Raw genomic sequence first — 56,768 nt, forward strand, 5'->3', positions numbered from 1 at the left:
GGCGCATCCACACACGCTATGATCGCTGCGCGCATGCCTTCATGTCAGCAATATGCATCGCCGCAACCGTCATCTTCTGGCTCAATCAATGAGTCCTGACCCTAGAATTCGATCCCACCGACCACCAGCCCATATTCACCCCCGCCCGAGCCTGATGTGCAGCTCTTCGCCGCGAGTCCAAAATATGAAGAACTAATCCCGAAAACGTACTCCGGAACCTTGACGGTGTAATTTTATGGCGCCCTGCTTATCGGGAATACGGGGAACAATGCGATCTTCGGATGATCGAATCGACCACGCGCCCCACTTTATTGGAAGAGTTTACCAACTTGGCAAATGCGTCAAGCAAATTACTTGCGCTTCTCGTATCCGACCAGCTCGAGCCGGCTGCGGCCGAGCTTGCAGTAACGCAGCCAAATCTCGTAGCGATCACCCTTGACCCGCGCGAACATTTGCGGAACATTGCGCTTCCGGCAAATGCTCGCGGGCGGACGCTGGACTCTGCCCACTCAAGCCCCCAAGTGACCCCGCATGGCTCTCACCACAATCTCCGTCCGCGGCGCGCGCGAGCATAATCTCAAGGGGATCGATATCGATCTGCCGCGCGATGCGCTGATCGTCATCACCGGGCTCAGCGGCTCGGGCAAGTCGTCGCTCGCCTTCGATACCATCTATGCCGAGGGGCAGCGGCGTTATGTCGAGAGCCTGAGCGCCTATGCGCGCCAGTTCCTCGAGATGATGCAGAAGCCCGATGTCGAGCATATCGACGGGCTCAGCCCCGCAATCAGCATCGAGCAGAAGACCACCAGCCGCAACCCGCGTTCGACCGTGGCGACGGTGACCGAGATCTACGACTATATGCGGCTGCTGTGGGCGCGGGTGGGCGTGCCGTACTCGCCCGCCACCGGGCTGCCGATCGAGGCGCAGACGGTTTCCAACATGGTCGACCGGGTGATGGCGCTGCCCGAGGGGACGCGGCTCTACCTGCTCGCGCCGGTGGTGCGCGGGCGCAAGGGCGAATACCGCCGCGAGCTGGCCGAGTGGCAGAAGGCCGGCTTCACCCGCGTGCGGATCGACGGCGAGATGTATCCGATCGAGGAGGCGCCCGCGCTCGACAAGAAGTTCAAGCACGACATCGAGGTGGTGGTCGACCGGATCGCGGTGAAGAGCGGGATCGAGACCCGGCTGGCGGACAGTTTCGAACAGGCGCTCAAGCTGGCCGAGGGGCTGGCCTATGTCGATCTGGCGGATGGTAACGTCTCAGACGTCATCCCAGCGCAAGCTGGGATCGCTGGCGAAGGCGCTCAGCCGACCGAGGCCCCAGCTTCCGCTGGGGCGACGAAAGGGGGCATGAAAGGCGCCGGCCTGCCGCCCAACCGCATCGTCTTCTCCGAGAAATTCGCCTGCCCGGTCTCCGGCTTCACCATCGAGGAGATCGAGCCGCGGCTGTTCAGCTTCAACGCGCCGCAGGGGGCGTGCCCGACCTGCGACGGGATCGGCGAGAAGCAGCTGTTCGACCCGCAGCTGGTGGTGCCGAACGAAGCGCTCTCCCTCAAGCAGGGCGCGGTGGTGCCGTGGGCCAAGTCCAACCCGCCGTCGCCCTATTACATGCAGGTGCTTCAGAGCCTCGCCAAGGCCTACGATTTCGATCTCACCACCCCGTGGAACGAGCTCGCGCCCGACCAGCGCAGCATCATCCTCCACGGCACCGGCGGGATGCCGGTCGCGCTCACCTTCAAGGACGGGCGCAAGCAGTACACCGTCAACAAGGCGTTCGAGGGGGTGATCGGCAATCTCAACCGCCGCCTGATGCAGACCGAGAGCGCGTGGATGCGCGAGGAGCTGTCCAAATACCAGACCGCGCAGGCCTGCGAGACCTGCCACGGCAAGCGATTGAACGAGAAGGCGCTGGCGGTGAAAATTGCCGGCACCGACATCGCCACCCCGGTGCAGATGAGCGTGGCCGATGCCAAGGCGTGGTTCCTTGGCCTCGACGCGCAGCTCAACCCGACGCAGAGCCAGATCGCCAGGGCCATCCTGAAAGAGATCAACGAGCGGCTCGGCTTCCTCGACAATGTCGGGCTCGACTACCTCAACCTCGACCGCACCAGCGGCACGCTCAGCGGGGGGGAGAGCCAGCGCATCCGCCTCGCCAGCCAGATCGGCAGCGGGCTGAGCGGCGTGCTCTACGTGCTCGACGAACCCAGCATCGGCCTGCACCAGAAGGACAACGACCGCCTGCTCGAAACCTTGAAGCGGCTGCGCGATCTCGGCAACACGGTGATCGTGGTCGAACATGACGAGGACGCGATCCGCGCCGCCGACCATGTGGTCGATCTCGGCCCGGGCGCCGGGGTCCACGGCGGCGAGGTGGTGGCGCAGGGCACGCTCAAACAGGTGCTCAAGGCGAAGAACTCGCTCACCGCCGACTACCTCACCGGGCGGCGCGCGATCGCGGTCCCGGCCCAGCGGCGCAAGGGCAACGGGCACAAGCTCACCGTCCACGGCGCGCGGGCGAACAACCTCAAGGATGTCACCGCCTCGATCCCGCTCGGCACCTTCGCCTGCATCACCGGCGTTTCGGGCAGCGGCAAGTCGAGCTTCACCATCGACACGCTCTACGCCGCCGCCGCGCGCACGCTCAATGGCGCGCGGGTGATCGCGGGCGCGCACGACAAGGTCACCGGCCTCGAATATTGCGACAAGGTGATCGAGATCGACCAGTCGCCGATCGGCCGCACCCCGCGCTCCAACCCCGCGACCTACACCGGCGCCTTCACCCAGATCCGCGACTGGTTCGCCGGCCTGCCCGAAAGCCTCGCGCGCGGCTACAAGCCGGGGCGCTTCAGCTTCAACGTCAAGGGCGGGCGGTGCGAGGCGTGCCAGGGCGACGGGCTGATCAAGATCGAGATGCACTTCCTGCCCGACGTCTACGTCACCTGCGAGGAATGCGGCGGCAAGCGCTACAACCGCGAGACGCTGGAGGTGAAGTTCAAGGGCCACTCGATCGCCGACGTGCTCGACATGACGATCGAGGATGCGGAGGAATTCTTCAAGGCCGTCCCCCCGATCCGCGACAAGATGCACATGCTCAACGAGGTCGGCCTCGGCTACGTCAAGGTCGGCCAGCAGGCGACCACCCTGTCAGGCGGCGAGGCGCAGCGGGTAAAACTCGCCAAGGAACTCGCCCGCCGCAGCACCGGGCAGACGCTCTACATCCTCGACGAGCCGACCACCGGTCTGCACTTCGAGGACGTGCGCAAGCTGCTGGAGGTGCTTCATCGGTTGGTGGAGCAAGGGAACTCTGTCGTGGTGATCGAGCACAATCTGGATGTGATCAAGACAGCGGACTGGGTGCTGGACCTTGGGCCCGAAGGCGGGGTTCGGGGCGGGGAGATCGTCGCGCAGGGCACGCCGGAGCAGGTGGTCAGAGAGCCGCGCAGCTACACCGGCCACTACCTCGCGCCGTTGCTGACCAGAGCCGCCGACCGCGCCCCCGCGCAGGCGGGGGCCTCAGGCCGCAAGGCAAAGGCGGCGGCGAAATAATTCCTCCCCATCGACTTGCGATGGGGAGGGGGACCATCCGAAGGATGGTGGAGGGGCACTCTCGATTTCCCCGGTCGCTTTTGGCCGCAATGCAACTCTAATTGGTTTCACGCAGAGCCCGCAGAGGAAAGAAGAGACGCAGAGAGGCCGCGCGGTCGGGCAACCGCCACCCTCCTTTCGTCACCCCGGACTTGTCTGACCCTGCGAAGGCAGGGGACCCGGGGTCCCGCTTTTTTTTGGTTCACGCGAAGGCACGAGGAATATTTGAAACCAACATGGAATCGGAGTAACCTCACCTTCGTTTACATCTTAACCATCAAAATGCTGAATTCGTCAGGGGCAGGCAATTGCAAATCTCGCACAAGACGCAAGCTGCGTTGCAGTTTCTTGCTCCAGCTGCCATCCTTTATGTCCTTCTAGGGACCTATTTGCTCAATGGCTCGCTACCATCTCTTTCTATATTCAGCGAGAAGTCTCTGGGGTTGGTGTTTGTTGGATTGATGGCAATGCTCGTCCAAGACATCGTTCCAAAACCGCTCAAAGAGTTTTTTGTATTTTGGCGAATTAACGACCGACTGCCAGGGCATCGAGCCTTTACAAAAAGAACTCTTCGGCACCCGCAGATTGATAGAGATAGAATTCCCAACATCAGAGTTTTGACGCAACTTTCTCCTCCGCAGCAGCAAAACGCTTTCTACAAATTTTATAAAGAACTCTCCAAAGAGGATTCCGTCCAGCACCTGAGTCAGCGATATATCGCGTGGCGTGATCTATCGGCGTTGATGGCGATTTTCACCTTGGTGAGCATTCCGGTGCTCGCGACCTTTCCCGACCACAACGCAATACCAGCGGGCTTGATTTTGGCCGGAACTTCAGGCCTTGCCTGCCTGGCTTCTGGCTTCGCTGCGAAAAACGTCGCGAATAGCATGATCATTCAAGTGCTATGCCTCACCAGTTTCAAGGAAGTATCTGATGTCTGACTCCGATTATTTTGAGATCGACTTCTTAGCTGTTGAAACTGCTAAAAGTGGAGATGCGATAACGCTCCATTATACGTTAGATGATCGCAGCTATACGCACGTTGTAGACGGTGGCTTTACCGAAACTGGTGAGAAAATACTCAATCATATCAACAAATATTACGGCGACGATGATTTCATCGATCACGTTGTGCTGACCCACTCTGATGGCGATCATGCACGAGGCCTGAAGCACGTTCTTGAAAACGGAAACATCGGCTGCCTTTGGATGAATCGCCCTTGGCTGTATGTCGACGAGCTAATCGACCGATTCAAGACTTACAACTCAGCAGATGCGCTGAAAGCGCGGCTCAGAAAGTGCTATCCGACCGTTGTCGAGCTTGAAGAGATAGCATTCAGGAAGGGCATTCAGATCAACGAAGCGTTTCAAGGCGCTTCCATTGGCGCCTTTAGGGTCATGTCGCCGCCGAAAGAAATGTATCTGGACTTGATAGTCGCTTCGGAAAAAACACCCGAAGGAATAGACGAATCAGAAAAGTCGCATGAGCAGACACTTACCGAGATGTTGAAGGCAGCAATGGCGGCAGTGAGAGGCGTGATCGCGTCACTATGGGGCGAAGAAAAATTCTCGAGTGAGGATACGAGCGCCGAGAACGAAATGAGCGTCGTTCAATATGCCAACCTTTGCGGAAAGAAGTTGTTACTCACTGGAGATGCAGGACGTCAAGCACTTCAGCAGGTGATCAACTACGCACCCTGGGTAGGCCTAAGCTTGCCCGGAATAGATCGGTTTCAGGTGCCTCATCATGGATCTCGAAGAAATGTGAGCACGGAAGTGTTGGACGCAATCCTTGGCGAACGATACAGCAATCAAGACAACGCGCCTGAAAATGATTTTACAGCTATCATAAGCTCGGCACTAGCGGACAAAGACCATCCTCGGAAATCCGTCGAACGCGCTATGCGGCACCGTGGTGGCTTCGTTGCGGCAACTGAAGGGCAGGACGTTCGGACATCTCATAATGCTCCCAATCGAGACGGGTGGACGGCATTGGCACCGCGGCCATATCCCAATGAACAGGAAGACTAAGAAGAGTACGGGGGACACAGTACTTACCTTGCTTGCCGATGCCGCCAATTGCCCTGGCCGCGTATGTCACGACCTCCAGTCGAGGAACCGCGACGGACTTCTACTCACCACCCAACCCAAATCCCCTTCCCCACCCCGCAACCCAGCGCTACCGACCCCCATGACCACCACCCGACACCCGCTAGCCGAAACCCTCCATCGTGAACTCGACTGGCTCGAACGCACGATCGCGATGCGGCTCGCGGTGGATTTCGGGCAGGAAGGGCACGCCGGCGAGCACGACGCCGCGCCGCCCGGGTTGCAGCGCGGCGATCCCTATGGCGATGCGTGCCTCGATGCGGGGTTGGGGGAGGGCGAGCGGCTGGCGTTGGTCCTGGCGCTCGCGCCGTGGTTGCGGCCCGATGCGCTCGACCTGCTGCTCATGCGCAACGCGACCCTCGACCGGCTCTACTCGGAGTTCGGCATGATCGAGCCTGCGCCCGGGCAGGCGGCAGTGCCGCTCCCCTCGCGGGCGACCGCGCTGTTCGTGATCGCGGGCGGGGATCTGGCGCGGCGGATCGCGGCGAGCGGGCTGTTCGCGGCCGCTGCGCCGCTCGCGCGGCATAGCCTGCTCGCGCCCCACCCGCAGGATCACGATATGGCCGCGCCGCTCACCCCGCATCCCGCGCTGGTCGCGCGGCTGATCGCCGGGGCGGGGTGAGCGGCCGTTGACGCTGCGCGTCAGCTTCGCTTCCGAGACGCACCCCCGGATCAAGTCCGGGGTCGCTCCTCGGGATGAGCGGGCCCTTCGAGACTCTCAGGCATGCGCCTTCGCTCCTCAGGATGAGCGGGGGCGGGCGGGTCCTCAGGTGAGCGCGGGCGGTCCGATTCCATTTTCCTACAGCCCCCGGTTTGGGATAAGTGCTTCGGTCCATTCCCTCACCGGAGACCGGACCATGGCCTGTATCACGTTAGCCCAGACCCGCGCGGAGCAGCGTGCGGAGCATCGTGTGGTCGGGGGTACGCATTCATTCCTCGGGATACGCGGCTGGGCGCGGTAACTCGGGAAGCGCGGGATCGGGCGCGGCGGTGTTGGACTTTGGTGTCGCCTTAGTGTCGCCTTTCGCGCCGGCCGGCGCGCGCGGCGCGGCATTTCAGGGGTTTGCCGGGCGCGCGCGTTGCGCGGGGGCCACGGTCGCCCGGAGGCTGCGGTTCATGTCGTATTCCTACAATGAACCGCGCGGGGGAGAGGCGATTCTGCCGGCTCCATCCTGCGCAGAGGACCAATCGATGAGCAAAGGCCGGTTTCCCTGCCCCGAATGCCGGGCGGATATCCCCGTTTCGGCGGAGATGCTGGTGCGTCAGGAGGCGCTGAACTGCCCCGCTTGCGGCACCAGCTTCACGCTCGACAGCAGCAGCCGGACCGAGCGTGCGCTCGACATGCTGGCAAAGTTCCGCACCGCGACGCAGGGCCTCGGCAAGGGGTGAGGCTTGCGCGGAAAGACGGGGGCCGAGGCCAGGCTTCGGTTCGTGCGGGTTCGGAAGCCTACTTGAGCAGCTCGAGATGCACCGTGCCGCTGCCGCGCGCGATCAGCCCGATCTCGCTCGCCGCCGCGCGGCTGAGGTCGATCGTGCGCCCGTGCGAGAACGGCCCGCGGTCGTTGATCCGCACCACCACCACCTTGCCGTTGGCCGGGTTGGTGACGCGGACCTTGCTGCCAAACGGCAGCGTGCGGTGCGCGGCGGTCATGGCGTGCATGTCGAACCGCTCGCCGCTCGCGGTGCGGCGGCCGTGGAACTTGTTGGCGTAATAGGACGCCACGCCGCTGCCGAGCGAGACGGCTTCCGGCTCGGGCTCGACTGCCGGCTCGATGGCTTCGAGGTCGACCACATTGCCACTCGGCAGCGGCGCGGCAAGCTCGACGTCGTAGAGCGCGAAGCTCGCGTCTAAACCGGTGTTGGTCGCAGCCGGGCTCGCCGCATTGAGCGGGGCGACCAGCAGGACCGATGCCACAAGGGCGCGAAGGAAGGGAGGTTGTTTGGTCATGGTTCTCGGCATCTGGGGACTCCCCAACTGCGGAAGTTGAGGCCCGTTAGCCGAAGGCAGTTAATCGTTCCAAACCGGAAGATCGCTTCGTCGCTGACAAGAGGCGGTTCGCCGTGAAGGTGACCCCAAAACGGGATATTGCGATGGTTTTTCCCTTCCGGGAAACGGCAGTTTCGGGCGATTTCCGCCGGGAATCGGCCCGTTGGCAAGGCCAATCTCAAGCCGAGAATCGTGCCCGAAAAGCAAATGGGGCCGGTATTGCTACCGACCCCACTCTCACCAGCGCGTGGTCTCATCGTCCGGCGAACCTTCCGACGAGCGCTTGGCGCCCGATGTTTTCCCTTCTTCCCGGCAAGCCGGGTTTCCGGTTCTGTCACCGGCGCTCGCACCGGCATCCGGTTCCTTCCGATCTGCGCCTCCGATCCGAAGATCTTCCTCGCAGTCCTTCCGGTTCCGAGACCTTCCTTCCCGTGTGGCCTGCTGTCTCTGGCGGCTCCACTCCGACCCGGGGGTCTCGGCGTTTCCCTCGATAGCAGGCCGGGATCTCCGGCCTTGCTGCAGCTTGCTTTCGCGTTCCTCTCGAACGGCCCACTTGCTCCCGGTCGAAACCTTCGGCTTATGGTCCTCGAAGACCGCGCGGACAGTGACCGCAACGTCAGAGTGGTTCGTAATTTTCCCCAATTTCAGGTCGTTAGACCGTCATTTGAAGAGAATTTCTTGCCCTTCCGATGACTTGAAGCTGCGCCTTCGCGCTGAGTCGTTCAAGCTTTTCAAGCCCGAGTTTTCCACTTTTCCCCAAATCCGCTGTGGACGGGAGTGGATAAGTCAACGGTTCGTCGCAAGCTCGTCAAAAAACCGAAACTGACCCGCAATGATTACCGGTCGCGCTTCGCCAGTAGCCGCAGCCGGAGCGCGTTGAGCTTGATGAAACCCTCGGCATCCTTCTGGTCGTAGGCTCCGGCGTCGTCCTCGAAGGTGACATGCGCTTCGGAGTAGAGCGAATTGGGGCTCTTGCGGCCCACCACACTCGCCAAGCCTTTATAGAGTTTCAGCCGCACCGTGCCCGAAACGCGTTCCTGGCTCAGGTCGATCGCTGCCTGCAGCATCTCGCGCTCGGGGCTGAACCAGAAGCCGTTATAGATCAGCTCGGCATATTTCGGCATCAACTCGTCCTTGAGATGGGCTGCGCCGCGATCGAGCGTGATCTGCTCGATCCCGCGATGCGCGCGGGCGTATATCTCTCCGCCCGGGGTCTCGTACATCCCGCGGCTCTTCATGCCGACAAAGCGATTCTCGACCAGATCGAGGCGCCCGATCCCGTGTTTGCGCCCCAACTCGTTCAGCGCGGCCAGCAGGGTAGCAGGCGACATCGCCTCGCCATTGAGCGAAACCCCGTCGCCCCGTTCGAAATCGATCTCGACATATTCGGGCGTATCGGGCGCATCTTCGGGATGAGCGGTGCGCGAATAGACATAATCAGGAGTCTCCACCCACGGATCCTCCAGCACTTTGCCCTCGGACGAGGTGTGCAGCAGGTTGGCGTCGGTCGAGAACGGGCTTTCGCCGCGCTTGTCCTTTGGCACCGCGATCTGGTGCTTCTCCGCCCATGCGATCAGCGCGGTGCGGCTGGTCAGGTCCCACTCGCGCCACGGGGCGATGACGCGGATGTTCGGATCGAGCGCATAGGCCGACAGCTCGAACCGCACCTGGTCATTGCCCTTGCCGGTCGCGCCATGGGCAATTGCGTCGGCCCCGGTCTCATGCGCGATTTCGACCAGCCGCTTGGAGATCAGCGGGCGAGCGATGCTGGTGCCGAGCAGGTAGTCGCCTTCGTAACGCGCGTTTGCGCGCATCATCGGGAAGACGAAATCGCGCACGAATTCCTCGCGCAAATCTTCGATGAAGATGTGCTTGTCGGGGATACCCATCGCCCGAGCCTTGGCCCGCGCCGGCTCGATCTCCTCGCCTTGGCCGAGATCGGCGGTAAAAGTGACCACTTCCAGCCCGCGCTCGACGCTCAGCCACTTGGCGATGACGCTGGTATCGAGACCGCCCGAATAGGCGAGGACTACACGTTTGATATCGGACATTTCGGCGGCGCTCCTTGACAGGCGGGGCGGTTAGCAACGCCGACCCGGCGGGGCAATCAAGAAGCACTTGGCACGGAGGTAGGGCGGTGTGCGCCGGGCCCGACCCGGCGCAGACCGTATACCCCGATCAGAGAATGTTCACCGCTCCGTTGGGGACGAACATGAAGGTCAGGAAGTCGTAAGTGACGATGTATTCGTTCGCGTCGGTCGAGCTGATCGGACCCTGGTTGACGGTCCAGTTTGCGGTGCTGGGGTCGGTAATCGGATTGCCGGCAAAATCGAAGTTGGTGACCTGGTCGCCGCCGTCCTTCTGCGACCACGACATCGGCGAGCTGAGCACATCGCACCGTGCCCAGTGGTAATCGCCCGGCCAATTGGCGTTTGGATCGCCGCCGATGCTGTTTTCCGGCGTCGAGAACATCAGCGCGACATAGTGTCCGGTAGCGCCGGTGGCGGCGTGGCTTGCAATGTCCGCCACTGTAGAGCCGATGTTGATCAGCCCATCGCTCTCGGCATTGCTGATGACCTGTTGCGGGGTAAAATTGCTGAACAGGTTGGGGGCCCCGCTGGCGCGGCCTGGCTGGGGGAAGCTGTTCGAAGCGAAGTTGCAGCCATAGGCATAGCAGTTGTTGTTCGGCTGGTATTTGTCCGACATGAAGTAGCCGTTGCAGTCGGTGGCCGGGGCATAGCCGGTCACCGTGTCGACCACCGGCGCGGCGTACTGCGGCACCGCGCCCCAACTCGAGGGGACGTAATTCGGCGCGATGATCAGGCCGCCGGCTGCCACGTCGTCCATGGATTCGATCATCGTGTGGCGCGGGTCACCTTCGGCAATGCGTCCGCTGAACTTGAAAACGCCTGGGGTCATCGGTCTTCTCCCTGTCTACTGGTGAAAGAGCACGGCACTGGTTTGCTGGCCGGAGTAATCGTAGAGGGACAAAGAGAGGCTGCCGCCGCTCTTCGCCCAGCTGCCTTCGAGCATCAGAGCGGATGAGGCTCCCGCCGGGTTGCCGGTGTTGGTCGCCCACAAAGGCGAATTATCGAAGCTGCGCAGGACGAGGTTCCCGTCATTCTGTACGACCAGCCTGCCCGCCTGGCCCGAGGTGGCCGATCCGGAAGGCGACCACAGGAAGCTGCCGTCGCTCCCGCTTAGTACCGGGCCATTGGTGGGGTCGTTGAGCAAGGTTGCACTGCCATCGAGTGCGGTGATTGATTGGCCCGGAAGCAACCAGGCGTTGGTCCGGCTGTCGAGCCGCGAAACGTTGAGCACCTCGCCTGCGAGGTTAAGCTGGATCAGCGTCTTGATAGTCTCCAGCGTCCAGCCATTGCTGGCACCGGCAGCGAGCAGGATCATCGTCTTGGCCAGGCCGGCCATCGGCGTCATGTCGGCACCGCTGAGTGCGCCGACCGAGGGGAGCCATGCGCCGGAGGCGTAGGCCGAATCGTTGACTGTCCCCGCCATCACCTGCGTACAGTCGACGATGACCGTCCCGCCCGCATTGGCCGATTGTAAAGCCTTGTAGATTGCACCGCTGGCCGGGGTATCGGGGTTTCCGGAAGGGAAATTGCCTTCGCCATAGGATTCGAGGACCAAACCCTTGATGCCCTGGCCGACGCAGGCATCGATCAGATTGGCGATAACTCCGGTGCCGGCGCTGACGCTGTAGGGTGCCGGGAAGGCGTTGAATTGCATGACCGGGAAGCCGTCGATGGCACCGGTGATCGAAGCGAGCTGGTTCTTTGCGAGTGCGAGCGCGGTTGGCGAATCGAGACTGATGTCGCTCGATACGGGGCCCGGAAGCATGACGTCGCGGTAAAGGTCGAGCTCGATCCCGTATCGCGCGAGTGGAGGATAGTTGGGTGTCGCGAAGGCGGGAAACTCGCTCGCATTGACCTTCATCGACCGGTTGCCGCGATAGAGCCGCGAAGCGAAATAGACGCAAACCTCGGGGATCGCGAGCGCCGCACAAGCGACCGCGCCGCAGAAATTCTGGAATGCGTCGGTGTTAAAGTTGATTTTGCTCGGCGTGGTGGACCCGGGCACTGCGTAGAACATGGGCACTTGCGACCCGGTGACGATCACTGGTTTCGACAGGACCGCGCGCCCGAAGCCGCGCGAATCGAACACGTTGAGCAGGAACGGCAGCGCGGCTCCGGTGAAGTCCATCGAATCGGTGCCGTGCAGGATCACGAAGCCGTCAAATGCCGCATAGTTGTTCAGGATGAATTCGGCCATCAGGCACCAGTCCGAAGGTTGCAGATTGGTGCTGTCGAGCGTCCCGGTCGAGCTTTCGGGGAAGATGAGCGAGGTCTCGTAGGTCAGGGTTACATTGGATAATTGTTCGGCGATGATCGGGTCGAGCATGGCCTGTGCCGCCGTGGCAAATGTCGCGGCGGACATCGGAGCGAGCGGTTCGCCGACGCAGCTGATCGTGCCGCCGGTGTTGATTACGCATATGTTCATTGCCGTCACCTCCCGCTGCCTTCGACAAACACTGTCGACTGTGTCGCGCAGTTGGGAAGCTAGGTCGGTCGGATGGCAACGGATTGTTGGAAAACGACAGCAGTATTTATTCGGATAAAGTCTTTGTTATGGCTGGAGAATAATTGTTGGTATTTTAGTGGGAGTATCACCTTTGGGTTGGCACCTGAGGGCATGCGGGTTCTTCGGCGCGAGAGGCATTGTGCCGGGTTCGGTGATGCAAGCGACCGTCTACTCGGCCCTGGGGCTCCGCCCCCCCCCGGGGGCAACTGAAAGGGCAAGCTCGCGCCGGCTATCGAGTCCTCTGTGCCATTGCTGCTGCCACCAGAGATTTCGCATGGGGCAATGCTGCAAGGTACAGTGGACTCGGTTCGGAAGCGGAATCTTCGGTGAATTCAAGCCAATAGGGCGACTGCTTGCCATCCTCGATCGCCTGGCACGCCATGTGGCGGCCATCGAACGCGTCCTCCAGCGCCTTCTTGTCGCGGCAGATCGCGCGCAAGGCCGGCTTGTCCTGCCACAAGGCGGTCGCCTGCCGGTAATCGTGGACCTGGCCGGCCCCATTGCAACCCTGCGATAATACCCCATTGCCAAGCATGGTCGCGGTATCGCACAGGCGATCGAAAGCCGCCTCGTCTGCAAGCAGCAAGTCCTTCACCGCTTCTGCTATCATGCTCTCGTACCAGCCACAGGCAGAGGTCTGGACCGTGTCTCGCTCATGCTCGGGCACGCGCTCGCAGATTTCCGCCAGCTCGGTGGGCTGCTCCTTTGCCAGCCGTTCGCCGGCGTCCCAGTCCAGATCGTGCTGCGCGCGGCGGCACGCTTCGGTAAGGATGGGGTCGTCTGCGTCGGCAGGCAGGGTTGTGCATCGCGCCGAGAGCGCGTCGCGATCCTCCAGCAATACATAAACGGCATCGGATTCCGCCTGCTCTCGCGCGAGGCGCTCGGCGCGAACCTGGCACGCGCGTTCGGCGTTGGGGCCACGCAAGGCCCAGTAGTCCTCTCCGGAACAAAGCCGCCCGGCCATGCGATCGTCGAGCGCTTCAATTGCGAAGCGGTCGCTGTCCTGCATTTCGATCGCACGGCGTTGCTGGGCTGAGTAGGCTCCGCGGGAATACTCATTGTCCGGGTCCTCACCCGGTTCGGCATCGACGGGCAGCGCGTCGAGCGTGTCGAGGAACGCCGACGCCTCGTCGAACCGGCCGAGTTGGCGCATTGCATCCACTGCATGGTAGTTGCCGAAGACGCGGTACTCCGGGGGCACGTCGAGTTCGTCGAGCACGCCGGGTAAGTCGGCGACCAGCGTCTCCAGCGCCTTCGTCCGCTGAGCGTCGTTCTCCGCGCCCCACGGCGAATGCAGCAACAGGTTGAACCGGTCCATGGCCGGGCGATCCAGCTGCTTTGCCAGCCAGTAGCTGCGCAGATGCCGCGTATCGTCGAGCAGGGAGGCCCATGCGTCGCTTGCGATCAGCTCCGACAGGCGCGCGAGCTCGTCGGCAGTGTAGCTGCGATAGGAAAGCCTTCCACTACCGTTAGCACCGTTATCGGGAGGCGCGGAATAGTCGGGCAGGATCGGCACCCCGTCGTCGGGACACTCGGGGATCTGCGTATCGATCCATTCGTCGCCCAGATGGCTGCCGTCGGGGAAGCTTTCGATCGGGTAATGCGGATGGGTGACCACCTGCTCGAACCGCGTGCCGGTCAGCGGGCAGGCAAAGCTCTTCGGCTCGAACTCCCATTGTTTCGCCCGTTCGGCATCGAGGACCTTGGCGTCTACCGGATTGAGGGTGGCGAGGCCGAGCGCGACCGCGCACCCATAGAGAAACCGGAACATCGGCATGACCCCCTATCGATCCTGCTCAGGATCTACGCAGAAGCTTCTGGATTGCCTAGCGAAATGCGCATCCCGGCTTGGCAAACTACCTTCGGCACGCCACTTAGCGCCGAAGGGCAACGCGGGAGAGGCGAATGCGGGCGATGTGGACCAAGGCGAAGGCGATGGCGCAGCAGGCCCCGCCCGAGCGCAACCGCTGGGTCGATTTCCTGCGCGCATTTTCCATTCTCGCTGTCGTCATCGGCCATTGGCTGGTCGCTGCCCCCTATATCGACGGGGAAGGCGAAGTTGTCGGCGGGCATCTGCTCGGCATCCTGCCGTGGACCCAGTGGCTGACCTGGGGTTTCCAAGTGATGCCGATCTTCTTCCTCGTCGGCGGTTATTCCAACGGGGTCAGCTGGTCGGCGCAACTGCGCGACAAAAAGCCCTATTCGGAATGGTTCGCGAGCCGCATCCAGCGGCTGATCAACCCGGTGTTCCCTGTGCTGCTGGCGTGGGCGGTGTTCGCCTTCTTCGGCACCCAGCTGGGAGTAGGGCGCGAGGTGGTGAAGCTCGCGACCTCGCTGGCGCTGGTGCCGGTGTGGTTCCTCGCGGTCTATCTGCTGGTCACCGCGCTGGTGCCGTTTTCCTACGCCGCGTGGCAGCGGCTCGGCTTCTGGAGCTTCGCCTGGCTGGTCGCCTGTGCGGTGCTGGTCGACATGCTGACGCTCTTCTATCGGGTGCCTTACATCAACTTCGCCAACTTCCTGTTCGTTTGGGTCGGCATCCACCAGCTCGGCTACGCCTGGCGCGACGGTCGGCTGAACGGCGGGGGCAGGGCGGCGGTGTGGTTCGGCGGCGGCTTGCTGGCGTTGGGGCTGCTGGTCGGGCTCGGCCCCTATCCGGTGGCGATGATCGGGGTTCCGGGGGCTGAGCTCACCAACTCCATGCCGCCCACCCTGGCGCTGTTCGCGCTCGGCGTGACGCAGGCGGGGCTGGTGCTCGGGCTCGAGGGAGCCGGGCGCAAGATGCTCGAGAACCTGCGCGTGTGGACCGCGACCGTGCTGCTCAACGGGATGATCATGAGCGTCTACCTATGGCACCTTACCGCCTTCGTGCTGGTGATGGTTGCCGCCTGGCTTGGCGGAGGGATCGGCCTCAGGGTCGATCCGGGCAGCCCCGAATGGTGGCTCGCCCGCCCGGTATGGTTCGCGCTCTACATCGCAGTGCTGCTGCCGCTGGTGGCGATCTTCAGCCGCTGGGAGCGCGGCTTCGGCCCGGCGCGCGATGGCCGCCCGGTACCGCACTGGCGGCTGGTTTTGGGCTTGCTGATGATCTGCACGGGCCTCGCGATGACCGCCGCGATCAGCATCGCCAGTCCCGAAGGGGTGACCGGCGTCCGGCTGTGGGTAGTGGCGCTGCCTTTCGTCGGGGCTGCACTGGTCGGGTTCGGACCAGTGTATCGATCCTCGCTCAAGCGGGGATAGCTACTCCGCCGCTTCCCGCAGCCCCTCGCCAAACCGCCATTCCGGCACCTCGGCCATGGCGCGCAGCCTTGCGCTTTCTTCGTGGATATACTCCCGCGTCATCGGGATGGCGGTGCGGTCCTTCACATATTGGAGCTGCCAGTTGACCATCGTCCCGTTGCGGAAGCTTTGCTCGGCGCCGGCGAGGTAGAACAGCCACATGCGGTAGAAGGTCTCGTCGTACATTGCCGTGATTTCTTCGCGGTGCATCACGGTGCGGTTGTACCATTCCTCCAGCGTCCAGCTGTAGTGGAAGCGCATCGCCTCGACATCCATCACCTGCCAGCGGTATCTCTCGCTCTGGGTCACCAGCTCGCTCAGCGCGGGGATGTAGCCGCCGGGGAAGATGTATTTGCGGGTCCAGGCATCGGTGAAGCCGGGCGCTCCCGAGCGGCCGCAGCAGTGGCTGATCATCACCCCGTCCTTCTTGAGCAACCGGTTGGTGTGCTCGAAGAATTGCGGATAATGGATCGTGCCGACATGCTCGAGCAAGCCGACGCTGGAGATGCGGTCGAATTCGCCTTCGACGTCGCGGTAATCCATCAGCGCGAACTTGACCTTGTCGTCCACACCGAGCGCCTTTGCCCGCTCCTTGCAGAAGGCGATCTGGTCGGGCGCGAGCGCGACGCCGAGCACTTCGCAATCGTACATCTGGTGCAGGTAGAGCGCGAAGCCGCCCCAGCCGCAGCCGATGTCGAGCACCTTCATCCGCTTGCCCCCATTTTCCTCCGGACGCTTGAGGTACATCTTGGCCGCGAGATGCGCCTTCTTGTCCATCTGCGCCTTCTCGAGCGAGGTGGAGGCCGGGTCCTCGCGGTAATAGGCCATGGTGTACTGGCGATCCTCGTCGAGAAAACGCTCGTAGAGTTCGCGCGTGAGGTTGTAAGTGTGCTCGGCATTCTTGCGTGCCGACCCTCGCAGGTTGACCCCGTCGAGCTTCGCCAGCAGCTTCTGTGCGCCTTTGCGCAGCGGGCCCTTGGGCTTGAGTGAGGCGCCGCCCATGCGCTTGGCGTTCATCGTCACCAGCAGGATCATGTCGCGGATGTCGTGCGGTTCCTCGACCACCAGCCAGCCCCACATGAAGGCCTCGCCTGCGCCCATTTGCGGATAGCGCACAATGTGGTTGGCGGCTTTTTTGTGGGTCAGGCGGATGCGGATAGGGCCGGGCCTGCCGCCGACTTCGGGCGGGTATTCGCCCCCCGGTCCGTAGCTGTATTCCTTCCCGTCATGGTCGGTCACGATCAGTTGGCCGAGTTTGATGGCCTTGGTCAGGAATTTGTCGAGCAGCCACATAGGCGTTGCATCCCCCGAATGTTATGCTTGGTTGTCCCGCTGACAGAGTGCGGGCGGCGCGCTATGCTGTCAATGCAGGATGGGAGGCTGGGCCATGGCGGAAGCGAAGACAACGATTACCGAACTCGACCCGGCGGAGTTCATCGCAGGCGTGGAGCCGGAGGCGAAGCGCGAGGATGCGAAGGTGCTCGACGCGTTGTTTCGCAAGGTGACGGGCGAAGAACCGAAGATGTGGGGGCCGAGCATGATCGGCTACGGCGAAATCCGCACTACCTACGAAAGCGGCCGGGATGTCCATTTCCTGCGCACCGGCTTCAGCCCGCGCAAGGCGAAGCATTCGATCTATCTGATGGGCGGCTATTGCGATGCCGAGACCGGGGCGAAGCACGCCGACGCGCGCGAACGGTTGGGCAAGCATTCGATCGGCAAGAGCTGCCTCTACATCAACAAGCTGGCCGATGTGGATATGGCCGTGCTGGAAGAGATGATCCGCGCCGACTGGGCGGAGATGAAGGTGCGGTATCCCGAGGATTGAAGATCAATTCGTCATCCCAGCGAAAGCTGGGATCGTTGTCAGGTTAGCAAGGGGAAGCCAGCGACCCCAGCTTTCGCTGGGGCGACGAGGAGATCACATCCCCGCATACCATTGGTAGCCGGACCGGTCTTCCCAGTAACCACCCTTGCCTTCGCCGATATTCTCCAGCGTATCGACGACCTCGATCCCGGTCAGATACTTGGCGTGCTTGTACCCCAGCTGCCGCTCGATCCGCATCCGCAGCGGCGCACCGTTCTTCTCGGGCAGCGGCTCGCCGTTGAGGCTGTGCGCGACGATGGTCTGCGGGTGGCGGGCATCGACCATATCGACGCTCTCGTAATATTTCCGCCCGGCGTAGGTGTCGGCGCAGCGGAAGACGACGAAGCGAGCGCTATCCTTGACCCCCGCCGCATCGAGGATGGCCGACAGTTGCGGCCCGGTCCATTCGCCGATCGCGCTCCATCCCTCGACACAGTCGTGCCGCGTGATCTGGGTGCGTTGCGGCAGCTTGCGGATATCGTCGAGCCCGAGGCTGAGCGGGGTAGAGACCATGCCGGTGACTTCGAGCTTCCAGTCAGGGAAGCCCGCCGCCAGCGCGCTGCGATAGGCGTCGGTGTCGACCGTGCGCGAACCGTTGCCGCGAAAGTCGGGCGAAATCGCCGAGCGCGGATACTCCTTCGCCAAGGCCATCCGGCTGGCCAGTGAACGGTGAATCTTGCGCTGCCATTCCGGCGCGGCGGAAAACAGCGACTTGGCGGCATCGGTCTCCGCCACCTTCGAGCACGCGCTGACCAGCAGCGCGCTGACGCCGGCAATAAACCCACGCCGTCCGATCGAAGTGTTCATAGCTTGCCTCCCCACTCGTTCCTGCCGCCGGTGACCATATCCCGGATCAGCCCTATCGGTCCGGCAAGCAGTACCAGCGCGATATGGACGATGAAGAAGCCGAGCAGTCCGAAAGCGAAGAGGAAATGCAGCGAGCGTGCACTTTGCCGCCCGCCGAGGACATCGACCAACCACGGCGCCGCCGGTTCGAACCCGGGGCTGATGGCGAGACCAGTCAGGATCATCCCGGGGAGGAGGATGCAGAGCACGCTGCCATAAGCGAGTTTCTGGAGGAAATTGAATTTGGCAGGACCATGGTCGAATTTGAGTTTCAGGTGATCGACGACGTCCCGCCACACCTCCGTGGGGCTCCACTCGCGCGGCGTAGTGCGCAGGTCGCGCCAGAAGTGGCCGTTGGCGAGCATGGCGATCCACATGAACAATAGTCCGAACGCGAACGGCCAGACCATGAGGATGTGCCAGTCGCGTGCCTCGGCGAGGCTGCAATGGCCCGGGATCGTTGCCCAGCCAGGGAACTTAGGCAGCGCAAGCCATGCCTGCGAAGGCGAGAAGCCCCAGTCGCCCCAGTAGAGATAGGGGTGCGCATTGGAGATGTTGAGCCCGGTCATGAACAGGATCACCACACAGACGAGGTTGATCCAGTGCCACAGGCGGGTGCTAAGGGCGTGCTTCTTCTTCATTCTTTGCCCCCTCCCGGGCAAGATAGATCACGTCGCGCGGCTGGTTGAGCAGGTGCTGCCCGCTGTCGATGTAGAGCGTTTCACCGTTCGCCAGATGGCCTGCCGCAAGGAACAACGCCGCGTCTGCGACCTCGCGTGCGCCGGTCTTGCGCTCGAGCGGGTTGAGTACGTGGCTCGCTTCGATCTCGTCCTCGGTCTGGTCGTGGCTCGGCAGGATCGCGCCCGGGGCGAGGCCATAGACCCGGTCATCCGGTCCCGTCGCTCCCATTGCGAGCATGGGGATCGCGCCCGAGAGGGCGTGCTTGCTGACGGTGTAACTGAAGAAATCGGGGTTGGGGTTGGCGATCTTTTGATCGGTGAACTGGATCACCCGCCGCCCACCCTTCGCGCGCGCACTGCGCAGGAAAGCCTGCGCCATGCGGGTCGGGGTCAGGGCGTTGATCTGCATTGCACGCATATACGTTTGCGGATCGAGCCCGGTTACATCGTCGGGACGAAAAACCGCCGCGCTGTTGACCAGCACCCGCCAGTCATCGAGCCGCGTAGCCAACACCTCGACCAGCTTGGCCGATGCATCGCCGTCCGACAGGTCGCAATGCACCGCCTGAGCGCTGGGCAGACTGTCAGCGAGCGCCTCTGCTTCTCGCGCCGAGCGGCCATAGTGGATGATGACGTGCCAGCCCGCTTCGCCGAAGGTCCGTGCGAGGACCGCGCCGAGGCGCTTGGCGGCACCGGTGATCATCACGGCAGGGCGGGTCAAGCGGGAGCTCCGGCGAGGCGGCTCGAGGCACGGTCGGACCCATAGCCTGACGCACGCGCAACACACGACTCGATGCTGTTCTCCGCTTCAACCACCCATCGCCTCCGCTTTCTGCCGCGCGCCACCGCGCCAGACCGGTGATAGCAGTTCGCAGTCGGCCATAGCCTTGACCCGTTCCAGCGTCGTTGCTGACTTGGGGTTCGCCAGTTCGGCAAATACCTCGGCTACGGTCCAGTCGGTGCGTTGGGCTTCGACCCGCTCTAGTATGTCGTCCGCCTGCGCCTCGCCTTCCTCGATCACGCGGAAGTACCATCCGCAGCGCGCCGAAGCGATTATCGCGGCGACCATTCCCTTGTGGCCGAAGTGATGCTCGATCTTCCAGCATGGCATGCGCGGCTGGCTGATCTCCAGCAACGCGCTGCCGAGCCGGAACCGGTCGCCGAGCATGACGTCGGCTTCTGCCAGCCCGTCCACCGCCAGGTTGGTGCCAAAAGCGCCGGGCTCGTCGAGCAAGGGCTCCGCTCCGATTTTCTGGAGCCAAAACGCGCGGTGGCTGCGCGGATATAGGTGCACTGCCATGTGCTGTCCGCCATGGTTCCTTCGATCCGCCTGGGTATCGCCTTTCAGCCCTTCGCGCGTGATGCGCACCGGTCCATCGACCTTCGTCTTGGCGAAGGCGCTCAATTCCCCGTCGCGGAACGGTGCGGGCTGGCCAACGCACAAGGCCTCGACAGGGATCGGATTCATCATGCTCTCCTGTCGACCGTCAGTAGCGTGTGCAGCAGTACGGTAAAGTTCGATCTTCGGCCCGCGCGGGAGAAATTGTTTGCGCCCCGATGCCGCGCGATCCACGTCCAATACATAAGCAGGAGACTTCAATGCATCTCGATCTCGTGGACGTTTTCGGCAGCGCCCCCTTCCGCGGCAATCCCCTCGGGGTGGTGCACGGCGCGGATTGCCTTTCCGACGCGCAGATGTTGCAACTGACCCAGTGGCTCGGCTTCTCGGAGACTACCTTCCTCCTGCCTCCGACCGGTCCTGCGGCCGATTATCGTGTGCGGATATTCTACCCGGCGGGCGAGCTGCCATTCGCGGGTCATCCGACTCTCGGAACCTGCCATGCATGGCTCGCCGCAGGAGGTCAGCCGCGGCGTGACGATACAGTTGTGCAGGAATGCGGCGTCGGATTGGCCGAAGTGAAACGCGATGGCGATCGGCTTGCCTTCGCCGCGCCGGCCTTCACGCGCACCGGTCCGCTCGATGCGGCGGAAAAGGCCGAAGCGATCCGCATCGCAGGGGTCGATCCGGCGGCGGTCATCGAAGCGGTGCATGTCGCCAACGGCCCGAAGTGGCAGCTGCTCCGGCTGCGCTCGGCGGAGGATGTGCTTGCGGCATCGCCCATCGCCAAGGCGCCGCCGGGAACCGACATCGGTCTGGCCGGACCAGCAGCGCCGGGCGGCGCGGTCGATTGGGAATTGCGCGCGTTCTTCGCCAACCAGCACGGGGCGATGGTGGAAGACCCGGTGACCGGCAGCTTCAACGCCGGTGTCGCGATGCATCTGTTCGCGGGGGGGCTGGCGCAAAGCAACTATGTGGCGGGGCAGGGCCAGAAGATCGGAGCCGACGGGCATATCCACTGCGCTTTGGGCGAGGATGGGCGGGTGTGGGTCGGGGGTCTCAGCGCCACTATTGCGGCGGGTGCCTTGCTTCCCGCATTTTCGCAGCCCTAGGCTTTGCGCTGCACCGTCAGCGCAATCCAGTCACGCTGCACGCTGTCCGCCCCTTCGCTGCGGTAGATTTCGTCGCCGACGAGCCAAAACCCGGCGGCGTTGTATTGCTCAACCAGCCATGCGCGATCAGGGAAGTTGTGCAGACGGCCCAGCGGGTCGCGGCCTTCGCCATCTCCCAGTTTGAAGTTCGCGAAATGCCAGCCTTGCGGCTCGAGCGCGCTGTGGATGCGGGCGAGGATATCGGGAAAATCGGCGCGCGCCACATGGATCAGGCAGGCATGCGCCCAGACGGCATCATAAGCAGATTGCGCGTCGATATCTTCGAACCGCAGCATCCGCGCGCCGACATCGAACCGCTCGTTGGCTTTGCGGACCATCGCCGGCGTACCGTCGGTTGCGTCCAGGTCGAAGCCGCGCTCTCTTATCCGCGCCGAATCCCGCCCGCCGCCGCAGCCAAGCTCGAGCACCCGTGCACCCGGTGCGAGCCGGTCGAGAAAGCAGTCGAGATGGCGGCTCGGTGCCTGCCCGAAGCTCAGCGTGTAACGCGGGGCCTGTTCCTGGTAGAATGCAATCGTTGCCGGATCGGCGGGCATAGCCTTACGCTCTCGAAAGTCCTGTCCGGATCAGCGGTACCAAGCGTCCAGAACTGCGCAAGCTCACAGGCACGAGGGGGTCGGCTGACCAAAGGCCGACAACGGATTGCCGTCCTTGTCGCGCGGGTTGGCGACCCAGCCGGCGGGTTCACCGATCGTATCGACAGATCGCGTCCACAGGACATAGCCATGTTCGCTCCTGCTCTGGACCGTACCTGTCTGCTTGCCGGACAAGCCGGGAAGGTCGAAGGAGTCGAAGGTACAGGACGATGCTTTGAGGCCGGCGCCACGCAGGTCCACACCGCCATGCCCGACGATATATGCTCGCGGCCAGAAGAATGATCCGTCAGCCTTCGCGAAGGTCACGGTCTGGAACATGTGGTCATGCCCAAGCAGCATCTGGCTTGGCTTGCACGTGGTTGTGCCACCAGTGTCCGTAGCGCAGAGCGGCCCCTTCTCGGCCACAGCCTTGTCTAGCAGGCTCAAGACCCCGGGATTGGATTGCGGCGATCCACCAAACTTCACCAGATGCACCGGCGCGATATGCGAAACCCACCAGACACTTTCGCTGGCGGAAAGGTCGATTGCATCTATGAACGCCTGCTTGAGCGCGGGATTCCATTCGGTCGACGTGTCGATCATGACGAAGCGATGCGTTGCGGTCGCCTTTCCTGCGCTGTCAAAACCACCAGGCGCGACATCGAATGACCAGCTTGGTTCTATAGTGATGCTGCAATCCGCACCACCGACACCGAACAGATAGGTGAAGCCCTCCCCCGACGCAGAGTCGCCACATTCCTCGTGATTGCCGCGCGCCAGCGCCCATGGTGCTGCCAACAATGCCTCGCGTGCGGGAATGAGGAAGTCCTTCAGCCAGTAGTTCCAGCGGTTCGCGTCGTCCCATTGCTCGTAGTAGCGGTAGTCCCCGACATGGATGAACAGGTCCGGGCTGGACGAGGCGGCGCTTTGTGTGATCTGCTGGAACGGCCAGTCGCTGCTGCAGTCCTGACCTTTCTGCGCACCCCGACAGCCGCTGTCGCCCAGCGTGGCAATGAGAAGTTCCGGCTGGCCATGTGCGCTGGTGTGCCGGCGGCCGAGCTTGTGGGGGCCGGGAAGAGCTACGCGGACCCCGCTGTCGGTGCCATTCTCCCAGATGGTCGCGGCGGTGGAATTCGGAGGTTGGCCTGCATCGATCAGCCACAGGTCTTCCCAGCTTGCATCCAGCGCCACCGAGCACACGGTTGTCGGGAATATCGATGGTCTTGGGTTGTTGCGTTCGACTCCGCCCGCGGCTGTGCCCAGTGCACCAGAGGCGTCCTTGTAGGCCACGTTGAACGCGTCGCAGGCGGATTGGCCTTGCCAGTGCGATACGGTGTCGATGACATAGCGTAGCTCGATCGCAGGTGGGCGTGTCTCTGGCGCAGGCCGCGCTTCGGCGGGTTGCACTGGCGCGGTCACAGCCGGTGGGTTGTCGGATACAAATTGCGACCATGCCGCGACAACCCGGCCTGGATTGGAAGTGTCTTGACCAGATACTGGCGAAGAACCGACCATGATCGCTGCGGCAGCGATTTGCAATGAAAGGCGCATGATTAATCCTGTATTGAAGCAGTGCGCGACTCATTGTTGTTTTTTCGATTCTGGGTCGACCGGCCCGTTTTTACGGCGAGATATTCCCGCAGGCCGGATAACATCTGCGGTTCAATATGTCACGGCGACGCAAGAGTAAGGCGATTTGGGACCCGAGACTATCCGAGAAACCAACCGGAGACCGCGAGGCGCGGACGCAGGGCGGCGGGGGAGACAGCGGTCACGCTATGAAACTGAGGGACCATGAACAGGTCGAGCCGGTTGTAGCCGGGCGAAAGCCCCTCAAGTCGGTCATCGACCGAGGGAAACAGCAGATTGCCGCCCCAGTCGAGGCTCCAGTCGCGCGACAGCCCGAGCACTGTGGCAATCTTCCGGTCGACGTTCGGCCCGTCGTGGTGCAGCGAGAGGAAATCGCCGGTGGTGAAGCGGGTGGCCTGAATTTCGACACCGGTCAGTGCGGGTTCGCCCGTCAGCCGTTCGAGCCAGCGAAAGACCGCCGGGTCGGTCATCGCGCGCCGCAATTGGGCGAGCAGTCCATCAGGGGCAGGGGTGAGTGCCGCCTCGGTCATGGGAATCGCATCGTAGAGAAATGCGAAGCTCTTGCTGGAATCGCTCGCGATGGCCTGATCGATCGCGCGATGATCTTCGAGCACCTGCGGGGTCGGGTCACGCTCGCGCTCGGGCGGAAGATCGAAGCGCTGGTTGCCGATGCCCCGGATACGGCACCATTCTTCGCTGGCAGCCAAAAAGCCTTCGACTTCCGCTGCGGCTTCCTCAGAAAGGATCGGCTGGATCGAACAGCGCCCGGTTTCGTCGAGCTGTTGCTGCAAGGCATCGAACTCATCGCCTTCGGGCAGCAGGAACGCGATCATTCGGCCTTCGCCTCGGCGGCCTCGCGATCGCGTTCAGCACGGCTCTTCTTCTGCGCGGCGGTCTTGAGCTGGCCGCAGGCAGCATCGATGTCGCGTCCGCGCGGGGTGCGCACCGGGGCGCTGATCCCGGCGTCGAACACGATTGCGGAAAAGCGCTTGATCCGTTCGGGTGTCGAGCACTCGTAGGGCGCGCCGGGCCAGGGATTGAACGGGATCAGGTTGACCTTGGCGGGGAGATTGTACTCCCTGAGCAGCCGGACCAGCTCGCGCGCGTCGTCATCGCTGTCGTTCTTGTCCTTCAGCATGACGTATTCGAAGGTGATCCGCCGCGCGTTGGAGGCGCTCGGATAGTCGGCGCAGGCCTGCAGCAGTTCCTCGATGCCGTATTTCCGGTTGATCGGCACGATCTCGTCGCGGACGTCCTTGGTCACAGCGTGGAGCGAGACTGCGAGATTGACCCCGATCTCCTCGCCGCATTTCTCCATCATCGGCACGACACCACTGGTCGAGAGGGTAATGCGGCGCTTGGACAGGCCCAGCCCTTCGCCGTCCATCACCAGCTTGAGCGCACTTTTGACATTGTCGAAATTGTACAGTGGCTCGCCCATGCCCATCATGACGATGTTGGTCAGCAAACGGCCAACTGCGGAGTATTCGAAATCGTCGTCGGCGCCTTCGTCGTCATCCCAGCCCAAGCCGGGATCACTGGCCGCTGGCGCGGCGCGATCGGAAACCGATCCCAGCGTTCGCTGGGATGACGCGCCCGGCCATTCACCCAGGGCATCACGCGCCAGCATGACCTGTCCGACGATTTCACCCGGGGTGAGGTTGCGCACCAGCTTCATCGTACCAGTGTGGCAGAAAGTACAATTGAGCGTGCAGCCGACCTGGCTCGACACGCAGAGTGTGCCCCGGTCTGCGTCGGGGATGAACACCATTTCGAACTCGTGTCCGTCGTCTGTTCGCAGCAGCCATTTTCGCGTCCCGTCAGTCGAATGCTGCGCTTCGACCACTTCGGGCCGTCCGATCACGAAGCGGTCCGCCAGCCACGGACGCATTGCCTTGGCGATATCGGTCATCGCGTCGAAATCGCTCAGGCCGCGATGGTAGATCCAGTGGAACAGTTGCTTGGCGCGCAGCTTTGCCTGCTTCGCGTCGAGCCCTGCCTCTTCGAGCAATGCCCGAATGCGGTCCTTTGACAACCCGAGCAGGTCGAGGCGACCGTCAGTACGCGGGGTGATGTCGCGCGCGACGGGGACGGGATCGACCTGTCCCGGGATCGGCATGAGTGCGGTGTCGGCCATGGAGGCCGCGCATATAGTGGGTCAGGCTGGAAAAGGCCAGCGACGGGAGGGGATTACTCGGTTCGTCGAATTTCCATACACGACGAGGTGTTCTGCCGCCTTCCGGCAACGGCTCGACGACAAGCGTGTGTCAAAAGAGACACAAAAATCGGGTTGTCTCAGGTTCATGAAACCGACCCGCATTTCGCGGCGTTGGGGTGGTCCATGCGGCAATCGAGCCGCACGAGACATGGAGCACTAACAATGAAAAAGATGGTCGCAATCCTCATTGCCGGTTCGGCGATGCTGGCCGCAGCGCCGGCGATGGCACAAGCGGTCGAGGACGAATCGCCCTTCACCGGATTCCGCGCCCAAGCGGTCGGCGGATATGACAGCGTGCGTGCGGGCAGCAGCGTCGATGACGATGTTGCGGTCGACAATGATCAGTCTGCAGACGGCATCATGTACGGTGCCGCAGTCGGATATGATGTCGACCTCGGCGGCGTGGTCATCGGCCCGGAAGCAGAGTTTGCGTGGTCGAACGCCGACACCGATTTCGAAAACGGCGATTTCGAAGGCTTCGGCTTCGGCAACGTCAGCGCCGACCGTGACCTGTACCTCGGTGCCCGCGTGGGTGCCAAGGTCGGAGACAATGCGCTGGCTTACGTCAAGGGCGGTTACACCAATGCCAAGCTCGATATCCGCTCGAACGACGGGACGACGGAGTTCAACAACGACATCGATCTGGATGGTTACCGCGTTGGCGGGGGCGTGGAACTGGCACTGAGCCAGAACATGTTCGTCAACGCCGAGTACCGCTATTCGAACTATTCGCGCGCCGAGATCGATTTCGAAGGCACGCTTCCTGATGCGGACCGGTTCGACGTTGATGTCGACCGTCACCAGGTCGGGGTCGGGGTTGGTATCCGCTTCTGATCCGACGCAATAGCAATGGGAAACGGCCGGTTTCGACCGGCCGTTTTCTTGTTGTGGGCCTATTTGCTCAACCGGGCGCATCCGACGGTTGCTGCGTCCATCGCAGTTGCGGCACCGGCAAGGTAATAGGTGTTCGAGAAGTTGCGGCCCCGGCTGTCGCGGGCGCTGACGGTCATCTGGCTGGCGGAGCGCATCGCGGCAACAACAGCGGCATCCATTGAGCGGTCTTTCGCCCACGCGTTGCCGCCCGCTCCGGTCAACGCAAAGCTCCTGCTGCCAATGCGCAGCGTAATCGCGCCATTGCTGGCGGTCTTGCGCGACAGGCGGATATGCAACTGGTTGCGGACTTGCCTCTTGGGCCAGGTGCCGATGCTTGCGTAAGGCTCGAAATCGCGCTCGAGGCGGCTCGGGGCTGGCTTGGCGATGGCATAGCAACGCGGAACCTTCGGATCGCGAAATGCACCCCAGTCCGAAAACACGCCCAGACTGTCCCGCGAAACCGCCGGGGCCGAGACGGCGAATAGCGCAGCCACAATGCCCGCCATTGCAAATGGTCGGAAATCTCCAATCCGTATCATGGCATTGCCTTAAATAGGGGGGTTACGCGGCGCAAGTCGCGCGCCTAAGGTGGCGAACCAATTCCAGGGAGGACCCAACAATGAAGAAAACGGTGATTCTGCTGTCGGCAGCCAGCCTCGCATTGGCCGCTTGTGGCAGCGGCGGACCGCTTGGCGGCGGCGATGTAAAGATGCAGGGCGGCAAATGGTCGAACACGGTGACGATCGAAAAATTCGACATTCCCGGCGCTCCGCCTGAAGCGAAGGGCCTGTTCGATGCGATGATCGGTCAGCCGCAGACCACCGAAACCTGCCGCACCGACGAAGAAATGCAAAAGGGTCTCGACGATCTCGCCAAGGGTCCGATGAACGGCGAGGAAGATTGCACCACCGAATCGATGGAAGTCGGCGGCGGGGAGATTTCCGGCAAGGTCATGTGCAATTCGAAAACCGGCGGCAAGGCCACCATGGTGCTCGATGGCAGTCATACCGAAACCTCGCTCGACATGACGATGACGGTCGACATGGAAGACCCGACCATGCCTGGCGGCAAGGGCCAGATGGTGATGAAGGTCAGCGGCAAGCGCCTGGGCGATTGCGACAAGTAAGACGCGGTTCTCATCGCGAGTTATGCGCGGGCGGGCAGGCAACTGTCCGCCCGTTTGCGTTTCAGGCCGGTTTAGTCCGGATAGGCGATCGCGATCACTTCCCATTCCCTGGCACCGCCAGGCAGGGTGACGGTNTCCTGCTCGTCGTCACCGACGATTGTAACGGTCCTGCGTGTATCGTCCCCGTCCGCCAGCTCGACCCTCGCGCCGAAGAACACCCGCGCCTTGTCCGGCTGGTCGGCGGGATCGAGCACGCGCGCTGTTTTCATCCGCTTGGCGAGGTGCTTCAGTTCGCGGTCGATCTCGCGCATTCGCTTGCGGCCATAGAGATAATCGCCGTTCTCGCTGCGGTCGCCATTGCCCGCCGCCCAGCTGACGATCTCGACGATCTCCGGCCGTTCAGTGCCGAGCAGGTGGTCGTAACGGGCACGCAATGCCGCGAATCCCGCCGGGGTGATCGGGTTGTTTCTCCCCTCCATGATGCGGGCCTATCGCGGCAGGTAGTGCTTCACGTCGCGCTGCGCAGGGCTCGACCGGTCCGGGTTCATATTGGCGTAGGTCACCGCATTGCCGATGACCCGCATGACGTAGTAGCGGGTCTCGAAATTGGCGGGGATCTTCTCGACCCAGGTGACCCAGTCGACCGCCCCGGTGCGCGGATCGCCGTTCAATCGCAGCCACTCGTTCACCCGGCCCGGCCCGGCGTTGTAGGCCGCGATGGCAAGCGGATAGGCCCCGCCGTAACGGTCCATCAGCCGCGCAAAATGCGCATCGCCAAGGCGGATGTTGTAGCTCGGGCTCCCGGTAAGGTCGGCGGAAAGATACTGCACCCCGATCTTGCCCGCTTCCTCGCGCGCGGTGCCGGGCATCAACTGCATCATGCCCCGTGCGCCGGCATGGCTTACACGGTTGCGGTCAAATTCGCTTTCCTGCCGTGCGATCGCGTGGACCATGGTCCAGTTCGCGCCCCCGTGGGTCTCGACAGTGGGAAAGCCGAGTCGTTCAAATCCGGTGAGGCCATGCTCGCCCGCCGTCATTCCTGCGACCACCGCCATCTCGTTGAGGCCGGTCTGGCGCGCGAGGTCCGCGACCATGGCCATTTGCGCCGGGCTTCGTGCCTGGTCGGCAACTGCTTCAAAGAATGCGCGCTCGACCCGCCAGTCACGCCGGTTGTTCGCCAGCGCACGGATCGCGCGGACGGCGGGGCTGGCATCGAACTCGGCGCGCGCAGCGGGGGTCGGCGGGACGGCGGGCAGGGCGGAAAACCCGGGAACGCTGCGTCCGAGCTCCGACAGGGCGAGTTGGCCGTAGTAATAGTCGGGATATTGCGCCGCGAGGTTCCAGTAGCGTTCGGCCTCGGCCCGGTCGCCCGCCATGTTCGCCGCACGGCCCGCCCAGAAGAACCCCTTGGAACGGGTCAGCGGGGTCTTCGCGGCGGTGCCATAGCGGTAAAACAGGGGGGCGGCGGTGCGGCCGTCGCCATTCGACCACAGCGCCTTGGTCCCGCCAAGCCACATCAGGTCGGTATAGCGGTCGCGCAGCACGAAGCTGCCGTTCGATACGTCGTATCCGGCGGGGAACAGGTCGTCGACCGAACCGGCGATGCGCGCGGCGGTGCCCGCGCTGCTCGCCTTGGCGACGCGCAGCATTTCGCCGACGAAGGCTTCGGGATCGTTGGCGGGGCGGACAAACGGGGGGCGCGTGGTCAGCACCTGCGCAGCGCGCTCTGTCTGCCCGGTCGAGCGGTAGTATTTCGCCTGATCGTATACGAAACCAGGATCGTTCAGCGCGCCTGCCGGAACGACTTGCGCACCGCCGTCCTGCGTTTGCAGCCGCGCGGCGGGGATCGCGCGATCTTCCATGCCGAGGCGGATCAACTGGCGGTTCGCGCCTTCGCGGTCACCCTGCCACAGTAGCGAATCCATCCGGGCCCGCTGGTCGTCGGCGGTGAATTGCGTGCCGAACAACCCTTCGAGCGTGAGCTCGGTGGTACCCGGCATCGTGCCGCCACGCCACGCGCTGCGCGAGGTTTCGGTCGCTTCGGGCCGTTGGAGCGATGCCAGTGCCAAAGCATAGGCGCTGCGGCCCGGATTGGTCAGCGGCGGGTTGCGGTCGAAGAAGGCTATCACCTGCGCCGGGGAAACGGCGGTCTTTGCCAGCGCTGCCTCGGCACGGCGCTGCATCTTCTCCTGCCGCGGGAATCCGGGGTAGGCGAGGATGAAATCGGCGTAGTCGTTGAATGCGAGATTGTCGGTCTTGTCGAGATATTCCCAGCGAGAAATCGCCTGGTCGATCTGCGCCGGCGCGCGCGCGACCATCTGCGACCGCGCCTGATCCCAGCTGTTGTATTCCTGCGCTGCTAGCGGGGTGGAAGCGACGACCAAGGGGGCGGTGATGGCAAAAATTGCAAAAGCGGGGATGCGGTCCATGCTGGACATAGTGGCCGGCGGCTCCTTATCAGGCGCTGAACGCGCGCTGGGGGGTGATTTCCTGCCCGAACCCATGCGCAATTGACGAGGGATAAGCAAATGTTCTCAGGGTCGATTCCCGCTCTGGTGACTCCTTTTCGCGACGGATCGTTTGACGAGGCCGCTTTTCGCCGCCTGGTCGACTGGCAGATCGACAATGGATCGAGCGCGCTGGTGCCCTGCGGCACGACGGGCGAGGCCTCTACGCTGTCCAACGCCGAACATCACCGGGTGATCGAGGTGTGCATCGAACAGGCGGCGGGCCGCGTGCCGGTGATCGCCGGATGCGGCTCGAACGATACGCGCAATGCGCTGCTGCATATGAATTTCTCGAAAAAGGCCGGGGCGGCGGCGGGGTTGTGCGTCGCGCCCTACTACAACCGACCGAGCCAGGCCGGGCTGATCGCGCATTTCAGCTTTCTGGCGGAAAACAGCGATTTGCCGATCGTGCTTTACAACGTTCCTGCGCGAACGGTGACCGATATCCTTGACGAGACGGTGGTCGAGCTGGTGCAGCAGTATCCGAGCCGGATCGTGGCGATCAAGGATGCGAGCGGAGACCTCAGCCGGGTGGCCGACCACCGGATGGGCATCGGCCATGATTTCTGCCAGCTGTCGGGCAATGACGAACTGTGGCTGCCGCACTCGGCGGCGGGCGGGCGCGGGTGCATTTCGGTGACCGCCAACGTCGCTCCTGCGCTATGCGCCGAATTCCACGCAGCGATTGCCGCCAACGATCTGGTCAAGGCGCGCGAGATTAACGACCGCCTGTTCCCGCTGCACTACGCGATGTTCTCCGACGCCAGCCCTGCGCCGGTAAAATATGCGCTCACCCGCGTGCACGACTGGCTGGAGTGCGATGTCCGCCTGCCATTGGTGAACGCGAGCGAGGCAAGCCGCAAGGCGGTGGATGAAGCGCTGGAGCATGCGGGGCTGGTTTGAATATGGCCTATCGAAGCCCGCTCTACGACATTCCGTCAGATCTCGCCCGCACCGTACGGGGTGTCTTGACTTTTCATGGCCGAGCAACGCGAACCGAGGCTTGGACTTTTATGGTGATCGGGAGCTTGTTGGCTGGGTTGGTGCTGTCGGCAATCGCAACGTTGACCGGGGAAGCTCAAGGCTTTTCGACCGCACAATCCGTGACTGCTAGCATCGCATCGATTCTCTATTTCATTCCGGTTCCTGCACTGTTCGCCCGACGTCTGCACGATATCGGATGGAGTGGCTGGTTCGCAGTTGCCGTTCCTGCATTCTATGGCTTCGCGACCGTAACTGAGGGTGCGGGACCGGCAATTGCTGGGATTGTCAAGAACGACTTTGGCTGGCCGGGAACGATTATCGTCCTAACCGGCGTTGCCCTCATGTATTTGGTCCTGCTGCTTCCCACGAGCGAGCGCGCCGATCGATTTGGTGCCAATCCACGATTAGTGAACGAACAACCCTAAATCACCTCGTCCTCATCCATGAGCGGTTGCGCCGGGCCCTCCGGCTCGCTCGCCAGGATTGCTTCGGTGATCGAGCCGATCCGTTCGCCGGCGTGCTCCAGCTGCGCCACCTCGGCAATGTGGAACAGCGCGTCGCCCTGGTTGACCACCGGCAGGGTGGCATGGCCGATGATGATGCCGTCGATCGGACTAACCATCTCCATCGGGCCCTCGCCGAACAGCCCGCCCACGGTGGCGAGCAGGTCGCCTTTGTGGACGATGTCGCCCGACTTGCGTTCGCGGTGGGTCACTCCGCCGCGCGGGGCACGGACCCAGCTCGACTTGTTGGCGCGAGCGGGGATGCCGACATGCGACAAGCCGTCGTCGGCCTCGATCATCCCGATATGCGCCAGCACCCGGCACACCCCGCTGACCCCGATATCGATCGACAGGCGGTCGAACCGCAGAGCCTCGCCGGCTTCCATCAGCAGCATCGGCACCTCGCGCCCCTGCGCCAGCGCGCGCATCGATCCGTCGCGCAGCGGGCTCTCGATGATCACCGGCGCACCAAACGCCATCGCCAGCTCGACCAGATAAGGGCTGCCGGCGGCAATGCGGATTTGCGGCAGGTTGTAGCGGTGGATCGCGGCGGAATGGATGTCGATCCCCAGCGAGCACCGGCCGATCACATGCTCGAGGAAAGTCCACGCCAGTTGTCCTGCCAGCGACCCCTTTCGGCTGCCGGGGAAGCTGCGGTTGAGGTCTCGCCGATCGGGCAGGTACCGGCTGTGCTGGAGAAAGCCGAAGATATTGACAGCCGGGGCAAGGATCACCGTGCCCGCCAGCCGCTGCGGATCGAGCCGAGCGGAGAGCCGCTGGATTACCGCCGTGCCGATTATCTCATCCCCGTGGATCGCGCCGCTGACGAAGACGACGGGACCGGGCTGCGCCCCGTGGACTACCTGCAAGGCGAGGTTGGCGGAAAGCCCGGAAACCTGCTGGCTAACCGGGATCGCGACGATCCGCCGTTCGCCCGGCGGCACGATCTCCCCGCCGATCTCGAATTCCACCGCACCTTCGACTGACTCGCCCATAACCTGAGCCCTCCCTGTCCCCTCGGCGCATTGGCCACGGGAGAGGGCGCGAACGCAAGCGGATTGTGCGCGCACTTCCCTTGTCGCGGGGGAGTCCCTACATGGTCCGCCACCATGGCACGCCCCAAACCAGAGACCTTCGACAAGCAGAAGACCGTTGCCGAGAACCGTCGCGCCCGGTTCGATTATCATATCGAGGACAAGTACGAAGCCGGGATCGTGCTACAAGGTACCGAGGTCAAGGCCCTGCGCGCCGGCGAGGCGTCGATCGCCGAGAGCTATGCCGAGGTGCGCGACGGGCAGGTATGGCTGATCAACGCCAACGTCCCCGAATACAGCCACGGCAACCGCCTGAACCACGAACCCAAGCGCCCGCGCAAGCTGCTGCTGAACGAGCGCGAGATCGCCAAGCTGACCGGCGCGGTCGAGCGCAAGGGGATGACTCTGGTCCCGCTGAGCATCTATTTCAACGGCAAGGGCCGGGCCAAGATGGAGCTGGCGCTGGCCAAGGGCCGTCAGGCGCAGGACAAGCGCGAATACGTCAAGGACCGCGACTGGAAGCGCGACAAGGCCCGCCTGCTGCGCGAAAAAGGGTGATTGACCGAGCCTCGGCTTGGGCTGCGGTTAATCCGGCTCGGTCTATCGCATCGGCAATCATGAACTGCTCGACAAACTCGACCGCTAAAATCCCTCCGCGCCCCTTGCCTATCGCCATTGTGCAGCGCAAGGGGAGCGCAAGGCGATGAGCAAGACCCGTTCCAAGACTTTCCTCGCGGACCTGATCCGCAAGAATATGCCGACGCGCGACCAGCTGGAGAGCAACCGCTGGACGCGCGGGCTCGCCATGCGCCACGAATTGTGGCGCTTCACCAGGCGCTCGGTGCCGCGCGGCGTGGCGGTGGGATTGCTGGTCGGGATTTTCGCGCTGATCCCCGGCATCCAGATCATCGGCGCTGCGCTGATGTGTGTGCCAGGGCGCGGAAACATCCCGATAGCGGCAGCGATGACCTTCCTGTCCAATCCCGCGACCACGCCACTCATCCTAATCGGTTCCGCGTTCATCGGCAATGCGATGGGCTTCCACGCCAACGTCTCCACCGTGCAGGAGATGGTGGCGCGCAGCGCACCGGCGGGCGATTGGGTGAGCTGGTTCCTGTCGGATGCGGCACCCGCAGTGCTGGTGGGCCTTGCGGTCATGTCGGTGGTGGCGGCTGCCATCGGATACCTTGTCTCGTCGTGGGTGTGGCGGGTGATGGTCGCGCGCAAACGCAAGCGGCGTTTGAAGCGCATCGTCGAACATAGCGAAGAACGGTTCGGAACGGTCGAAGGATGAACGTTCTCGGTGAAGCGCAAGGGGAGCGCCAGACGGGCCTGATCGGGGGGATCGCCGCTGCGGCAGTGGCTTCGGCTGCGCTGCTGTGGTGGATTTCCGGCACCCCGGTGCTCGCCTTTGCCTATTTTGCAGCTCTGGTGGTCCTCATACTCGCCGCTTCGGCAGCATCGCGCATGCGGGGCGGCAGCACGGGCGATGAGCTGGCCCCGCCCGACTGGTCTGTCACCGTCACCGCGATCGAGCAGCCCGGACTGGCCGTTGCCATCACTGATCGGGCCAACCGCCTTGCCTGCGCCAATTCCGCCTATGCCGAATGGTTCGGAGCCGCTGCGGCACCTCCCAACCTGCCGCTCGACCGGCCATCGCTCGAACGGCTGACCCGTGCTGCGCGCGAGGCATGGCGCGACGGGACTGCGCGGGCCGACGATCTGTTGCGCAGCGATGGCACGCCCGGCTGGCACGCCAGCGCTGAACGGGCCGGGCGGGGCGAGGATTATCTGATCTGGCGCATCTCCGAAGCGGCAGCAGCAAATCACGCTGACGCCGTCGGTGCCCTTGTCGGCGGAGCGCTCGGCCGGATGCTGTCCGTTGCGGGGATCGAGACCGCGTTGGTTGGTCCGGACGGGATAGTTCGGGCAGTAGGACGAGGCTTCGCCCAGCGCGCCTCGGGCGATCCGACTGCAACGCTGGCGGGGCAGGAATTCGTCTCTTTCCTGCGAAGCGATGACCGCGACCGGATATTTTTCGCACGCGAGGGGCGCAAGGGCGCGCCGTTGACGCTGGTGCAGGTGCCGCTGGAAGAACCATCGGGCGTCGCAACCAGTACGGGAAGCGAAGTGCCTTCGCTGATGCTGCTGCTCGAAGGCGGGGCGGGGATCGGTAGCGGATCGGATGGGCCGGGGGCTGCCGCGACTCCGCAGCTCGAGGCCCTGCTCGGCGCTTTGCCGCTAGGGCTCGCGATGACCGATCGCGACGGACGCTTCCTGTTCGGCAACGAGGCCTTCAAACGGGCGGTCGGGCGCGAGGGGCAGGCGATGCCGTCTTACCCGTCCGATCTGGTGACGCGCGAAGACAAGGGCGCATTGGCGGATGCGGTGCGACGCTTCGGCAAGGGACCCGCACTGAGCGGCGACATGGCGATCCGCCTGCGCGACACGCCAGACGATCCTGTGTCGCTCGGGCTGGCGGGCGTGCGCGGTCTCGGCGATGCAGCAGTGCTCCTCAGCCTGTCGGACTCGACCGAGGAAACACGCCTCAAGCGGCAGGTGGCACAGGCGACCAAGATGCAGGCGGTCGGTCAGCTTGCGGGCGGCGTGGCGCATGACTTCAACAATGTCCTGACCGCGATTATCGGCTACTGCGACCTGATGTTGCTGCGTCACACGCCGGGTGACAGCGACTACGACGATATCCAGCAAATTCGCGCCAATTCCAATCGTGCGGCGAGCCTGACGCGGCAATTGCTAGCTTTCAGCCGGCAGCAGACGTTGCAGCCCAAAGTTGTCCAGCTGCCCGACGTGGTGAGCGAGGTGAGCCAGTTGCTCAAGCGGCTGCTGGGCGAGAATATCGAGCTCAAGGTGCGACACGACCGCGACCTCGGGCCGGTCCGGGCAGACCCGCAGCAGCTCGAGCAGGTGATCGTCAACCTGGCGGTCAATGCGCGCGATGCGATCCAGTCTCGCGGGGACGGGCGAGGCAAGCTGACGCTGGCGACCCGCCGCATCTCGGCGCGCGATGTCCGCGCAATGGGTTCGGAAATCATTCCGGCGGGCGAGTACACCGCGATTGTCGCACAGGACACCGGTGGCGGCATAGCGCCCGAGAAGCTGGGCAAGATATTCGAACCGTTCTTCACTACCAAGGTACTGGGCAAGGGCACCGGTCTCGGTCTGTCCACAGTGTACGGGATCGTCAAACAATCGGGCGGCTATATCTTCGCCGACAATGTGGAGGGGATTTCCGGCACGATCGAGGGCGCGCGGTTCACCATCTATCTGCCGGTCTATTCAGGGCCGGTGTCCGAAGAACATCTGCCGGCCAGCGCGCGGGACGCCGAGCCGGAAGCCAGCACATGGCTCGGCAGCGCGCGGATCCTGCTGGTGGAGGACGAGGACATGGTGCGCGCCGTCGCCGAACGGGCGCTCGCACGGTCAGGCCACAAGATCACCCTTGCCCGTGACGGCGAAGAAGGGCTCGCCGCGGTCGCCAATGGCGGGGAGTTCGACCTTATTGTTTCGGATGTCGTCATGCCGGGGATGAGCGGCCCGCGCATGGTCAAGGCGATCCGCAAGGTGCGCCCCGACCTGCCCGTGCTGTTCATGTCGGGCTATGCCGAAGAGCAGCTACGCAAGGAAATCGACGTCGAGAACATGCATTTTCTCGCCAAGCCGTTCAGCGTCCAGCAGATCGGCGACCGTGTTGCCGCCATCCTCAATGCCGGCCAGCGGTCTGCCAAGTTGAAATAAGGAAAGATTTCTCTCCAATCTGGCGAGAGTTGTGGTATTCCATCGTCGCGGGTCGAAGAAAAAAACAAAAACCAGTCGAACCATCCCTTGGGGGCAAACGATGAAACACCGATTCGCTTTTGGCGCGTGCTCCGTATTCGCGCTCGCTGCCGCTGCCACACCCGCTTCGGCCGGGATCGACGCCTATATCGGCGAGGTGACACCGGGCGGCTACAACTTCTGCCCGCGCGGCACCGCTAAGATGAACGGGCAGATCCTGTCGATTGCGCAGAACACCGCGCTGTTCGCGCTGATCGGCACGACCTATGGCGGTAACGGGCAGACGACCTTCGCACTCCCCAACCTGCAGGGCCGTGTGCCGATGCACCAGGGGCAGGGCCCGGGCCTGTCTTTCCGCAGTCTTGGCGAGCAAGCCGGCAGCGAGACCAACACTCTGCTGCTCACCCAACTGCCGATCCACAACCATACAGCGCTGATCAACGTCAACAACACCGCGACGGCCGACAGTGGCAACCCGACCGGTAATGTCTTCGCCCGCGCGGTCAGCAACACTTACGAAAACACCGACCCGCCGACCCCGGGTGCTACCATGGCCGCATCGACCGTGACCGTCGGTGTCAGCGGCGGCAGCCAGCCGTTCAACAACATGCAGCCCTACCTCGCACTGAACTATTGCATTGCGACCGAGGGCATTTTCCCACCGCGCAATTGACCCCCGATTGCCTGACGAACCAGGCAATCGCCGCACGCAATTCAAAGATTCCACGGACTGGAGACACGCCATGAAACTTTCGAAAACCACCCTCGCTTCGGGTGTTGCAGCGATCACGCTGTGCGTCCCGACGGCGCCTGCACATGCTGGAACCGACGCCTATATCGGCGAAATCACTCCGATGGCCTTCAGCTTCTGCCCCCGCTCCACCCTGCCGATGAACGGGCAGATCCTGTCGATCGCATCGAACACCGCATTGTTCTCGCTGCTCGGCACCACCTATGGCGGCAATGGACAGACGACTTTCGCGCTCCCCAATCTGCAAGGCCGCGTGCCGATGCATTTCGGCAATGGCCCCGGCCTGACCCCGAGAGTTCTGGGCGAAGTTGGCGGAACCGAGACCAACACGCTGCTGTCCACCCAGATGCCGGCACACACCCACACGGCGTTGATCAATGTGAACAACACCGCGACGGCCGACAGCGGCAACCCGACGGGCAATGTGTTCGCCCGCGCGGTGAGCAACACCTACGAGAACACCGATCCGCCGACCCCGGGTGCTACCATGGCGGCCTCGACCGTTTCGGTCTCGACTGCAGGCGGCAGCCAGCCGTTCAACAATATCCAGCCCTATCTCGTGCTCAACTATTGCATCGTGACGCAGGGAATCTTCCCGCCGCGCAACTGACATTCGGCGGACATTCAGAAAAAGGGGCGCAGACCGGTTCTGCGCCCCTTTTTTCATGCGCGCTGCATTGGCATGGTGCGTGAACAACGGGGCAAGTCGGGAGGGCTGACCATGACGAAATTCGCGCGCAATCTTAAGCTGCTGGCCATCGGATCGGTGCTCGCAATCGGGTCGCAGGCTGCCGGGCAGTCGGTCCCCGATCCCGATGAGACCGCGCAGGGCGATGTCGCGGTGACGATCTACCAGAACGGCCAGGCACTGGTGCAGGACGTCCGCCAGATCGCCTACGAGCGCGGGCGCAGCAGGGTGGAGTTTCCCGATGTGTCCGCCCAGATCCGGCCGGAAACGCTCAGTTTCGCTGCGCCCGGTACCGCAATCATCGAACAGAATTTCGATTTCGACCTGCTGACCCCGGCCAAGATGATGGAAAAGGCGATCGGGCAGACGGTCACGCTGATCCGCACCAATCCGGCGACCGGCGCCGAAACGCGTGAGCGGGCCAAGGTGCTCTCGACAGCTGGCGGCGTGGTCATCCAGATCGGCGATCGGATCGAGGTTCTGCGCGACGATGGCCTGCCGGTGCGCGTGGTGTTCGACCGGGTGCCGCCCAACCTGCGCGCGCGGCCCACCCTGTCGGTCAATGTCGAGAGCGACCGCGCGGGCACCCGTCCGACGCAAATCCGCTATCTCACCGGTGGTCTCGGCTGGAGCGCCGATTACGTTGCGCTGTATGACGAGGCCAAGGGCGCGATCGACATGCAGGGGTGGGTCACACTGACCAACAACACCGGCACCACCTTCAATCAGGCCGAAACGCTGCTGGTCGCCGGCAATCCCAATGGCGGCCGCAATTACAATCCCGGTCTCGTCCGTGCCGGGACGCAGAGCGCCAATCGGGAGCAGGTGGGCGAGTTCTACCTCTATCCGATCGCCGGGCGCACGACGATCGCCAATGCCCAGACCAAGCAGGTCAGCTTTCTCGACGTGCAGGGAGTGAAGGCGCGCAAGGTCTACAGCCGCACGATCGGCTGGATGGCGAGCGACGACCGGCCGTATAACGTATCGAGCGAGATCGCCTTCTCCTCGTCGAGCGAGGGCGGGCTGGGCGACGCACTGCCGGCAGGCACGGTGCGGTTTTACCAGAAAGACAGCAAGGGCTCGCCGCAGTTCATCGGCGAGAACGGCATCGGCCACACGCCGATGGGCAGCGAGCTGTCGCTGCGCACCGGCGACGCGTTCGACATCTTCATCCAGGCCGAGGTCGAGAAGCGCGAACGGCTGACTGCGGCCGAGTGGGAGAAAACCGCGCGCTACATCGTGATCGAGGACGGCGAGGAGATCCGCCGGATCGAGGAAGAGCGTCCGGTCGATTACTGGCAGACGACCATGCGCTACACCATCACCAACGCCAAGGCGGTGCCGGTCGAGGTCGATCTGGTGCAGGCCGGGCTCGACCGGGGCTGGTGGAGCCGCGACTTCCGCATCGTCTCCGAAGACGAGCCGGGCACGCAGCTCAACGCCGACCGGCGCAAATGGGTGGTGCCGATCCCCGCCAACGGCAAACGCGAATTCCGCGTCACCTTCGCAACGCGTTATTGAGGCGGGCTATGCGCTGGCTCGGCAGCCTGCTCATGCCTCTGGCGCTGTTCGGCGCGGCTGCCGACGCGCGCGAAGCCGTCGATGCCAGCGCCCCGGCGAAGGTTTCGGTGACGGTTTACCGCGATCCTAACCGAGGCGAGGGCCAGACGCTGCAGCGCGAGTGGCCGCAGGGCTTCGCGATGATCAGCGAGCAGCGCACGGTCACACTCCCGGCGGGCGAATCGACCATCCGCTTCGAGGGGGTGGCCGAAGGCATGGTCGCGGTCAGCGCGATCGTGACCGGCCTGCCGGGCGGGACGATCGAGAAAAACCGCAACGCCGATCTGCTATCGCCCGCCGCGCTGGTCGACGGGACGCTGGGGAACCGGGTGCGGATCACCCGGACCAATCCGGCCACCGGAGTCGAGATCAGCGAGAGCGCCATCGTGCGCACCCGCGCCGACGGCGGGATCGTGTTGCAAACCGGTGAGGGCTTCGAGGCGGTGCGCTGTTCGGGCCTGCCCGAAGGTCTCGCGTTCGATCGCGTGCCCCAGGGCCTGTCGGCGCAGCCGGTATTCTCGATCGACACCCGCGATGCGCGAGGCGGGACCTATACCGTCACGCTGACCTATCTCGCCTGGGGCTTTGACTGGCAGGCGCATTATGTCGCGCGGCTGGGAGAGGGCGGGGCCAAGGGCAAGGTTCTGTTCGATCTGATGAGCTGGCTGACCATCCTCAACGACAACGGGCAATCGTTCGAGGATGCCGAGCTGCTGGCGGTGGCAGGCACACTCAATGTGACCAGCGATTTCGAGACCCTCGCCGATGCGCCGGAAGGGCGCGCCTTGCAGCTCGCGTGTTACCCGATCGGAAGCACGGCGATCGGATCGCCGATCCCATACTACGATGACGGTTATGGCGTACCGCTTCCAGCCGCGCCGATGATTGCCGGGATGATGATGGACGAGCGGATAATGGTGACGGGCGCGCGCATGAGGCAGGAGGTCAATCTGGCGGATTCGGTTGCCATGTTGGCGGACGAAGAAGCGCTGGGCGATCTCAAGCTCTATCGCATTCCCGAAGCGGTGACCGTCGCCGCAAAGGGCATGAAGCAGGTTGCCTTCCTCGACAAGAAGCGGGTGGAGGGCGAATTTGTCTATCTCGCCGAATGCTACACCGGCGACTGGTATGCCGACTGGGGCGAGGTCGAGGGCGCGGAGACGTCGCTTCAGCTCGAAACCGTGAATGACGAGAAACATGGGCTCGGCGCGGCTTTGCCCAATGGCGGGATCACCATCTTCGACCCGAGCTCGTTCGGGCCGCTGTTGATCTCGGAAGAGACCTTGCGCGACTATGCGGTGGGGCAGGATGTCGAAATCCCGCTGGCCCAGAGCCAGATGGTGCGGGCGAACTGCGCGCTCAGGGCCGAGGAAGAGGCGCGCAAGCTCGAGCGAGGCGAATGGGCGGCGATGCGGATCAAGCTGACCAACGTCAACAGCCGCACCGCCAAGGTTCGCGTGTTGCTCGGCTATTCGGGGGAGTGGCAATACCGCACCGGACGGGTCAAGCCGCGGCTGAAGGATGGCGATTATGTCATCGAGCTCGACGTAAAGCCGGGCGAGACGCGGCTGTTCGACTGGCAGATCAGGCGGAGCGACGGCCGGGCCGACTGAGGAGTGCGCTTCGGGCCATTTTCCTACATTGCGGGGAACTGCTATCGACCCTTCCTGCGACAACCGATCCGAGACATTGCGATGGCCCAACTGGAGCGAGAACAAACCGATACGAACCCGTCGTGGCCAAGTCGGCGCGAGAAAATCGAAAGTCTCGCCGGACATCAGTCAGATTTAACTAAATAACTGAAATTAGACAATAAAGAGTCAAAGAGAAATTTCGAAGAGCATATGGGTCAGTGTCACACCTGGGCCCGAACGCAAAAAATTTCGTTCCCCACTTGTTCTACGAGAACAAACCCGATACATACACCAACAGTTGAAGAGTCGGGCACGCGCCCTAGGCAACTGATGGAGGCCATGTCATGGCAGCAAGTCTCAAGCTGGTAGAAGGTAAGGAAACGAACGTGGACCGTCAGAAGGCGCTCGATGCGGCGCTCGCCCAGATCGACCGTGCATTCGGCAAGGGATCGGCGATGAAGCTGGGCCAGAAGGAAGCGATGGAGGTCGAGACGATTTCGACCGGCTCGCTCGGGCTCGACATCGCGCTGGGGGTCGGCGGCCTGCCCAAGGGCCGCGTGATCGAGGTTTACGGGCCGGAAAGCTCGGGCAAGACGACGCTGGCGCTGCACGTTATCGCAGAAGCGCAGAAGAACGGCGGCACGGCGGCCTTCGTCGACGCCGAGCATGCGCTCGATCCGGCCTATGCCAAGAAGCTGGGCGTCGATATCGACGAGCTGATCATTTCGCAGCCTGATACCGGCGAGCAGGCGCTCGAAATCACCGATACGCTGGTGCGTTCGAACGCGATCGACGTGCTGGTGGTCGATTCGGTTGCGGCGCTGGTCCCGCGGGCGGAAATCGAAGGTGAAATGGGTGACAGCCACGTCGGCCTGCAGGCCCGCCTGATGAGCCAGTCGCTGCGCAAGCTGACCGGCTCGATCAACCGCTCCAAATGCATGGTGATCTTCATCAACCAGCTGCGCATGAAGATCGGGGTGATGTACGGCAATCCGGAAACCACCACCGGCGGCAATGCGCTCAAGTTCTACGCTTCGGTCCGGCTCGACATCCGCCGCACCGGTCAGATCAAGGACCGGGACGAAATCATCGGCAACACCACCCGCGTGAAAGTGGTGAAGAACAAGGTTGCACCGCCGTTCAAGCAGGTCGAATTCGACATCATGTACGGCGAAGGCATTTCGAAGATCGGCGAAATCCTCGACCTCGGCGTCAAGGCCGGGCTGGTCGAGAAATCGGGCTCGTGGTTCTCCTACGACAGCGTCCGCATCGGGCAGGGTCGCGAGAATGCCAAGACCTTCCTCAAGGAAAATTCCGAGATGTGCGACCGGTTGGAAGCCGCCATTCGCGGCCGCACCGACCAGGTCGCCGAAGAGATGATGACAGGCCCTGACGCGGAGGACTGATCGTACTCTCTTCAAGCGGGCCATCCGTCCAAAGTCGGCCCGGAAAAACGGGAAACCGGCGCGAGCATCCACCCCAGGATCCGCGCCGGTTTTTCTTGTCTTGCTACCGGTCGCCCAAGGCTGAAGCACGGATCAAAGCCCGGCTTTGGTCCGTGCATCCTGCAGACCTGCAGAAAGCGCTATTCGACCGCTCCATTTCGCGGCAAGGTGATGTCCTGCCGCATCACCGTTCGGCAGGCCGAGGATTGGGGGCAGAAACAGGGCGATGACGACAAAACTCGACTGGGAAGGCCGCGTCGGCCGCAGCTGGGCGCACGAATGGCGCCGCACCGATCGCAGTTTCGGCGGTCTGACCGACCAGCTGCTCGGCAAGGCGAGTGCGCGCGGTGTGCGAAAGGCGCTCGATGTCGGATGCGGCGCCGGGGAATTGTCGATGGCGATGGCGCGGGGACACTCGACGGCCGAAGTTGTGGGCATCGATATCAGCCCGGAATTGATCGACGTCGCACGTGAGCGCGCCGGCTATCTGCCCAACCTCGATTTCGAGTTGGGCGATGCGGCGAATTGGTCGCGACCTGGCTTCGCGCCTGACCTCATCATGTCGCGCCACGGCGTAATGTTCTTCGAGCAGCCGGTGGAGGCATTCGCCCATCTCGCCAACATCTCCGCGCCGGACGTGCGTCTGGTCTTCTCCTGCTTTCGCAGCTTCGAGGAAAACGCCTGGGCCGAGCGAGTGGTCGGGTGCCTTCCCGCCGGATCGTTCGTAGAGCCCAATCGCTTCGCACCCGGTCCATTCGCGTTTGCCGACGAAGCGCATGTCCGGGGCATTCTGTCCGATGCCGGTTGGTCGGAGATCGCATTCGAGCCGATCGACTATGCGTTCGTCGCCGGAACGGGCGAGGATGCCCTCGGTGATGCGTTGGACTATTTCCAGTCGATCGGGCCGGCCGCAAGGGCCGCTGCCAGCCTCGCACCAGACGAGAAAGCCCGTTTCATCGGCAATCTCGGGCGATACCTCCGCAACAACGAGGAAGGGGGGATCATTGCGTTGCGTGCGGCGGCGTGGATCGTGACCGCCAAGGCAAGCGCAAGCTGAGCAAAAGGCAGCACCGCCGCACACGTTAATCGGCTTGTCGCACGGCTTCCCAGGCCTTACCTGCGCGCTATGCAATCGACCAACGATATCCGCCGCTCGTTTCTGGACTTTTTTGCTACTGCCGATCACCGCGTCGTGCAGAGCGCGCCGCTGGTGCCGTACAACGATCCGACGTTGATGTTCGTCAACGCGGGCATGGTGCCGTTCAAGAATGTCTTCACCGGGTTGGAAACTGCGCCTTCTCCGCGCGCGGCTAGCAGCCAGAAATGCGTACGCGCGGGCGGCAAACACAACGATCTGGACAATGTCGGTTACACCGCTCGGCACCACACCTTTTTCGAGATGCTCGGGAATTTCTCCTTCGGCGACTATTTCAAGGAGCAGGCGATCCACCACGCATGGACCTTGCTCACGAAGGAGTGGGGACTGTCGCCGGACAAGCTCACGACCACCGTCTATCACACCGATGACGAGGCGTTCGAGCTGTGGCGCAAGATCGCCGGTCTGCCCGAAGATCGTATCATCCGCATCGCCACCAGCGACAACTTCTGGTCGATGGGCGATACCGGCCCATGCGGCCCGTGCAGCGAGATTTTCTACGATCATGGCGATCACATCCCCGGCGGCCCTCCGGGCAGCCCGGACGAGGATGGGGACCGCTTCATCGAGATTTGGAATCTCGTGTTCATGCAGTTCGAGCAGTCGGCTGATGGCTCGCGCACCAGCCTGCCCAAGCCGTCGATCGACACCGGGATGGGGCTCGAACGCATCGCGGCGGTGATGCAGGGGGTGCATGACAACTACGACACCGACACGTTCCGCGCGCTGATCGAGGCGTCGGAGAGTCTGACCGGGGTCAAGGCGTCTGGCGAGCATCAGGCCAGCCATCGCGTGATCGCCGACCACCTGCGTTCGACCAGTTTCCTGCTGGCCGATGGCGTTTTGCCGTCCAACGAAGGCCGCGGCTATGTGCTGCGCCGCATCATGCGCCGTGCGATGCGCCATGCGCACCTGCTCGGCGCGAAGGAACCGCTGATGCACCGGCTGGTGCCAGAACTGGTCTCGGAGATGGGGCAGGCCTATCCTGAACTGCAGCGCGGACAGGCGCTGATCGAGGAAGTGCTCGAGCGCGAGGAAACCCAGTTCCGCCGCACGCTGGACAAGGGTCTCCGCCTGCTCGACGACGCCACTGCCGGAATGGATGCAGGGTCCGAACTCGACGGCGAAACTGTTTTCAAGCTCTACGATACCTACGGCTTCCCCTACGATTTGACCGAGGATGCCTTGCGCGCGCGCAGCATCGGTGTCGACCGCGCGGGCTTCGACGCCGCCATGGCACGGCAGAAGGCGGCCGCGCGCGCTGCCTGGAAGGGTTCGGGCGATGCGGCATCGGACGAGGTCTGGTTCGATATCGCGGAGCGCGAAGGCAGCACCGAATTCACCGGTTATACCGCCACCAGCGGCGAGGGCCGGGTTATCGCGCTGGTGCGCGACGGTGCAGAAATCGAGAGCGCCTCGGCTGGTGATGAGGTGGTGGTGCTGACCAACCAGACACCGTTCTACGGCGAGAGCGGCGGACAGACCGGCGACGTCGGCGCAATCACTACACCGGACGGCTTGCGGATCGCAGTAACCGACACCGGTAAACCGCTCGGCCGCCTGCATACGCACAAGGCAAAGGTCGAGAGCGGAACGATCCGCACCGGCGATGTGGTTCACCTCGAAGTCGATGTGGAGCGCCGCGACAGGATTCGCGCGAACCATTCGGCGACGCATCTTTTGCATGCCGCATTGCGCAACCGGCTGGGTGGGCACGTGACGCAGAAAGGTTCGCTGGTGGCGGAAGAACGCTTCCGCTTCGACTTCTCGCACCCCAAGCCGTTATCGGATGAAGATATCGCGGCGATCGAGGCCGAGGTGAACGCCGAGATCCGCGCGAATGAAACGGTCAGCACCCGCTTGATGAGCCCTGACGATGCCGTCGAGGCAGGCGCGTTGGCGTTGTTCGGCGAGAAATACGGTGACGAGGTACGCGTGCTGTCGATGGGGCGGAAAGCGGATGGTGAGCGCAATTATTCGGTCGAGCTGTGCGGCGGCACCCACGTCCGCGCGACCGGCGATATCGGCCTGTTCCGTATCGTCTCGGAAAGCGCGGTTTCGTCAGGCGTTCGCCGGATCGAAGCGCTGACCGGCGAAGCGGCGCGCCAGTGGCTCGTCGGACGCGAAGAGGCGTTGAAAGGCGCGGCCAGCGTACTCAAGACCTCTCCCGATGATGTGTCGGCGCGCGTCGCCGCGTTGGTCGAAGAGCGCCGCTCGCTAGAAAAGGAACTGGCAGAAGCGCGCAAGCAGCTCGCGCTGGGTGGCGGGGGTGCTGCGAGCGGTCCGGCGGTGGAGGATATCGGCGGCGTCAAGTTCTCCGGCCAGGTTCTGGAAGGGCTGGATGCCAGGGAACTGCGGCCTTTGCTGGATGAAGCGAAAAAAACTCTCGGCAGCGGTGTCGCCGCGGCGGTAGCGGTCAATGACGGCAAGGCCGCCGTCGCGGTTGCCGTGACCGATGACTTGGCAGGCCGTTTCAGCGCGGTGGACCTCGTAAGGGTCGGGGTCGAAGCGGTCGGCGGCAAAGGCGGTGGCGGTCGTCCGGACATGGCACAGGGCGGGGGGCCGGACGGGGCGAACGCGATCGCAGCGATCGCCGCGATTAAGGGGCAGATCGCCGCTTAGTTATCAGCCGCGCGGTCCGCTCGCTTTTCGGGTCGCCGTCTCGCTGCCGCGCGCGACATTGACTCCGTAGGTATCCGCCGGGCGATCTTCGTCGCGGCGCGCGGATGGCTTGAGCTTTTCCTGTTCGAGCTGTGCAGGATCGAACGCCTCGCCTTTATGCGGGGGCTGGGCGGGATTTTTGTCGGCCATTGTGTCTCTCCTTCTCCCCCTCAACGCAGCGTGCAGGGAAAAGGTTCTGAAAAATCAGCCTTCAGCGGTACTGGTGCGCAATTTCGGCTTGTAGTCGAGCGCGCCCTCTCGCTCGATCTGGACGCGGTATTCGTCGCGCTTTTCGTGGATGGAGGCGATCACCGGACCCATCGCCACGCCGATATCGACCAGCACCGCTTCGGATAGCTGGAGCGAGCTTTCGAGCGTTTCGGGAACCGCATGGCTGGCCCCGGCACGATAGAGTTCCGCCGCATGTTCGGTGTCGCGCGCGCGGGCGACGATCAGCAGGTCCGGGTGGAGCTTGCGCAGCTTGCGGGTCAAACGTTCGGCGAGCACCGGCTCGTCCATCGTCAGCACCACTGCAGGCGATCGCTCGACTCCCATGCGGGTCATCGCGTCGGCGCGGGCCGCATCGGCGAAGGTCGCGCGATAGCCCAGCCTGCGCGCGGTCTCGATCTGGTCGCTGTCGGAATCGATCGCAATGTAGGGTTTGCCATGCGTTGCGAGCATATCGGAGACGAGACGTCCGACTCGCCCTGCGCCGACAATGATGACCGGCTGTTCGCTGTCGTCGGGCGTGGTGATTTCCGGGGCAGGCTCGACCCGCCGCGCGATATGGCGACCGAGCAGGGCCAGCATCGGCGTAACCGTCAGCCCGATGGCGGTGACGATCTGCCAGAACTGCGCCGTGCCGGGCTGGATCAGCAAGGCTGCGCTGGCGGCTGCGATAACGATCAGCGTGGTTTCGGACGGACTGGCCATCAGGATCCCGGTTTCCGCCGCCGTGCTGCGCCGCGCGCCCATCAGCCGCAGAAGCACCCCGGTGACCACGGCCTTGAACACCAGCACCAGCAGTACCGCGCCGAGGATCGACCAGAGATTGTCCCAGATCGTCAGCAGGTCGATGCTCATGCCCACTGTGATCAGGAACACGCCCAGCGCCAGCCCCTTGAACGGCTCCATGATCGCCTCGACCTCGCCGTGGTACTCGGTTTCGGCAATTAGTAGGCCGGCGATCAGAGCGCCGACGATCGGTGAAAGACCCACCACAGATGTGGCAAGGCTTGCAGCAATTACGACCAGCATGGAGGCCGCAAGGAACAGTTCGGGGCTCTTGGTCCGGGCGGCCTGGGCAAACAGATAGGGCAGCAAAAGCCGGCCAAGCACCATCATCGCAAGGATCACCAGCCCGCCCATCCACAACGTGTCGAGCAGGCCTTCCCACCCTTCGGCCTGGGCGTTGGGTGCCATTGCGCCGAGGATGAAGATGATCGGGACGATCATGATATCCTCAAACAGCAGCATCGAGAGCGCGGCGCGCCCCACCGGTGACGAGGTGCCCGAGATTGGCAGCACGATCGCGGTGGAGGAAAAGGCAAGCGCGAACCCCAGCGCCAGCGCGCCCGTCCAGTATTGCCCCATCATCGACAGCACCACCGCAGCGATAGTGCCGATGATCATCAATTCGGCCGCGCCGAGCCCGAACACCAGCCGCCGCATCTGCCATAGGCGCTTGAAGGAAAGCTCAAGCCCGATGCCGAACAACAGCAGGATGATCCCGAACTCGGCATAGATGGAGAGCGCCTCCGGATCGGTGATCGTTACGTAATTGAGCCAGGGACGATCGTAGACCAGCTTGCCCAGCCCGAACGGCCCGACCGCGACCCCGATCAGGATGAATCCGATGACCGGCGTGATCCGGAAGCGCGCGAAGACCGGGATGACCAGCCCCGCCGCGCCGAGGATCACCAGCGCATCGCTCATCGAAGAGGTGTCGAGTTCGGCAGCCATGAGAGGACGTTAGAGCGCGCTCAGTGCGCTGTCACCCGGATTGGAGCGACTATCCGCCCCCGCCGCCCGGTCCGCCGAGTGGCTTGCGGCGCGGACGCGGTTTGCTGGGGTGATCGCCCGCCTCATCCCACTCGATTCGGTAGAGGTCGAACCGGCGGTCAGCGAGGTTGCGCACGGTCCCTTCGGCGCGCGCCCATTGCAGGTCCGCGAGGTTGATGTCGCTGATCGTCAGCGTCTCGACATTCTCGCTCGCCTCGGCAGCGATGCCATCGCGGGCGAAGGGGAAGTCGCAGGGCGTGAGGATGCAACTCTGGGCGTACTGGATATCCATATTGCCGACATTGGGCAGGTTGCCGACATTGCCGCTCATCACCACGAAACACTGGTTCTCGATCGCCCGAGCCTGCGCGCAATAGCGGACCCGCAGATAGCCCTGTCGGCTGTCGGTACAGAACGGCACGAAGATAATCCGCGCGCCCTCGTCGGCCAGGCGGCGGGAAAGCTCCGGGAATTCGCTGTCGTAACAGATCTGCACCCCGATCGGGCCGCAGTCGGTCTGGATGACATCGATTGTGTCGCCGCCCTTGATGTTCCACCAGTAACGCTCGTTGGGGGTGGGGTGGATCTTCTCCTGCTCGTGCACCGAGCCGTCGCGCAGGCAGACATATGCGACGTTGTGGATGTCGCCGTCGTCCATTCGGGTCGGGTGACTGCCGGCGATGATGTTGATGTTGAACCGCATCGCCATGTCGGAAATATCGGCTTTCAGCCGGGGAGTGTATTCGGACAGGCGCTCGATCGCCTCGACGGGGGAGAGTTCCTTCTCCTCGTAGCTCAGCAGCATCAGCGTGAACAGCTCGGGAAAGACGATGAAGTCCGCTTCGTAATCGCTTGCAACGTCGATGAAATAGCGCACCGCTGCGAGAAATTCCTCGTAGTCCTTTACTGCACGCGCCTGCAGCTGGCAGGTCGCCACGCGCACCGATTCGACCCCGCGCGGCAGGCGCTTCTTCACCGGCTGGTCGCGCTCGACATAGGGGTTGCGCCACACCATCATCACCGCATTGCCGGCAGAAGCCTTGTCTTCGGGCAGGTACCTCTCGAGGATGCGGTCGGGCTCGAATCCGTTGGCCAGCTGGAAGCGCAGCACGGGGTCGTGAATTTTGCCGGCCAGGACCTGGTCGAGATAATCCTGCGGCCCATCGACCCGGCGCCGGAGGCGGCGGTAGTTGGGCATCCGACCGCCGAACACGATGCCGGTCAGGTCTCGTTCTTCGGCCAGCGCTCGGCGCTCTTCATACAGCCGCCGCCCGATCCGCACACCGCGCACCTTGGGATCGACGCACATCTCGTAACCGTAAAGCCAGTCTCCGGTCGGATCGTGGCGGCTGCCATAGCCGTTGCCTGAAATCTCGTCCCAGTCATGGTCGACGAACACCACCGGCCCGGGCAGCTGCATCGATGCGCAATAGCCGACCACTTCCTCGTCGAGCAGCGCAACGAAGCAGCCTTCAGGGAAGTTGTTGATCTGCCCGCGAATCTCGCCCTGCGTATAGGGCGGCAGTTCCGTGTAGGCGCGGCGGACGAGGGCGGAGATCCCGCGCACGTCTTTCATCATCGCGTTGCGCACTTCGAGCCTGCGCTTGCCAACCCGTTCAGTCGACTTGCGCGTCGGGCGCTTCTGCGTGGCTTTGGCCAATATCCTAGTCCCGTTCCGCCGCTACAGGAATTGCAACGACGGAGCAGGGCAAGGGTTTCACGCCCAGTTGGCCATTTCCTTCTCGAGGTTCTGCACGATCGCCTCGAAGAACTGTTCGGTGGTCATCCAGCTCTGTTCAGGGCCGATCAGCAGGGCAAGGTCCTTGGTCATGTGACCCTTTTCGACCGTTTCGATGCAGACCCGTTCGAGCGTTTCGGCGAACTTGACCACTTCGGGCGTGCCGTCGAACTTGCCGCGATACATCAGTCCTCGGGTCCAGGCGAAGATGCTGGCGATCGGGTTGGTGCTGGTCGCCTTGCCTTGCTGGTGCTGGCGATAGTGGCGGGTGACGGTGCCGTGCGCGGCTTCGGCTTCGACCGTCTTGCCATCGGGGCTGAGCAGCACGGAGGTCATCAGACCAAGCGAGCCAAAGCCCTGCGCCACCGTGTCCGATTGAACATCGCCGTCGTAGTTCTTGCACGCCCACACGAACTTGCCCGACCACTTGAGCGCGGAGGCGACCATGTCGTCGATCAGGCGGTGTTCGTAGACCATGCCCTTGGCCTTGAACTGTTCGGCGAAGCCTTCGTTGTCGAACACTTCCTGGAACAGATCCTTGAACCGGCCATCATAGGCCTTGAGGATGGTGTTCTTGGTGCTGAGGTAGACCGGCCAGCCGAGGTTGAGGCCGTAGTTGAAGCTAGCGCGGGCGAAGTCGCGGATCGAATCGTCGAGGTTGTACATCGCCATCGCCACCCCGGCGCTGGGGAAGTCGAACACGTCGAGATCGATCTTGGTGCCGTCCTCGCCGTCGAACACCAGCCGCAGCTTGCCCGGGCCGGGGATCAGTGTGTCGGTGGCCTTGTACTGGTCACCGAAGGCATGGCGGCCGACCACGATCGGGTCGGTCCAGCCGGGGACGAGCCGCGGCACGTTCTCGATCACGATCGGTTCGCGGAACACCACGCCGCCCAGGATGTTGCGGATCGTGCCATTGGGGCTCTTCCACATCTTCTTGAGGCTGAATTCCTCGACCCGCTGTTCGTCCGGCGTGATCGTGGCGCATTTCACACCGACGCCGTATTGCTTGATCGCGTTGGCGGCATCGACCGTGATCCGGTCTTCGGTCTCGTCGCGCTTCTCGACCGAGAGGTCGTAGTACTTCAGGTCGATATCCAGATAGGGCAGGATCAGCCGTTCGCGGATCCATTCCCAGATGATCCGGGTCATCTCGTCGCCATCGAGCTCGACTACCGGGTTCTTGACCTGAATTTTCTGCATGACTGCCTGTTGCCTCTTGCGGGGGAATGGGTTGCGCGGGCTTTAGCAGAGGAGGGCGCGTGCGCAAGGGAGCCGCGTGCTGCGGCCGGAACTTGCAGGTCTGTTGCTAGTCTGGACCGCGAGCGTCAGCCGGCGATGATTTCGACCCAATCGGACATAACCCAGCCGGTATCGCACGGCCCGCTGTAATTGACGGTGGCCTCGACCGGCGACGAGACTTCGCAATCGAGATCAGGATCGGATGAGTAAACGATGCCGTAATGCTCACCGTCCGACTGGCACACCCAGACCAGATCACCGTCGGCCAGATAGTCGATCGTGTCATATTCGCTGTCGGGGCCGGTGCGGACCATCGCGCTGCTGTCCGGCCCGACATTGGCGACCATGCCCAGCGTGCACGCGTCCAGATCCTCGATCGCCTCGAGCTGGACCGGGACCGATTCGCCGTAGGTGATCTGCGCCGAAACGGGCGAGACGGCAAGTGCCGCCAAGCCGAGGACGATAACCAATTTTTGCATGTAACCCCCATGACGATCCGCTCGCAGAGCGCGACGGAACGGCGTGTGACTAAAGCTTTTGCGGGTGGCTTGGCAACAGGCCAATCGCTGGCGAGATGCCGTTACCGACACGAAGAAAAAGCCCGCCGGTCGTGGCGGGCTTCTCTAGGCGATGGTGGGCGTAGGAAGGATTGAACTTCCGACCCCTACGATGTCAACATAGTGCTCTACCACTGAGCTATACGCCCACACCATCGGCGATGCCGCACGGCTCTGGGCCGGGGCAGGCGCGCCCTTTAGCGAGAGGCTATCGGGAGCGCAAGGGGGATCGTCTCTAAAGCGAGGCGGCAGCCTCGCCTGCAAAGACGCGTTCGACCTCGAGCACCAGATCGCGCAGGTGGAACGGCTTCGAGAGAACCTTGGCCTGCGGCTGTTCGCGGCTCGCCTTGAGGGTTACTGCGGCAAAGCCGGTGATGAACATGACCTTGGTGTGCGGACTGACCTCGGCGCACCGCTGGGCGAGCTCAATACCGTCCATTTCGGGCATCACGATATCCGACAGCAGCAGGTCGAAACGCTCGGCCTCGAGTCGGGGCAGGGCTTCAGTGCCGCGATCCACCGCGACAACCTCATAGCCCGCATTTTCCAGCGCGCGCGCGAGATAGGTGCGCATCGCTTCCTCGTCTTCCGCGAGCAGGATTCGCAGTTTGTTGGTGTCCGTCATTCCGCCCCGATAGACCGTTCGGCTTAAGAAATCTTTCGCTTCGTCACATTCGCCCTGCTTTGACACAAGGCGCTGCGCAAGGCAGCAAGCGGAGGAATGACCGGGACGGCACAAAACAGCGGCGATTCGATATCGCATCGGGGGGGCAACATCCCGGGTACGCGCAAGCCGGCTTACAGCCTGACCCTGTCGGGCGAGCTGCCGGTTCCCGTCATCCTGGCAGTTCCCCATGCGGGGCGATCGTACCCCGATGGACTGTGGAAGCGGATGCGCCGGCCCGAGTGGTCGGCGCTAAGGCTGGAAGACCGCTTCGTCGACCGGATTGCCGCCGAGGTGGCGCGACAGACGGGCGCGGGATTGCTGGTTTCGCATGCTCCGCGTGCCCTGATCGATCTTAATCGAGCAACCGACGATGTGGACTGGACGATGGTTGCCGAAGGCGCACCCTCGGGATCTGCCACGCCCAAGCCCAACCAGCGGGCACGCAGCGGACTTGGCCTCGTCCCGCGACGGTTGCCGGGTCTTGGTGAAATATGGAGCGGCCCGATGTCGGGTTCGGAGCTCGACGCGCGGATCGGTCAGGTTCACCTGCCCTATCATCGTGCGCTGGAAGGGGCGCTCGAGTCCGCCCGCGACCGGTGGGGTGCCGCCTTGCTGCTGGACTTGCACTCCATGCCGCCGCTCAAACCGGCGCACCCGCGAGACCGGGTTGCGGAATTCGTCGTCGGGGATCGCTTCGGCGCATCCGCCGACGACCGGCTGGTCGCCTGCACTTTGCGCGAGCTTGCGCAGAATGGCGCCATGGTTGCACACAATCGACCTTACGCCGGAGGTTATGTGCTCGATCGCCATGCCAATCTCCGCACAGGCGTCCATGCCATCCAGATCGAAATCTGCCGCAGTCTCTACCTGAGCGACGATCTTCTCGAAACGACCGGAGGGCTCGGCGAGGTCGCCGCGACATTGTCACGGCTGATCCGTGTGCTCGCCGGGGAAGTCGCGACGTTCGGCCGTATTCGCGACATGCCGCTTGCTGCCGAGTAGGCCGGTCCACGCCCGATAAAAAACCGCCTCGTGCAATATAGCACGAGGCGGCCAAGGTTCAGGGAGGGTGCACCGAAGTGCACTCATCCGGGCGGCATGAGGGGGGGGAGCCACCCGGACTTCTCGAATATGGGGACCGGATCAGACCCGTTCAAGCCTTGTTTCCGGTCCAATATTGTATCGATTTGTCGCTCGATCAGTTTACCGTTGCGAGCTGCGGCCCCTTGCCCTGGCTCTGCTGCCGGGCGAAGATGTTGCGCATCAGGTCGAGCGAAAAGATGTGCGCATGGATCAGCGGTAGCATGCCGTTCTCGTTCCACTTGCGCAGTTGGTCCCCGCGCAACTGGCGCAGCTTTTCCTGATCGACCATGCGGAAACCGCGATAGACGAAGGGCTGGTCCGGCTTGTCGTTGGTGGTGATCGCGATCTCGCCGTCCATCAGGAGATCCTGTGCCTTAAGCTCTTCGACGAAAAGTTTGGTCCGCTGGCCAGCCTGCTCGAAATCCTCGCAGAATTTGAGAATTCCCTGGGTCTGTTCGCTCGGCTTGTCGCCGTCGAACAGGGACTGACCTTCATCGAACTCGCCGACGAGGCCGGCAGTTGGGTCGAAGCACAGCGAGAGGTCTTCGGCATCGGGTGCCAGCTTCGCGAGCATGAACGGATAGCGGCGGATATAGGCGGGCAGATAGACTGGCTCGGTCACCTTGCCTGCATCGTCGACGAAGGTGTTGACGCCTTCGTTGAGCCCCATAAGCGCCAGCGGGAGCGGGTTGTCACCGGCAGAAAACACGATCGGGAAATGGCGCTGCGCCTGAACGAACTCGTCGACCGTGAGAGGGATCGCATGCTGTCCGATCAGCCAGTCGGCCGAATCCATCGACTTGCTCTTCCAGCCGAGGTGATCGCGGCTGTTGAGCGGCATGAGGTCCTTGTAGAACAGGGGCAGGGTAGGTTGCGGCGCGCTGGCCATGGAAACTCTCCGGGTCACAGATGGATATCGTTGCTTGAGGAGGCGAGCACCCCCCGGCGCGTGAAGCGCGCGCTTTAGGGGCTGGCGGCCTCTGGCGCAAGCGGCACGAGCTTGCCCGGATTGAGTATGCCCAGCGGATCGAGCGCCTGCTTCACGCTGCGCATCATTGCCAAAGCGACGGGGTCACCCAGGCGGCCAAGTTCGGCCACCTTCATCTGTCCGATGCCGTGCTCGGCGCTGATCGAGCCGCCCCATTCGGTCACAAGATCGTGAACGAAGGCGCTGATTTCCTTGCCTTCGCTCTCTTCCCATTGGCCACGCGGCGCGCCGGCAGGGGCGAGAACGTGGAAATGGACGTTACCGTCCCCCAGATGGCCGAAGGCGATGGCACGGGTGTGCGGGAAGCGCGCTTCGACTTGCGGCACGGCCGCTTCGACGAAGCGGGCCATGCGCTCGACCGGGACCGAGATATCGTGCTGCATCGCCGGGCCGATCGCACGTTCTGCCGGGGCAATCGAATCGCGCAATCGCCAGAATTGCTCGGCCTGGGTTTCATTGGCGGCGATGGTCGCGTCTTCGACCAGCCCGGCCTCGAACGGCTGTGTGAGCAGGCTCTCGGCGAGGTCGGCAAGCCTTTCTTCTTCACCCGCGCCAGCGACCAGCTCGATCAGCGCATGCCACGCGTGCACGCCCGCAAGCGGCGAGCGGGCATCGGGCAGGTGGTCGAGCACGGCAGCAAGGCTGTTTGCGGGCATGACTTCGAATCCTTCGAGCCTTTCTCCGGCTACCCGCTCGCAATGGACCAGCAGCTGGCGTGCGTCGGATATCGACCCCAATCCGGCCCAGATCACACAGCGCCCGCCGATCTCGGGCAGCAGGCGCAAGGTTGCGGCGGTGACTATGCCGAGCGTACCTTCCGAACCGATCAGCACCTGCTTGAGGTCGAACCCGCGATTGTCCTTCTTCAGCGGGACCAGCGCATCGAATACGCTTCCGTCGGCAAGCACCGCCTCGATACCGAGCACCTGCGCGCGCATTGCTCCGTGGCGCAGCACCTGGGTGCCACCGGCATTGGTCGAGATCAGTCCGCCGACGGTGGCGGATCCCTTGCCGCCCAAGGTGAGGGGGAAGCGCAGCCGCTCTTTCTCTGCAGCTTCATGCAGTACCTGCAGGATCACCCCGGCCTCGCAAGTCACCATCCGCGATTCGGGATAGAGCGAGCGGATGCGGTCCATGCGGCGCAGGGAGAGGATCACCGCATCGCCGCTCGCATCGGGCGTTGCGCCACCAGACATCCCGCTGTTCCCGCCTTGCGGCACGATCGCAATGCGGTGCTCGGCACACAGAGCGACGAATGCCGAAACCTCCCCGGTGTTTGCGGGCGATGCCAGAGCCAGCGCCTTGCCGGTGAAGCGCCCGCGCCAGTCGGTCAGCCATGGCGTGACGAGATCAGCATCGCAGGTGAGGCCTCGCGGCCCCAGCAAGTCGCCCGCACGGCGCAGGAATTCGGCGTGGTCGGTCATGCCGCGCCCTATGGCACAAGGCGTGCCTTCTGCACCACAGTTGTGACGCAAACTTGCAATCATCGTTCGACCAATTAAGCGGGCATTCAACCATGGGGGCTATGGCTTGGCGGGTCACTGCGGTGCCCAGATCGGCTTCCCGCATGGCTGAGGGAGTACCGAGCAGAGCTGCAATGCCCCATTTTCCTGCCTTCATCCTTCCGCTCGCGCTGCTGCTTCCGCAGCCGCTCGGCGATGTGCCGGAAAGCGAAGGTACGGTGGCCGCACTTACGCCCGATGCCGCTCCGAAAGTGGAAAGTCCCGTGCAGGGGCTGATTCAGTTCGAGGCGCAAAATGTGCCCTCGGTGCAATATCAGGTCCGGGTCGAGCAGCGGGTGATCATCCGCATTTCTCCGCAGCGTCCCGCTCGCAACCAGCTGACCGCGACCCTGCCGCGCGGCGAGATCCCGCGCAATATGGTCGAACGCAAGATCGGCAAATGCCTGCCGGTCAGCGGGATCGCCGGGGTGAT

General features: G+C 63.3%; 50 protein-coding genes, 1 tRNA gene and 1 pseudogene (1 of these 52 running past the window's edge). 25 read left to right on the forward strand and 27 right to left on the reverse strand.

What is annotated here, in order from left to right:
- From NSO95_RS11150 to NSO95_RS11175, 6 genes and pseudogenes are all read left to right on the forward strand, one after another.
- Nucleotides 1-92: pseudogene (locus tag NSO95_RS11150) on the forward strand (IS5/IS1182 family transposase); the annotation flags it as partial.
- Nucleotides 93-531: 439 nt separating this feature from the next.
- Complete coding sequence (gene uvrA / locus NSO95_RS11155) at nt 532-3,546, forward strand: excinuclease ABC subunit UvrA (protein WP_257596336.1); 3,015 nt, start codon at nt 532-534, stop codon at nt 3,544-3,546.
- A gap of 347 nt (nt 3,547-3,893) precedes the next feature.
- Nucleotides 3,894-4,526 carry a hypothetical protein gene (locus tag NSO95_RS11160; RefSeq protein ID WP_257596337.1) on the forward strand — a complete coding sequence of 211 codons (633 nt, stop codon included), beginning with the start codon at nt 3,894-3,896 and terminating at the stop codon, nt 4,524-4,526.
- On the forward strand, nt 4,519-5,616 hold the full coding sequence (locus NSO95_RS11165; RefSeq protein ID WP_257596338.1) for an MBL fold metallo-hydrolase: 1,098 nt from the start codon (nt 4,519-4,521) through the stop codon (nt 5,614-5,616). Before NSO95_RS11160 ends, NSO95_RS11165 begins: the two co-directional genes overlap by 8 nt.
- A gap of 160 nt (nt 5,617-5,776) precedes the next feature.
- Nucleotides 5,777-6,316, forward strand: coding sequence for a hypothetical protein (locus tag NSO95_RS11170; protein WP_257596339.1), 540 nt, complete (start codon nt 5,777-5,779; stop codon nt 6,314-6,316).
- A 569-nt stretch (nt 6,317-6,885) separates the two neighbouring features.
- On the forward strand, nt 6,886-7,083 hold the full coding sequence (locus NSO95_RS11175) for a hypothetical protein (RefSeq protein ID WP_257596341.1): 198 nt from the start codon (nt 6,886-6,888) through the stop codon (nt 7,081-7,083).
- Nucleotides 7,084-7,141: 58 nt separating this feature from the next.
- On the opposite strand, the gene NSO95_RS11180 is transcribed toward NSO95_RS11175, so the two are convergent.
- The 5 genes from NSO95_RS11180 to NSO95_RS11200 all read right to left on the reverse strand — a co-directional run bounded on the left by NSO95_RS11180 (nt 7,142) and on the right by NSO95_RS11200 (nt 14,048).
- Complete coding sequence (locus NSO95_RS11180; RefSeq protein WP_257596342.1) at nt 7,142-7,642, reverse strand: septal ring lytic transglycosylase RlpA family protein; 501 nt, start codon at nt 7,640-7,642, stop codon at nt 7,142-7,144.
- 875 nt (nt 7,643-8,517) lie between these two features.
- Nucleotides 8,518-9,732, reverse strand: a complete 1,215-nt coding sequence (locus tag NSO95_RS11185) for an argininosuccinate synthase (protein WP_257596343.1) — start codon at nt 9,730-9,732, stop codon at nt 8,518-8,520.
- A 127-nt stretch (nt 9,733-9,859) separates the two neighbouring features.
- Nucleotides 9,860-10,600, reverse strand: coding sequence for a hypothetical protein (locus NSO95_RS11190; protein ID WP_257596344.1), 741 nt, complete (start codon nt 10,598-10,600; stop codon nt 9,860-9,862).
- A 15-nt stretch (nt 10,601-10,615) separates the two neighbouring features.
- Complete coding sequence (locus NSO95_RS11195; RefSeq protein ID WP_257596345.1) at nt 10,616-12,196, reverse strand: asparaginase domain-containing protein; 1,581 nt, start codon at nt 12,194-12,196, stop codon at nt 10,616-10,618.
- A 310-nt stretch (nt 12,197-12,506) separates the two neighbouring features.
- Nucleotides 12,507-14,048 (reverse strand): hypothetical protein, encoded by a 1,542-nt coding sequence (locus NSO95_RS11200; protein ID WP_257596346.1) that lies wholly within the window; start codon nt 14,046-14,048, stop codon nt 12,507-12,509.
- 134 nt (nt 14,049-14,182) lie between these two features.
- Between NSO95_RS11200 and NSO95_RS11205 the strand changes: the two genes are divergently transcribed.
- Nucleotides 14,183-15,514: an acyltransferase family protein gene (locus NSO95_RS11205; RefSeq protein WP_257596348.1), complete on the forward strand. Its 1,332-nt coding sequence runs from the start codon at nt 14,183-14,185 to the stop codon at nt 15,512-15,514.
- Here the strand turns inward: NSO95_RS11205 and NSO95_RS11210 are convergent, their stop codons facing one another.
- Nucleotides 15,515-16,846, reverse strand: coding sequence for an SAM-dependent methyltransferase (locus NSO95_RS11210; RefSeq protein WP_257596349.1), 1,332 nt, complete (start codon nt 16,844-16,846; stop codon nt 15,515-15,517). It lies immediately after the preceding gene.
- Nucleotides 16,847-16,940: 94 nt separating this feature from the next.
- Between NSO95_RS11210 and NSO95_RS11215 the strand changes: the two genes are divergently transcribed.
- On the forward strand, nt 16,941-17,381 hold the full coding sequence (locus NSO95_RS11215; protein ID WP_257596350.1) for a DUF1801 domain-containing protein: 441 nt from the start codon (nt 16,941-16,943) through the stop codon (nt 17,379-17,381).
- 93 nt (nt 17,382-17,474) lie between these two features.
- Here the strand turns inward: NSO95_RS11215 and NSO95_RS11220 are convergent, their stop codons facing one another.
- The 4 genes from NSO95_RS11220 to NSO95_RS11235 all read right to left on the reverse strand — a co-directional run bounded on the left by NSO95_RS11220 (nt 17,475) and on the right by NSO95_RS11235 (nt 20,414).
- The gene (locus tag NSO95_RS11220; RefSeq protein WP_257596351.1) at nt 17,475-18,227 is read right to left on the reverse strand and encodes a molybdopterin-binding protein; all 753 of its coding nucleotides are present in this window, start codon (nt 18,225-18,227) and stop codon (nt 17,475-17,477) included.
- Nucleotides 18,224-18,907, reverse strand: coding sequence for a cytochrome b/b6 domain-containing protein (locus NSO95_RS11225; RefSeq protein WP_257596352.1), 684 nt, complete (start codon nt 18,905-18,907; stop codon nt 18,224-18,226). Before NSO95_RS11225 ends, NSO95_RS11220 begins: the two co-directional genes overlap by 4 nt.
- Complete coding sequence (locus NSO95_RS11230) at nt 18,885-19,649, reverse strand: SDR family oxidoreductase (protein WP_257596488.1); 765 nt, start codon at nt 19,647-19,649, stop codon at nt 18,885-18,887. The genes NSO95_RS11225 and NSO95_RS11230 overlap by 23 nt, the downstream gene beginning before the upstream one ends.
- A gap of 105 nt (nt 19,650-19,754) precedes the next feature.
- Nucleotides 19,755-20,414 carry an MOSC domain-containing protein gene (locus NSO95_RS11235; protein WP_257596353.1) on the reverse strand — a complete coding sequence of 220 codons (660 nt, stop codon included), beginning with the start codon at nt 20,412-20,414 and terminating at the stop codon, nt 19,755-19,757.
- Between the two features lie 131 nt (nt 20,415-20,545).
- On the opposite strand from NSO95_RS11235, the gene NSO95_RS11240 reads away from it, so the two are divergent.
- Nucleotides 20,546-21,397 (forward strand): PhzF family phenazine biosynthesis protein, encoded by an 852-nt coding sequence (locus NSO95_RS11240; RefSeq protein WP_257596354.1) that lies wholly within the window; start codon nt 20,546-20,548, stop codon nt 21,395-21,397.
- Here the strand turns inward: NSO95_RS11240 and NSO95_RS11245 are convergent.
- The 4 genes from NSO95_RS11245 to rlmN form a co-directional block, all read right to left on the reverse strand.
- Nucleotides 21,394-21,990 (reverse strand): class I SAM-dependent DNA methyltransferase, encoded by a 597-nt coding sequence (locus NSO95_RS11245; RefSeq protein WP_257596355.1) that lies wholly within the window; start codon nt 21,988-21,990, stop codon nt 21,394-21,396. The genes NSO95_RS11240 and NSO95_RS11245 overlap by 4 nt on opposite strands.
- Before the next feature lie 63 nt (nt 21,991-22,053).
- Nucleotides 22,054-23,436: a metallophosphoesterase gene (locus NSO95_RS11250; protein ID WP_257596356.1), complete on the reverse strand. Its 1,383-nt coding sequence runs from the start codon at nt 23,434-23,436 to the stop codon at nt 22,054-22,056.
- Between the two features lie 302 nt (nt 23,437-23,738).
- A complete protein-coding gene (locus NSO95_RS11255) occupies nt 23,739-24,452 on the reverse strand; it encodes a 2OG-Fe(II) oxygenase family protein (RefSeq protein WP_257596357.1) in 714 nt (237 codons plus the stop codon).
- The gene (gene rlmN / locus NSO95_RS11260; protein ID WP_257596358.1) at nt 24,449-25,756 is read right to left on the reverse strand and encodes a 23S rRNA (adenine(2503)-C(2))-methyltransferase RlmN; all 1,308 of its coding nucleotides are present in this window, start codon (nt 25,754-25,756) and stop codon (nt 24,449-24,451) included. The genes NSO95_RS11255 and rlmN overlap by 4 nt, the downstream gene beginning before the upstream one ends.
- 243 nt (nt 25,757-25,999) lie before the next feature.
- Between rlmN and NSO95_RS11265 the strand changes: the two genes are divergently transcribed.
- Nucleotides 26,000-26,671, forward strand: a complete 672-nt coding sequence (locus tag NSO95_RS11265) for an outer membrane protein (protein WP_257596359.1) — start codon at nt 26,000-26,002, stop codon at nt 26,669-26,671.
- 59 nt (nt 26,672-26,730) lie between these two features.
- Here NSO95_RS11265 and NSO95_RS11270 read toward each other — a convergent pair whose 3' ends face one another.
- Nucleotides 26,731-27,249, reverse strand: coding sequence for an invasion associated locus B family protein (locus NSO95_RS11270; RefSeq protein WP_257596360.1), 519 nt, complete (start codon nt 27,247-27,249; stop codon nt 26,731-26,733).
- Between the two features lie 80 nt (nt 27,250-27,329).
- On the opposite strand from NSO95_RS11270, the gene NSO95_RS11275 reads away from it, so the two are divergent.
- Nucleotides 27,330-27,836 (forward strand): DUF3617 domain-containing protein, encoded by a 507-nt coding sequence (locus NSO95_RS11275; protein WP_257596361.1) that lies wholly within the window; start codon nt 27,330-27,332, stop codon nt 27,834-27,836.
- Nucleotides 27,837-27,907: 71 nt separating this feature from the next.
- Here NSO95_RS11275 and NSO95_RS11280 read toward each other — a convergent pair whose 3' ends face one another.
- Both NSO95_RS11280 and NSO95_RS11285 read right to left on the reverse strand, forming a co-directional pair.
- On the reverse strand, nt 27,908-28,315 hold the full coding sequence (locus NSO95_RS11280) for a transcription elongation factor GreB (protein WP_257596362.1): 408 nt from the start codon (nt 28,313-28,315) through the stop codon (nt 27,908-27,910).
- Between the two features lie 9 nt (nt 28,316-28,324).
- Nucleotides 28,325-30,220 carry a lytic transglycosylase domain-containing protein gene (locus NSO95_RS11285; RefSeq protein WP_366519008.1) on the reverse strand — a complete coding sequence of 632 codons (1,896 nt, stop codon included), beginning with the start codon at nt 30,218-30,220 and terminating at the stop codon, nt 28,325-28,327.
- Between the two features lie 144 nt (nt 30,221-30,364).
- Between NSO95_RS11285 and dapA the strand changes: the two genes are divergently transcribed.
- Complete coding sequence (gene dapA, locus NSO95_RS11290; protein ID WP_257596363.1) at nt 30,365-31,246, forward strand: 4-hydroxy-tetrahydrodipicolinate synthase; 882 nt, start codon at nt 30,365-30,367, stop codon at nt 31,244-31,246.
- A gap of 2 nt (nt 31,247-31,248) precedes the next feature.
- Nucleotides 31,249-31,752, forward strand: coding sequence for a DUF805 domain-containing protein (locus NSO95_RS11295; RefSeq protein ID WP_257596364.1), 504 nt, complete (start codon nt 31,249-31,251; stop codon nt 31,750-31,752).
- Here the strand turns inward: NSO95_RS11295 and NSO95_RS11300 are convergent.
- Nucleotides 31,749-32,825 (reverse strand): succinylglutamate desuccinylase/aspartoacylase family protein, encoded by a 1,077-nt coding sequence (locus tag NSO95_RS11300; RefSeq protein ID WP_257596365.1) that lies wholly within the window; start codon nt 32,823-32,825, stop codon nt 31,749-31,751. The two genes, NSO95_RS11295 and NSO95_RS11300, sit on opposite strands and share 4 nt — an antisense overlap.
- Nucleotides 32,826-32,939: 114 nt before the next feature.
- Between NSO95_RS11300 and smpB the strand changes: the two genes are divergently transcribed.
- The 10 genes from smpB to alaS all read left to right on the forward strand — a co-directional run bounded on the left by smpB (nt 32,940) and on the right by alaS (nt 46,518).
- The gene (gene smpB, locus NSO95_RS11305; protein WP_257596366.1) at nt 32,940-33,422 is read left to right on the forward strand and encodes an SsrA-binding protein SmpB; all 483 of its coding nucleotides are present in this window, start codon (nt 32,940-32,942) and stop codon (nt 33,420-33,422) included.
- Nucleotides 33,423-33,567: 145 nt separating this feature from the next.
- A complete protein-coding gene (locus NSO95_RS11310; RefSeq protein ID WP_257596367.1) occupies nt 33,568-34,158 on the forward strand; it encodes a DUF2062 domain-containing protein in 591 nt (196 codons plus the stop codon).
- Complete coding sequence (locus NSO95_RS11315) at nt 34,155-36,623, forward strand: hybrid sensor histidine kinase/response regulator (RefSeq protein WP_257596368.1); 2,469 nt, start codon at nt 34,155-34,157, stop codon at nt 36,621-36,623. Before NSO95_RS11310 ends, NSO95_RS11315 begins: the two co-directional genes overlap by 4 nt.
- A 100-nt stretch (nt 36,624-36,723) precedes the next feature.
- On the forward strand, nt 36,724-37,335 hold the full coding sequence (locus NSO95_RS11320; RefSeq protein WP_257596369.1) for a phage tail protein: 612 nt from the start codon (nt 36,724-36,726) through the stop codon (nt 37,333-37,335).
- 70 nt (nt 37,336-37,405) lie between these two features.
- Complete coding sequence (locus NSO95_RS11325) at nt 37,406-38,023, forward strand: phage tail protein (protein WP_257596370.1); 618 nt, start codon at nt 37,406-37,408, stop codon at nt 38,021-38,023.
- Between the two features lie 111 nt (nt 38,024-38,134).
- A complete protein-coding gene (locus tag NSO95_RS11330) occupies nt 38,135-39,622 on the forward strand; it encodes a DUF4139 domain-containing protein (RefSeq protein WP_257596371.1) in 1,488 nt (495 codons plus the stop codon).
- An 8-nt stretch (nt 39,623-39,630) separates the two neighbouring features.
- The gene (locus NSO95_RS11335; protein WP_257596372.1) at nt 39,631-41,274 is read left to right on the forward strand and encodes a DUF4139 domain-containing protein; all 1,644 of its coding nucleotides are present in this window, start codon (nt 39,631-39,633) and stop codon (nt 41,272-41,274) included.
- 365 nt (nt 41,275-41,639) lie between these two features.
- Nucleotides 41,640-42,701: a recombinase RecA gene (gene recA / locus NSO95_RS11340; protein ID WP_257596373.1), complete on the forward strand. Its 1,062-nt coding sequence runs from the start codon at nt 41,640-41,642 to the stop codon at nt 42,699-42,701.
- A 265-nt stretch (nt 42,702-42,966) separates the two neighbouring features.
- Nucleotides 42,967-43,797, forward strand: a complete 831-nt coding sequence (locus NSO95_RS11345; protein WP_257596374.1) for a class I SAM-dependent methyltransferase — start codon at nt 42,967-42,969, stop codon at nt 43,795-43,797.
- A gap of 69 nt (nt 43,798-43,866) precedes the next feature.
- Entirely contained in the window at nt 43,867-46,518 is a 2,652-nt protein-coding gene (gene alaS, locus NSO95_RS11350; protein ID WP_257596375.1) for an alanine--tRNA ligase, read from the forward strand.
- Nucleotides 46,519-46,521: 3 nt separating this feature from the next.
- On the opposite strand, the gene NSO95_RS11355 is transcribed toward alaS, so the two are convergent.
- The 7 genes from NSO95_RS11355 to cpdR all read right to left on the reverse strand — a co-directional run bounded on the left by NSO95_RS11355 (nt 46,522) and on the right by cpdR (nt 52,720).
- Entirely contained in the window at nt 46,522-46,707 is a 186-nt protein-coding gene (locus NSO95_RS11355) for a hypothetical protein (RefSeq protein WP_257596376.1), read from the reverse strand.
- A gap of 54 nt (nt 46,708-46,761) precedes the next feature.
- Entirely contained in the window at nt 46,762-48,519 is a 1,758-nt protein-coding gene (locus NSO95_RS11360; protein ID WP_257596377.1) for a cation:proton antiporter domain-containing protein, read from the reverse strand.
- Nucleotides 48,520-48,568: 49 nt separating this feature from the next.
- Nucleotides 48,569-50,137 carry a bifunctional GNAT family N-acetyltransferase/carbon-nitrogen hydrolase family protein gene (locus NSO95_RS11365; RefSeq protein WP_257596490.1) on the reverse strand — a complete coding sequence of 523 codons (1,569 nt, stop codon included), beginning with the start codon at nt 50,135-50,137 and terminating at the stop codon, nt 48,569-48,571.
- A gap of 138 nt (nt 50,138-50,275) precedes the next feature.
- Nucleotides 50,276-51,499, reverse strand: a complete 1,224-nt coding sequence (locus NSO95_RS11370; protein ID WP_257596378.1) for an NADP-dependent isocitrate dehydrogenase — start codon at nt 51,497-51,499, stop codon at nt 50,276-50,278.
- A gap of 125 nt (nt 51,500-51,624) precedes the next feature.
- The gene (locus tag NSO95_RS11375) at nt 51,625-52,017 is read right to left on the reverse strand and encodes a hypothetical protein (protein ID WP_257596379.1); all 393 of its coding nucleotides are present in this window, start codon (nt 52,015-52,017) and stop codon (nt 51,625-51,627) included.
- Nucleotides 52,018-52,169: 152 nt separating this feature from the next.
- Nucleotides 52,170-52,244 (reverse strand) — tRNA-Val (locus NSO95_RS11380).
- A gap of 86 nt (nt 52,245-52,330) precedes the next feature.
- On the reverse strand, nt 52,331-52,720 hold the full coding sequence (gene cpdR, locus NSO95_RS11385; protein ID WP_257596380.1) for a cell cycle two-component system response regulator CpdR: 390 nt from the start codon (nt 52,718-52,720) through the stop codon (nt 52,331-52,333).
- 96 nt (nt 52,721-52,816) lie between these two features.
- Between cpdR and NSO95_RS11390 the strand changes: the two genes are divergently transcribed.
- A complete protein-coding gene (locus NSO95_RS11390) occupies nt 52,817-53,764 on the forward strand; it encodes an N-formylglutamate amidohydrolase (protein WP_257596383.1) in 948 nt (315 codons plus the stop codon).
- Between the two features lie 196 nt (nt 53,765-53,960).
- Here NSO95_RS11390 and NSO95_RS11395 read toward each other — a convergent pair whose 3' ends face one another.
- Nucleotides 53,961-54,734 (reverse strand): SapC family protein, encoded by a 774-nt coding sequence (locus NSO95_RS11395; RefSeq protein WP_257596384.1) that lies wholly within the window; start codon nt 54,732-54,734, stop codon nt 53,961-53,963.
- A gap of 74 nt (nt 54,735-54,808) precedes the next feature.
- Nucleotides 54,809-56,257 carry an FAD-binding oxidoreductase gene (locus tag NSO95_RS11400; RefSeq protein ID WP_257596385.1) on the reverse strand — a complete coding sequence of 483 codons (1,449 nt, stop codon included), beginning with the start codon at nt 56,255-56,257 and terminating at the stop codon, nt 54,809-54,811.
- A gap of 173 nt (nt 56,258-56,430) precedes the next feature.
- Here NSO95_RS11400 and NSO95_RS11405 point away from each other — a divergent pair, with 173 nt between their 5' ends.
- Nucleotides 56,431-56,768, forward strand: the 5' portion of a protein-coding gene (locus tag NSO95_RS11405; protein ID WP_257596386.1) for a hypothetical protein. It continues 220 nt past the right edge of the window; 338 of the gene's 558 nt are visible here — the first part of the coding sequence; the start codon lies at nt 56,431-56,433; its stop codon lies beyond the right edge, outside the window.

The organism is Parerythrobacter lacustris (assembly GCF_024626475.1).
Taxonomy (GTDB): domain Bacteria; phylum Pseudomonadota; class Alphaproteobacteria; order Sphingomonadales; family Sphingomonadaceae; genus Parerythrobacter_A; species Parerythrobacter_A lacustris.

Bases quoted from the DNA above. Each gene is read 5' to 3' on its own strand.
- NSO95_RS11300 (WP_257596365.1), bottom strand. From the start codon at position 32,825: ATGGGCGAGTCAGTCGAAGGTGCGGTGGAATTCGAGATCGGCGGGGAG.
- NSO95_RS11310 (WP_257596367.1), top strand. From the start codon at position 33,568: ATGAGCAAGACCCGTTCCAAGACTTTCCTCGCGGACCTGATCCGCAAG.
- NSO95_RS11235 (WP_257596353.1), bottom strand. From the start codon at position 20,414: ATGAATCCGATCCCTGTCGAGGCCTTGTGCGTTGGCCAGCCCGCACCG.
- dapA (WP_257596363.1), top strand. From the start codon at position 30,365: ATGTTCTCAGGGTCGATTCCCGCTCTGGTGACTCCTTTTCGCGACGGA.
- NSO95_RS11275 (WP_257596361.1), top strand. From the start codon at position 27,330: ATGAAGAAAACGGTGATTCTGCTGTCGGCAGCCAGCCTCGCATTGGCC.
- NSO95_RS11315 (WP_257596368.1), top strand. From the start codon at position 34,155: ATGAACGTTCTCGGTGAAGCGCAAGGGGAGCGCCAGACGGGCCTGATC.
- NSO95_RS11400 (WP_257596385.1), bottom strand. From the start codon at position 56,257: ATGACCGACCACGCCGAATTCCTGCGCCGTGCGGGCGACTTGCTGGGG.
- NSO95_RS11180 (WP_257596342.1), bottom strand. From the start codon at position 7,642: ATGACCAAACAACCTCCCTTCCTTCGCGCCCTTGTGGCATCGGTCCTG.
- rlmN (WP_257596358.1), bottom strand. From the start codon at position 25,756: ATGGCCGACACCGCACTCATGCCGATCCCGGGACAGGTCGATCCCGTC.
- NSO95_RS11375 (WP_257596379.1), bottom strand. From the start codon at position 52,017: ATGCAAAAATTGGTTATCGTCCTCGGCTTGGCGGCACTTGCCGTCTCG.
- NSO95_RS11190 (WP_257596344.1), bottom strand. From the start codon at position 10,600: ATGACCCCAGGCGTTTTCAAGTTCAGCGGACGCATTGCCGAAGGTGAC.
- recA (WP_257596373.1), top strand. From the start codon at position 41,640: ATGGCAGCAAGTCTCAAGCTGGTAGAAGGTAAGGAAACGAACGTGGAC.
- NSO95_RS11395 (WP_257596384.1), bottom strand. From the start codon at position 54,734: ATGGCCAGCGCGCCGCAACCTACCCTGCCCCTGTTCTACAAGGACCTC.
- NSO95_RS11330 (WP_257596371.1), top strand. From the start codon at position 38,135: ATGACGAAATTCGCGCGCAATCTTAAGCTGCTGGCCATCGGATCGGTG.
- NSO95_RS11225 (WP_257596352.1), bottom strand. From the start codon at position 18,907: ATGAAGAAGAAGCACGCCCTTAGCACCCGCCTGTGGCACTGGATCAAC.
- NSO95_RS11210 (WP_257596349.1), bottom strand. From the start codon at position 16,846: ATGTGGCTGCTCGACAAATTCCTGACCAAGGCCATCAAACTCGGCCAA.
- NSO95_RS11200 (WP_257596346.1), bottom strand. From the start codon at position 14,048: ATGTTCCGGTTTCTCTATGGGTGCGCGGTCGCGCTCGGCCTCGCCACC.
- NSO95_RS11365 (WP_257596490.1), bottom strand. From the start codon at position 50,137: ATGATGAAAGACGTGCGCGGGATCTCCGCCCTCGTCCGCCGCGCCTAC.
- NSO95_RS11245 (WP_257596355.1), bottom strand. From the start codon at position 21,990: ATGCCCGCCGATCCGGCAACGATTGCATTCTACCAGGAACAGGCCCCG.
- NSO95_RS11345 (WP_257596374.1), top strand. From the start codon at position 42,967: ATGACGACAAAACTCGACTGGGAAGGCCGCGTCGGCCGCAGCTGGGCG.
- NSO95_RS11220 (WP_257596351.1), bottom strand. From the start codon at position 18,227: ATGAACACTTCGATCGGACGGCGTGGGTTTATTGCCGGCGTCAGCGCG.
- alaS (WP_257596375.1), top strand. From the start codon at position 43,867: ATGCAATCGACCAACGATATCCGCCGCTCGTTTCTGGACTTTTTTGCT.
- NSO95_RS11185 (WP_257596343.1), bottom strand. From the start codon at position 9,732: ATGTCCGATATCAAACGTGTAGTCCTCGCCTATTCGGGCGGTCTCGAT.
- cpdR (WP_257596380.1), bottom strand. From the start codon at position 52,720: ATGACGGACACCAACAAACTGCGAATCCTGCTCGCGGAAGACGAGGAA.
- NSO95_RS11265 (WP_257596359.1), top strand. From the start codon at position 26,000: ATGAAAAAGATGGTCGCAATCCTCATTGCCGGTTCGGCGATGCTGGCC.
- NSO95_RS11370 (WP_257596378.1), bottom strand. From the start codon at position 51,499: ATGCAGAAAATTCAGGTCAAGAACCCGGTAGTCGAGCTCGATGGCGAC.
- NSO95_RS11170 (WP_257596339.1), top strand. From the start codon at position 5,777: ATGACCACCACCCGACACCCGCTAGCCGAAACCCTCCATCGTGAACTC.
- NSO95_RS11255 (WP_257596357.1), bottom strand. From the start codon at position 24,452: ATGATCGCGTTCCTGCTGCCCGAAGGCGATGAGTTCGATGCCTTGCAG.
- NSO95_RS11355 (WP_257596376.1), bottom strand. From the start codon at position 46,707: ATGGCCGACAAAAATCCCGCCCAGCCCCCGCATAAAGGCGAGGCGTTC.
- NSO95_RS11325 (WP_257596370.1), top strand. From the start codon at position 37,406: ATGAAACTTTCGAAAACCACCCTCGCTTCGGGTGTTGCAGCGATCACG.
- NSO95_RS11360 (WP_257596377.1), bottom strand. From the start codon at position 48,519: ATGGCTGCCGAACTCGACACCTCTTCGATGAGCGATGCGCTGGTGATC.
- NSO95_RS11320 (WP_257596369.1), top strand. From the start codon at position 36,724: ATGAAACACCGATTCGCTTTTGGCGCGTGCTCCGTATTCGCGCTCGCT.
- NSO95_RS11175 (WP_257596341.1), top strand. From the start codon at position 6,886: ATGAGCAAAGGCCGGTTTCCCTGCCCCGAATGCCGGGCGGATATCCCC.
- NSO95_RS11240 (WP_257596354.1), top strand. From the start codon at position 20,546: ATGCATCTCGATCTCGTGGACGTTTTCGGCAGCGCCCCCTTCCGCGGC.
- NSO95_RS11230 (WP_257596488.1), bottom strand. From the start codon at position 19,649: ATGATCACCGGTGCCGCCAAGCGCCTCGGCGCGGTCCTCGCACGGACC.
- uvrA (WP_257596336.1), top strand. From the start codon at position 532: ATGGCTCTCACCACAATCTCCGTCCGCGGCGCGCGCGAGCATAATCTC.
- NSO95_RS11215 (WP_257596350.1), top strand. From the start codon at position 16,941: ATGGCGGAAGCGAAGACAACGATTACCGAACTCGACCCGGCGGAGTTC.
- NSO95_RS11270 (WP_257596360.1), bottom strand. From the start codon at position 27,249: ATGATACGGATTGGAGATTTCCGACCATTTGCAATGGCGGGCATTGTG.
- NSO95_RS11165 (WP_257596338.1), top strand. From the start codon at position 4,519: ATGTCTGACTCCGATTATTTTGAGATCGACTTCTTAGCTGTTGAAACT.
- NSO95_RS11195 (WP_257596345.1), bottom strand. From the start codon at position 12,196: ATGAACATATGCGTAATCAACACCGGCGGCACGATCAGCTGCGTCGGC.
- NSO95_RS11390 (WP_257596383.1), top strand. From the start codon at position 52,817: ATGACCGGGACGGCACAAAACAGCGGCGATTCGATATCGCATCGGGGG.
- NSO95_RS11205 (WP_257596348.1), top strand. From the start codon at position 14,183: ATGCGGGCGATGTGGACCAAGGCGAAGGCGATGGCGCAGCAGGCCCCG.
- smpB (WP_257596366.1), top strand. From the start codon at position 32,940: ATGGCACGCCCCAAACCAGAGACCTTCGACAAGCAGAAGACCGTTGCC.
- NSO95_RS11335 (WP_257596372.1), top strand. From the start codon at position 39,631: ATGCGCTGGCTCGGCAGCCTGCTCATGCCTCTGGCGCTGTTCGGCGCG.
- NSO95_RS11295 (WP_257596364.1), top strand. From the start codon at position 31,249: ATGGCCTATCGAAGCCCGCTCTACGACATTCCGTCAGATCTCGCCCGC.